Raw genomic sequence first — 48,772 nt, forward strand, 5'->3', positions numbered from 1 at the left:
GCATGAGCGGGGTGCGGTGCGCGCCGTCTCTCAGGAGGATGTGCGTCGTTGCCCGGCTTGCAGCGACATTGTCGGTGCCGGAGACCGGCGACGGCAACCCACCGCCACCGCAACCGCAGCCGCGCGCCTGCCACCACGTCCTCACATCCAACCCGCCGAACGCCCACCTCCTCCACGGTCTCCCCGGAGCATGTGCGTCGCTGCCCGGCTTGGAGCGACAATCAGTCGAACCATTGCAGCGGATCTTCGCGTCCACTCGCAGCCCTCGACTTCGCACGCAATGCCAGAACTCGCTGGTGCATTCGGTGTTCAGTGCCGCGGGGAAACTCCAACGCTGCATACTTGCCACGCCTGATGCGGTCAACCCGGCCCCTTCCCATCTCCCAACGCAGCGCATCAGAAATGGCCTTCGAGGCCCGACCGTTGACGGTGAAGCCATGCCACTTGAGGGCGGCGATGAGTTCCGGAATAGTCGCGGGCCCGTGCAACACCAACTGGTAGGTAAGCACATAGCGAAGCTCGGTTCCTCGTAGCAGCACGCTCATGCGTTGAACGTCGCATTCGCGTCCACATCCCGCCAGTCACCACAATTCGGCTGTGGATCGTGCACACCGACAATGTCGCTACAAGCCGGGCAACGACGCACATCCTCCTGAGAGACCTTGGCGAAGACCGGCGGCCACACGGGTGTGACACGCTGAGCGCCCACAACCGCATCCACCGACAATGTCGCTACAAGCCGGGCAACGACGCACATCCTCCTGAAGGCGGAGAAAGGCTAGCCTGCGATCGACAGCACAATCCCGTCCAAGATGTCGTGTTCGCTGACGGTCAATTCCGCGATCCCCGCCCGCGTATACAGCTCATTCGCCAACTCTTGCACCACGATCGCGCCTCCGCCGATCACGTCGACACGCCCTTCGTGCATCGGCCCCAGCGCCGCCCGTTCCGATCGCGGCATACCGATCAACCGCTCACACACCGCCAGCAATGACTCGCGCCCCACGCGTGAAAGATGTATCGCCGCAGAGTCATACACCGCCATGCCGTGGGCCAAGGCCGACAACGTAGTCATCGTCCCGGCGACACCGACCCAGCACCGGGCCCCCTCCACCGGCACCGCACGCAACGCCACGGCGAGCCGCTCACGGACCACCGCCCGGGCCGCCGCCACCTCCTCCGGCTTGGGCGGGTCGGAGTGCAAGCAACGCTCGGTCAGGCGGACGCAACCAATATCGGCCGAATAACTCGCCACCACTTCATCCGCCGCCTTGCCGACCACGATCTCCGTCGACCCGCCCCCCAGGTCAACAACCACGAAAGGCGCGTCCGCGCTGTCCAATTCGCCAACCGCGCCGGCGAACGACAGCTCAGCCTCCTCCGCACCCGTGATCACCTCGGCGACCGCGCCGGGAATCACCGCCCCCAACACTTCGGCCGTCATCGCAAAAAACACATCCCGGTTCCCGGCGTCCCGAGTGGCCGACGTCGCGACCATCCGCACCCGCGAAACCCCATGCACCCGCAGCAGCTCCGCGTAATCGACCAGCGCCGCCCGCGTGCGCGCAATCGCCTCAGGCGCAAACGAGCCGGTCGCATCCACCCCCTGCCCCAGCCGCACGATCCGCATCTCGCGATGGACGTCCCGCAACCGTCCGTCAACACAGTCCGCGATCAACAACCGAATCGAGTTGGTACCGCAGTCGATTCCGGCCAGCCGCGTCATTTCCACTGTCCCGCAATCAAAGCCGCCGCTCCCGGCTCGGCGGCCAACAACGCAACCGCCTCGTCACCCAACGGATTGACCCCGGGCCCCTTGGCCAGCGAATGCGCAATCAACACATGCAGACACTTGACCCGGTCCGGCATGCCGCCACCGGAAAACGTCGTCCCCAACGGGTCAATCGCGTCCCGCTCGGCCAGATAAGACTCGTGGGCACGCCGATACGCCGCCGCCAACGACGGATCGGCCCCCAAGCGCGCGGTCATCTCGCGCATCAGACCGGTGGTTTCCAATCGACTCGCGGCGGCCGTCAACACCGGATGCGTCAGGTAGTACAACGTCGGAAACGGTGTTCCGTCAGGCAGTTTCGGCGCGGTCTTCACCACACCCGGCGAACCGTCTGGACATCGGTAGGCGATTTCCAGCACCCCGCGCGGCTCACGGCCGAGCTGACGCGCCACCACCTCCAAGTCTGCACGATCAACCACCGGGAGCCGTAGGGTTCGGGGGTTCCTGCCCGGGTTCGGGCGGCGCAACGACCGGCGGCGACGGCGGCAGGTGCGGCGTGTCGGCAATGGTGTGCCACAACGAGGTGTACCACGGTTCGTTCTTGGGGTGCCCGCCAACCTCCTCCCCCGGCTGCACGGGCACCGCCGCGCCCGGCGGAAGCTGCACTTGGAACGGAATGTCACCAGGCTTGACGAAACCGAGCCGCTCTCGCGCCTGCGCGGCAATGTACGCCGGGTCGGCCAGCTGACCTTTGCGTTGCTCCAATTCCTTGATCTGGCCGCGCAGCGCGGCCTCGGTCGCCGACAGTTGTGCCATCTCGGTGCGCTGGGCGAAATACGTGCGCACCGGACCGGCGATGGTCAGCGTCAGCACACACACCACCGTGGCCAGGATCGCCGCCCGCCGCGCAGTGAAGCCCAACCGCTGATCTGACCGCTGCTCAACGGATTCGGTGAATGATCGCCTGATCGGTTCGACGACATGTTCCTGCGTGCGGCCCGCGTGGCGACTCTCGTCGGGCGCGGTCTGCGCGGGCTTGGACTGCGGCCGCGACAGCGGCTTGGCAACCGGCTTCGCCGAGCCCGAAGAACGACGCCCCCGACCCGAATCACCGGGCTTCCCCGGCCGGGAAGCCGGGGATCGGCGTTTCGGATCGGACTTGGCGGCCAAACTACCTACTTCGGATCCAACGCGAACCGCGGAAACGCAAGATCGCCCGCGTACCGGGCCGCATCGCCCAGTGCCTCTTCGATGCGCAGCAGCTGGTTGTACTTGGCCACGCGTTCGCTGCGCGCCGGGGCACCGGTCTTGATCTGCCCGCTGCCAACGGCCACCGCCAAATCGGCGATCGTGGTGTCCTCGGTCTCACCACTGCGGTGGCTCATCATGGTGCGGTATCCACTGTGGTGGGCAAGCGCCACCGCGTCGAGAGTCTCGGTCAGCGTCCCGATCTGATTCACCTTGACCAGCAACGCATTTGCCACCCCGCGCTCGATACCTTCCTCAAGGCGTTCGGGATTGGTGACAAACAGATCATCGCCGACGATCTGCACCCGCTCGCCGATACCCGCCGTCAACACGGCCCAGCCGTCCCAATCGTCCTCGGACAGTGGGTCTTCGATGGACACCAGCGGGTAGGACGCGAGCAGGCGGGCGTAGAAGTCGGCCATCTCCTCTGCGGTGCGGGTCGAACCCTCGAAGCGGTATCCGGTGCCGTCCTCGTAGAACTCGGTCGCGGCGACGTCGAGGGCCAGCGCGATGTCGGCGCCGGGCCGCAACCCCGCCGCCTCGATCGCGCTGGTGATCAGGTCCAGCGCGGCGGTGGTGCCGGCCACGTCCGGGGCGAAACCTCCCTCATCGCCCAGTCCGGTGGACAGGCCCTCCTTTTTGAGCACCTTCTTCAGCGCGTGATAAACCTCGGCACCCCACCGCAACGACTCGGCGAAACTCGGCGCGCCGATCGGCGCCACCATGAACTCCTGGACGTCGACGCCGGTATCGGCGTGCGCGCCGCCGTTGAGGATGTTGAGCATCGGCACCGGCAGGATGTGCGCGTTCGGTCCACCCAGGTACCGAAACAGGGGCAGAGCGGCACTGTCCGCGGCCGCTTTGGCGACGGCCAGTGAGACGCCGAGGATGGCGTTGGCGCCCAGCCGCGACTTGTCCGGCGTGCCGTCCAGGTCGACCAGCGCCTGGTCAACCAGCCGCTGGTCGTCAGCGTTGAGGCCGATGACCGCCGGGCCGATCTCGTCGAGCACCGCCTGAACGGCCTTCTTCACCCCTTTGCCGCCGTACCGGTCGCCGCCGTCGCGCAACTCGACCGCTTCGTGCTCGCCGGTCGACGCGCCGGACGGCACCGCGGCGCGGGCAAACGTCCCATCGATCAGGGCGACCTCGACCTCGACGGTCGGGTTACCGCGGGAATCAAGGATCTCGCGGGCTCCGACCTGCTCGATAATCGGCACTGGGTTCTCCTTTGTCTCCTGGCTGAAAGACCCCCGGCAGCCTCAGCCTAAAGCCTCGGTTACCCCGACCATCCTTCTACAGCGGGTGACCCGCCGCGTAGGCGGTCGCCCAGTCCCGGACCGCCCGCGCATAGACCCCGGAGTTGTTATAGGCCCGCAGCGCGGTAATCCAGCCCCGGGGCGTCGCGAGATCCTTTCCACGCCAGCATAAATAGCCCGCGGCCGACAGGGCGGCATCGTCGATGTTGTCTGGGCTTGCGACGCCGTCGTTGTTGGCGTCGACCCCATACAACCGCCAAGTCTCGGAGATGAACTGCATCGGCCCCATCGCGCGCTCCACCCCATCGTCTCCGTCGAGGACCCCGGCGTCGGTGTCCACAATCCGCAGGGTGTCGCCGCTGCCGTCAAGCCGAACGCCCCGGATGGGGGGCCGTACGTCCCCGTTGGGGGCGATGGTCGCGCCCCGGTAGGTGCCGTTATGACTTTCCACCTGGCCGATGCCCGCAAGCGTCGTCCACGCGATATGACACTTCGGGTTCTCGACCTCGGCGACGCGAGCGGCGTACGCGTACGCCTCCAACGCGATGACCGGCATTTCCAGTGCCGGAGCGCGCTGCTCAGCCCATTCCCGCAGCTGGTCCGCAGGCCGCCCGCTGGCGTTCGTGTCGATCGGAGGCACCGGATCCCCCGCCGGGGGCGGCACGCCCTCGGGGATAAAAAGGCTGAGCTGCCAGGTGCAACTTGACGCCAACAGCATCGCGGTCGCCCCTATCACGGCGACCGCGCGCAACCAGCGTCTCGGCGACACAAACTCTCCCTGTTGGTCTCCCCATGCGGCCGCTTGTCCTTTTCAGCCTCAGCCATCGTCCCATGGGTTTGTCGGCTGCCCCCGCGAGTTCGCCGTCCAGCACACAGATTTGTGCTGGATTGCAGCCATTCGGTGATTCCTCAGCAGCGTGTTTGTGAAAACCGTCTGAGTCACCGCAAACATCGACAAGCGGCCCTCAGCGGCGCCCTTTGCGCTTTTTGGGCCGGGACTCCTTGACGGACGTGGACGCCGCGAGGGGTTCCTCCTCGGCGGGCTTGAGGGTGGGCTCGACCCCGGGCTCGACCCCGGGCTCGACGACGACCTCGACGGCGGGCGTCGAAGGCTCCTCGGCCACTTCACCGAGCGGCCAATGCGCGCGCCACTCGTCCTCGGTGACGAAGCCGAGCGGGCTCATGTCGAGTTCCTCGGCGACACTGTCGCCGCGCCGGGCCGCCGCAATCGCCTTCTCCACATCGCGAACCGTGTCGACAAAGTCCAAAACCGCTGCCCGTAAGGTGTTTTCCGCATCAACCTCGGCCGACAAGGTGATCGTGGTGAGCTCCTCGGGGATCAGCTCGGCGGGCAGACCGGCCTGAACGACGCGATGAATCACCTTCTGCGCCAACGCCAATGCCGGCTGACCGGTGTGCACGCCGTCCAGCACCGAACCCCGGGGTTTCTCGGCGGCTTTGCGCTCCTCCCACTGCGCCAGCTGGTCCTGCAGTGAAATAGATTCCCCCGCAAGCACTCCCGGCACCCGATTGCCGAGCTTGCGCATCAGCGTGTCGGCGACGTCGTCGATGGTGAACGGCAGCAGCGCCGCATCCTCGGCGATGCGCGCGTGAAACAGCACCTGCAACAGCAGATCACCGAGTTCTTCGCGCAGCTGCTCCACATTGCCGCTGTGCACGGCGTCCAGCAGCTCGTAGGTCTCCTCCAGCAGATACCGGCGCAGCGAGTCGTGGGTCTGTTCGCTCTCCCACGGTCCCGCGGTACGCAGCTTGTCCATCATCGCGACCGCGTCGACCAGACGTTCACCGCGCTGGCCGGCGGGCGCCGAGATCAGCCGCGCACCGGCGGCGAGCCGGGCGGTGACGGCGGGGTGGTTGGGGTCCGAGGACAACAGCACCGGCGCGTCCGCGCCGGTGTGCGCCGGGTGCGCGTCGGGCAGCGACCACGGCACCGCGATCGGCATCTCCTCGGTGTACTGCACTTCGCCACTCAACAGCTCGATGGCTTCGACCGGCACCAGCGAGGGGCGGCGGGGGTCGACCAGGACGACAGTCGTCATCGCGCTTGCCGCTCCTTACTCGCCTTACTCGACGTGACGGGCTCGGGGTTCGTTATACCAATATCTTGCTGCGGGATGCCCGCGAGCGCAGTCACCAAATCCGCCACCATCTGCAGCAACTCCACGTCACGCAGCCGAGCGGCGCCCACGCCGCCGGTTCGCGGGATGGGAACCTGCACGGTCGACGTCGTCGCGCGGTAGCGCCCGCCCGGATACATCCGGGCCAGCCGCACCTGCGCGGAATCCGGCAGGTTCAACGGCGAAAGCCGCACCGTGGCCGCCGACGGGGCGCTGACCTCGGTGATCCCCGACGCCCGGCACAGCAACCGCAGCCGCGCCACCGCCACCAGGCGCTGGGCCGGCTCGGGCGGCGGGCCGTACCGGTCGGTCAACTCCTCGATGACGGCGTTGACACCGGCGTCGTCGGTCGCCGACGCCAGACGCCGGTAGGCCTCCAGCCGGAGCCGGTCGCTGGCGATGTAATCGGGCGGCAGATGGGCATCGACGGGCAGGTCGATGCGCACGTCCTTGGGCTCTTCGGCGGTGGTCACCGTCTTGCCGTCGGCGGCGGCCCGGTATGCCTCGACGGCCTCGCCGACCAGCCGCACGTACAGGTCGAACCCAACGCCGGCGACGTGCCCGGACTGCTCGACGCCCAGCACGTTCCCGGCGCCGCGGATCTCCAGGTCCTTCAGCGCGACGGCCATGCCCGCGCCCAGCTCGTTGTTCTGCGCGATGGTCGCCAGCCGGTCATACGCCGTCTCGGTCAGCGGCGCGTCCGGCGGGTACAGGAAGTAGGCGTATCCACGCTCGCGGCTGCGACCCACCCGACCGCGCAGCTGGTGCAGCTGGGACAGGCCGAAGGTGTCGGCACGCTCGACGATCAGCGTGTTGGCATTGGAGATGTCCAGGCCGGTCTCGACGATCGTCGTGCAGACCAGGATGTCGAATTCGCGGTTCCAGAAGCCCTGCACGGTGCGCTCCAGCCGCTCCTCGGGCATCTGCCCGTGCGCCACCACCACCCGCGCCTCGGGCACCAACTCCCGCACCCGAGCGGCGGCCCGGTCGATCGAGCTCACCCGGTTGTGCACGTAGAAGGCCTGCCCGTCGCGCAGCAATTCCCGTCGCAACGCAGCCGCGATCTGCTTGTCCTCGTGCGGGCCGACGTAGGTCAACACCGGGTAGCGCTCTTCCGGTGGCGTCAGGATCGTCGACATCTCCCGGATCCCCGCCAGGCTCATCTCCAGCGTCCGCGGAATCGGGGTGGCGCTCATGGTCAGCACGTCGACGTGCGTGCGCAGCGACTTGATGTGCTCCTTGTGCTCGACACCGAACCGCTGCTCCTCGTCGACCACCACCAAACCGAGGTCTTTCCAGCGCACCCCGGTCTGTAGCAGCCGGTGGGTGCCGATCACGACGTCCACCGATCCGTCGGCCATGCCGTCGATCACCTTGCGGGATTCGGCGGGATCGGTGAAGCGGGACAGGCCCTTGACGGTGACCGGGAATCCGGCCATCCGGTCGGTGAAGGTCTGCAGATGCTGGTCGGCCAGCAGCGTGGTGGGCACCAGCACCGCGACCTGTTTGCCGTCCTGGACCGCCTTGAACGCCGCGCGCACCGCGATCTCGGTCTTGCCGTAGCCGACGTCACCGCAGATCACGCGGTCCATCGGGATCGGCTTTTCCATGTCGGACTTGACCTCGGTGATCGCGGTCAACTGGTCGACGGTCTCGGTGAAGCCGAACGCGTCCTCCATCTCGGCCTGCCATGGCGTGTCCGGCGCGAAGGCGTGACCGGGACTCGCCTGGCGCTTGGCATACAGCGCGACCAGTTCGCCGGCGATCTCCCGGACGGCGCGGCGCGCCTTGGTCTTGGTGTTCGCCCAGTCGCTGCCGCCCAGCTTGCTCAGCGCCGGTGCCTGCCCACCGACATACCGCGAGAGTTGGTCCAGCGAATCCATCGGGACATACAGCCGGTCGGCCTGCTGACCGCGCTTGCTGGACGCGTACTCGAGCACCAGATACTCGCGGCGGGCGCCACCGACGGTCCGTTCTACCATCTCCACGAACCGGCCGATGCCGTGCTGGTCGTGTACCACCAAATCACCGGCGGTCAGTGCCAGCGGGTCAACGGTGTTGCGGCGCTTGGCCGCCAGGCGCTTGCCCTCGACTGCGGTGGCCCGGCTGCCGGTCAGGTCGGCTTCGGTGATGACGACGAGGTTGGCGCCGGGGATGACCACCCCGTCGTGCAGCGGGCCCTTGAACACCCCGACGACGCCGGCTTTGGGTGCGGCACCGGAGTCCAGCATCGCGGCCGGGATGTCCGACTCGGCCAGCCGTTCGACCATCCGATGGGCGGTCCCGGTGCCGGGCGCGACCATGGCGGCATGCCCGCCGGTGGCCACGTGCGCGCGCAGCATCGCGAAGACGCCGTCGATGTCGTGTTGGTGTCCCCGCGCGGACGGCGCCGGGCGGATGTCCAGTTCGATGGCGGACTCGTCGGAAAGCTGACTCAAGGTCCACCACGGGTGGCCCGAAGCGCTCGCCGCGGCCTGCACGTCCTCGAGTTCGGTGAAGCCCGAACCGCCCAATTGCTCCACGTCGATCGGCGCGTCGGTGCCCAGCGCCGCCACCGACCAGGACGCCTCCAGAAATTCCCGGCCGGTCTTGATCAGGTCGGCGGCGCGGGTACGGACCTTTTCCGGGTCACACACAAGGACCGGGGTGCCGTCGGCCAGCTGGTCGGTCAGCAGGGCGTGGTCGTCCGGGCGTAGCACCGGGAGCAGCGCTTCCATCCCGTCGACCGGGATGCCCTCGGCCAGCTTGGCCAGCATGTCGATGATGCTGCCGGTGACCGTGTTCTCCGAACCGGGGTGTTGGCCACCCAACTCGGCCGCCCGCGCCCGGACGTCGTCGGTGAGCAGCAGTTCCCGGCACGCCACCGCGATCAGGTGGTCGACGTCGATCTCGGGGATCGAGCGCTGATCGGCCACCGAGAACATCCGCATCTCGGTGATCTCGTCGCCCCAGAATTCGATCCGGACCGGATGCTCGGCCGTCGGGGCGAAGACGTCCAGAATGCCGCCGCGCACGGCGAACTCACCGCGCCGCCCCACCATGTCCACCCGGGTGTAGGCCAGCTCGACGAGCCGGGTCGCGACATCCTCGAACGGCGTCTCATCGCCAACGGTCAGCGTCAGCGGTTCCTGCAGGCCGAGATCGGGCGCCATGGGTTGCAGCAGGGAACGCACCGCCGTCACCACGACCCGCAACGGGGGACCTAGGCGCGCATCGTCGGGATGCGCCAGCCGGCGCAGCACCATCATCCGGGTCCCGACGGTGTCGATGCCCGGCGAGAGCCGTTCGTGCGGCAGGGTCTCCCAGGACGGGAAGACGGCCACCGCATCGCCGTACACGCCGCGCAGCTCGGCGGTCAGGTCATCGGCCTCCCGACCGGTGGCGGTGACCACCAGCAGCGGACCCTGTTGTGTCAGTGCGCCGGCCACGAAAAGGCGCGCGCAGGCAGGTCCTACCAGCGCGAGTTTGTCGGGTCGATCGGAGGCACGCTCGATGAGCTGTTGGAAAGTTGGTGCGGTCAGCGCCAATTCGACGAGCCCCGCGATCGGGGTATCTGGGCACGCAGTCCCCGGTGCGGTCATGATGCCGCCATTCTAGGCGTCCGGCTCTGGCCTCCGATCGGGCAAGCACTGCGTCAAGATCGCGCTCACGGCCGTCAAGAGTTCGTCAGGATAGGGGTCAGCTGCGTCCTCGCGCCGCAGGTTGAAAGCATGACATTGCTTGACATGCTGCCCTCCATCGGCAAAGCCGCACCGCGACGCGTCGACCCGGCCATATGGCCTTTGACGATCGGTTGTGACGAAGCGGGCCGACTGTGCCTCGGTGAGGTACCGCTCACAGACGTCGCCGACGAGTTCGGCACCCCGACCTACGTCGTCGACGAATCCGACTTCCGACATCGCGCCCGCCGCTACCGCAAAGCGTTGCGCGGTGTCGAGGTCGTCTACGCCGCGAAGTCGCTGCTCACCACGGCTGTGGCCCGGTGGGTGCGGGAAGAGGGCCTGGGCATCGACGTCTGCTCTCCCGGCGAACTCGCCGTCGCCCTGGCCGGGGGTCTGGACCCGGCTCGCGTCATCATGCACGGCAACGCGAAGTCGCCCGACGAGCTGCGTGAGGCGGTCGCCGTCGGGGTCGGACGCATCGTGGTGGATTCGGACATCGAGATCGCCTACCTGGCCGGTCTGGCCCGTCGGCGCCAGCGTGTGCTCATCCGGGTGACTCCCGAGATCGACATCCACGGGCATCGTGCGGTCCCCACCGGCGTCAGCGATCAGAAATTCGGGTTCACCCTCGACCGCGGCCAGGCGGCCCGGGCGATCCAGCGGGTGCTGGCCCACCCGATCCTCGACCTGATCGGGTTGCACTGCCATATCGGCTCGCAGGTCACCGACGCGGCGCTGTACTGCGAAGCGATCCGCCGGATGATTGCCACGATGGCCGACGTGCGGGCCCGCCACGGCGTGATCCTCACCGAGCTCAACATCGGCGGCGGCCACGGCGTCCCCTACACCCGCGGTGACGGCGAGCTGAATCTCAACGAGTTGGCCGGGGTGATCGAGGACGCCCTGGACGAGGCCTGTGCCGCCGAGCGATTCCCCCGGCCCGTCGTGGTGGTCGAACCCGGCCGCGCGATCAGCGCCCGCGCCGGTGTCACGCTGTACCGGGTGTGTTCGGTGAAGACCCGCCCGGGCGGTCGCACTTTCGTCGCGGTCGACGGTGGCATGAGCGACAACCCGCGGGTGGCGCTGTATGGCGCGCAGTACACGGTCGCGCTGGCCAACCGGCACCCAGTGGTCAGCCGACAGCTCGTGACCGTCGCCGGCCGGCATTGCGAGGCCGGCGACGAGATCGCCCGCGACGTGGAGTTACCGACCGACGTGCGGCCCGGCGACCTGCTCGCCGTGGCGTGTACGGGTGCCTACCACCACAGCATGGCGTCGTCGTACAACCTGGTGGGCCGTCCGCCGGTGGTGGGTGTGGACCGCGGCCGGGTGCGCGAGCTGGTGCGGCGGGAGACGATCGCCGATCTGCTCGCCCGCGACCTGGGCTAGTGGCGATTACCGCTCACCAGGGCATGGTCGCCCACGAGTAGAACGCGCCGTTGCCGACGTCATGCACGCCGTAGGAGTCCCAGTAGTAGTCGTGGCAGACGCTGCCGTCCCACGGCACGGGACGCCCCGCCGGGTTGGGGTCGCCGGGACACCAGGTGGTGCAGGCTTGCAGCCGCGGGCAGTTGCCGGACTCGGCGTTGGCGGGGGCCGCCAGCAGCGACAGCGCGGCGCTGGCCGCCGCCACACCGAGGACGATGCGCGAGGGTCGGTTCATGTTCAGTCCTTTGCTGGTTGTTGCCGACGATCACACCTCGCTGCGGCGGCTACCGATCCCAATTACTCGCCCTGCAACTGCGGATCGGCCTCCAGGTGAGTCAAGCCGTTCCACATGAGGTTGACCAAATGCGCGGCCACCACTTCCTTCTTGGGCTCCCGCGCGTCGAGCCACCACTGCGCGGTCATCGACACTGAACCCACCAGCGCCTGGGCATACAGCGGGGCCAACTCCGGATCCAGACCGCGGCGGGCGAAGTCGCCGGCCAGGATGGACGCGACCTGGTTGACCGCGTCGTTGAGCAGGCTGGAGTAGGTGCCCGAGCTGATCGAGGCCGGGGAGTCGCGGATCATGATGCGGAACCCGTCGGTGCGTTCCTCGACGTAGGTGAGCAACGCCAGCGCGACCCGCTCGACCCGCACCCGGGACCGGTTGTTGGTCAGCGACGAGGTGATGCCGTCCAGCAACGCCGACATCTCCCGGTCGACCACCACGGCATAGAGGCCTTCTTTTCCGCCGAAGTGCTCGTAGACGACGGGTTTGGAGACGTTGGCGCGTTGCGCGATCTCCTCGATCGAGGTGCCGTCGTAGCCCCGTTCGGCGAACAGTGAGCGGGCGATCCCGATCAGCTGGTGCCGGCGCTCGCTGCCGGTCATCCGGGCGCGGGGCGTTCGTGCTTCCTTGTCCGGGCTTCTCTCCGGTGCGGCCACCTGATCAGGGTATCCAGGTGACCCACGCTCGGCTCCGGAATACCGGCCGGGTTCGATAAGGTTTCATCGGCGGCCCACGGGCCGCTGATCGACGATCCGTCGTGGTGTAATCGGCAGCACCTCTGATTTTGGTTCAGATAGTTCAGGTTCGAGTCCTGGCGACGGAGCTCCGCATTTTTGCGCTTTTTGCCGCGAGCGTGCACAAGATGCCACTCTTGACGGCGTGTCGGCGTGCAGGTACGCACGCTCGCAGGGCGAAACTTGAGGAGAGTTGATGACGTTTCGTGGTGACACCGCGGTCCTGGTCCTGGCGGCCGGGCCCGGCACCCGGATGCGGTCCGACACCCCGAAAGTGCTGCACACCCTGGGCGGTCGCAGCATGCTGTCGCACTCCCTGCACGCGATGACCAAACTCGCCCCGCAGCACCTGGTGGTGGTCCTCGGCCACGACCACGAGCGCATTTCACCGCTGGTCGCGGAGCTGGCCGACGACCTGGGGCGCACCATCGACGTCGCGCTGCAGGACCGGCCGCTGGGTACTGGCCATGCGGTGCTGTGCGGATTGTCGGCGCTGCCCGACGACTACGCCGGCATCGTCGTGGTCGCCGCGGGCGACACGCCCCTACTGGACGCCGACACGCTGGCCGACCTGATCGCCACCCACAGCTCGGCTCACCCAGCTGGCCGAGCGGCGGTGACCGTGTTGACCACCACGCTGGACGATCCGCACGGCTACGGCCGCATCCTGCGCACCCAGGACAACGAAGTGATGGCAATCGTGGAGCAGGCCGACGCGACGGCCTCCCAACGCGGGATCCGCGAGGTCAACACGGGCGTCTACGCCTTCGACATCGCCGCGCTGCGATCCGCGTTGGGCCGGCTCAGCGCCAACAACGCCCAACAGGAGCTGTACCTGACCGACGTCATCGCGATCGCGCGCCGGGACGGCCACACCGTCAGCGCCCTGCACGTCGACGACAGCGCACTGGTGGCGGGCGTCAACAACCGCGTGCAGCTCGCCGAATTGGGCGCCGAGCTCAACCGCCGGATCGTGGCCGCTCATCAACTGGCCGGCGTGACCGTAGTCGATCCGGCGACGACCTGGATCGACGTCGACGTGACGATCGGTCGCGACACCGTCATCCAGCCCGGCACTCAGCTGCTCGGCCGCACCCGGATCGGCGGACGCTGCGTCATCGGACCGGACACCACCCTGACCGACGTGAACGTGGGCGAGAACGCCACGGTGTGCCGGACCCACGGCACGTCGTCGACGATCGGCGACGGGGCCACCGTCGGCCCGTTCACCTTCCTGCGGCCCGGGACGGTGCTGGGCGGCGACGGCAAGCTGGGCGCGTTCGTCGAGACCAAGAACTCCACCATCGGCACCGGGACCAAGGTGCCGCACCTGACCTACGTCGGTGACGCCGACATCGGCGACCACACCAACATCGGCGCGTCCAGCGTGTTCGTCAACTACGACGGCGTCACCAAACGCCGCACCAGGATCGGCTCGCACGTGCGCACCGGATCGGACACCATGTTCGTGGCGCCGGTGAACATCGGCGACGGCGCGTACACGGGTGCCGGCACCGTGGTGCGCGAGGACGTCCCGCCCGGCGCGCTGGCGGTGTCGGCCGGTCCGCAACGCAACATCGAAGGTTGGGTGCAGCGCAAGCGAGCTGGCACGGCGGCCGCCGAAGCCGCGCAGCAGGCCCTCGAGTCGGAGTCAGATCAGACATCGTGAAGCAACTTCCCGGTAACCCGGGCGCAGCACCAGGCACTTCGCTACGTACGATGGTGCCTTCATTTCAGATCCCGAGAGGGCAGCCCGGTGAGTCACGACTGGACCGATAACCGCAAAAATCTGATGCTCTTCAGCGGCCGCGCCCACCCGGAGCTGGCCGAGCAGGTCGCCAAGGAACTCGATGTCCATGTGACCGCGCAGACGGCGCGTGAGTTCGCCAACGGCGAGATCTTCGTGCGCTTCCAGGAATCGGTGCGCGGATGCGACGCGTTCGTCCTGCAATCGGCCCCGGCGCCGGTGAACCGGTGGCTGATGGAACAGCTGATCATGATCGATGCGCTCAAGCGCGGCAGCGCCAAGCGGATCACCGCGGTCATGCCGTTCTACCCGTATGCGCGGCAGGACAAGAAGCACCGCGGCCGCGAGCCGATCTCGGCTCGCCTGGTGGCCGATCTGCTGAAGACCGCCGGCGCCGACCGGATCGTCACCGTGGACCTGCACACCGACCAGATCCAGGGCTTCTTCGACGGCCCCGTGGACCACATGCGCGGCCAGAACCTGCTGACCGGCTACATCAAGGACAACTATCCCGACAGCAACATGGTCGTGGTCTCCCCCGACTCCGGCCGGGTGCGTATCGCCGAGAAGTGGGCGGACTCCCTGGGCGGCGTCCCGCTGGCCTTCATCCACAAGACTCGGGATCCGCGGGTGCCCAACCAGGTGGTGTCCAACCGTGTGGTCGGTGAGGTGCAGGGCCGCACCTGCGTGCTGATCGACGACATGATCGACACCGGTGGCACTATCGCCGGCGCGGTGAAGCTGCTGCACGACGACGGCGCCAAGGACGTGATCATCGCGGCCACGCACGGCGTGCTCTCCGACCCAGCGGCCGAGCGGCTGGCCGGCTGCGGTGCCCGTGAGGTGATCGTGACCAACACCCTGCCGATCGGCGAGGAGAAGCGGTTCCCTCAGCTGACCGTCCTGTCCATTGCGCCGTTACTGGCCAGCACAATCCGTGCGGTCTTCGAAAACGGCTCAGTCACAGGACTGTTCGACGGAGACGCATAGATGGGTGACCAGACCGTCATCTATCACAATCCCAAGTGCAGCACTTCTCGCAAGACGCTGGACTTGTTGCGGGACAGCGGTTTAGAGCCCACGGTGGTGCAGTACCTGAAGACACCGCCGTCCCGGGACGAGCTGGTGCGGATGATCGCCGACGCGGGCATCGAGGTGCGCGCCGCGGTCCGCAAGCGCGAATCGCTGTACGCGGAACTGAATCTGGCCGAGGCGAGCGACGACGAGCTGCTGGACGCGATGGCCGAGAATCCGATCCTGATCGAGCGGCCGTTCGTCGTCACCCCGAAGGGCACGCGGCTGGCCCGCCCGATCGACGCAGTCCGCGAGATTCTGTGACGCGGCGCGCCATTGCGGCCGCTGCCGGGGCTGTTGTGCTCGCTCTCGCGACGGTCGCCTGCGGCGGGCCGAAAGTTCCTGACTATCAGGCGATCTGGACAACCAGTGGCACAGCAACCAGCAGCACCCCGGCAACGTCGGAGCCGCCTGTCCCACTGTCGAAGTATCTGGAAGACCAGGGTGTCGCCGGTGACCCGGTAGACCCCGCCAGCCTGCCGGATTTGACGGTGTCGATGCCGACCCCACCGGGCTGGAAACGCCGCGGCGACCCGAACCCCGCATCCAAGGCGGTGATGATCTCCAAGGGAGACAACTATCCGGCGGCCATGCTGGTGGTATTCAAGCTGCGCGGAGAACTCAATACGGCCGAGGCGATCAAACACGCGAATACCGATCTGCCGGACAGCTTTCACCAGTTGGACGCTTCGACGGCGGACTTCAACGGGTTTCCGTCCTCGGTGGTGCAGGGGACCTATGAGCTGAAGGGTGCGCGGATGCGCAGCTGGAGCCGGGTGGTGCTGCCGACCGGTCGGCCGCCGGACAATCAGCGCTACCTGGTTCAGCTGATCATCACCAGCCTTGCCGACCAGGCCGTCTCGGAAAGCAACGATGTCGAGGCGATCATCCGGGGATTCGTCGTCGCCCAAAAGTAGCGTTCTTTGGGCGAGCAGACGCCAAAGCACCCAAAAACTGCGTTTTTGAGGTGCTTTCGCGTCTGCTCGCGGGGGGCTCAGGGCCTGGGCGTCAGCACGACCACTGGGATCGGCCGCGACGTCTTCTTTTGGTATTCCACATAGCGGTTGCTGTTGTTCGCGTTGACGACCTTCCACAGTCGCGCGTAGTCGAGGCTATCGGGTAGCACCGGGCGGGCGGTGACGGCCAAACGATTTGCACCAACACTGATTTCAATTTCGGGGTTGGCTTTCAGATTGTGATACCAGCCGGGCGCTTTGGGATGGCCGGCTTTCGATGCCACGACCAGATAGTCGTCACCGTCCTCGGCGTAGGTCAGCGTCGTTGTACGCGCCTGGCCTGTCTTGGCGCCAACCGTGTGCAGTAGCAGGTTGGGCGGCATGCCCGGTACCCGATGGCCGATCCGGCCATTGGTCGCCTGGTAGATCTTGTCGTGCAAGCTGAGGAATCTGAAGATGACGCGCTCGGTCAGGGATGTCATCGTCTCAGTGTTACTGACGAGCGGCTTCTTGGACCAGTTGGACCCGGGAAGTGATGCCCAGCTTGGCGTAGACGTGGGTCAGGTGCGTCTGAACGGTGCGCGGCGAGATGAACAGTCGCGCACCGATGTCTTTGTTGCTCAGCCCTTCTGCGGTCAGACGAACCACGTCCTGCTCCATCGGCGTCAAGGAACCCCAGCCGGTAGTCGGTCGTTTGCGCTCGCCGCGGCCGCGCTGGGCATACGCGATCGCTTCCTCAATGGAGAGCTCCGCCCCTGCTTGCCAAGCCTCATCAAAAGCATCTTCCTCCAACGCTTCTCGTGTCTCTGTAAGGACAGCTTGGTAGTCGGCCTCGTACATGGGATAGCGGACGTGGCCCAAACGTTGCCGAATGCCGGCGGCAGCACCCAACAATCGCGCCGCGTAGGGATGGTTGCTGTCGCCGGCCGCCAAACGAGCCAAGAGTTCCAGGGTGTCGGCGACCCGCATGAACGCACCGGTTCGGGAGGCGACGGCCAGCGCGTCGTGCGCGTCGCGCTCCGCCTGCTCCGGCTCACCCTGCGCGAGGGCGACGAACCCGCGGATCGTCAGTGTCACAAACCGATACCAGCCCGGCACCACCGCAACGACGCCGTCTGCACAAGAACGCGCGCCGGTCAGATCACCGCACGCCAACAATGCCTCGGCCATCGGCACGACGCTGCGGGTGAATACTTCGCGGGCGGGAACGGTATGCGGTAACGCTTCCTCGGCAGCTCGTCTGGCCGCCGCGCCGTCGCCGCCGGCTAGGGCGGCGTAGGCAAACGCCGCGTGCACGGTGTCACCCGCGATCCCACCCATCCGCTCGGCGGCCGCGAGCGCCGCTTGCGCGACGGCATGCGAGGCGTCCGCTTGGCCCCGAAACGCCAATGCCAGGCTGTGGCCGAGATGGCCGAAAAGAACCATGGTGACGTCGTCAGCCGCTTCGGCCTCTTCTGCCAATTCGCTGGCAACGCGAGTGCCAGCCGCGAGTTCACCCTGGAGCACCAATGCGATGGCCAGCCACGCCCGGTTACTGCGCGAAAAGAATCGATCGCCGAATTCGTCCGCCACATCACGCCCTTTCTCGGCGGCAGAGCGGGCTGCCATGGGTTCGCCGAAAAGCGCGTTGAAGGTCGCCCGGTGGCCGAAAACCTGGCACAAACGCCACCGGTCATTCGTCGAGGTGAACTCCTCCATCATCTCGTCCGCGTATTGCTGGGCCAAATCCGGGTTGTACAGGGCCAGGGTTGCGCAGGCTACGAGAGCGTGCACGATGAGCTCTCGCTCACCGAGCTGTCGCGCGATGGCTAACGCTTCTTGCGCTCGGCCCAGGTCCGTCGGCATCGCTACCCACGAGGCGAGGATGCTTTCCTGGGCCACGGCGCCGGCCCACACTGCAGGAGTGAGGTGCGATTCTTCGGTCAGAATGGCCGCCAACCCGGCCAGAGCCTCGAGAACCCGTCCGCCCCAGAGCCATAACGGCAGCAAGGAGACGATCATCCGCAGGGCAACCTCGAAGTCGGAGTTCTCCTGGCTCCAGGCGAACGCCGCGCGAAGGTTCTCGATCTCGGTTTGCGCCCAGCGCAGCAACTCCTCGTCCGCCGCCGGGCCACGCGAGTGCAACTCGGTGGCCCTATCCGCGTAGTAGTCCCGATGGCGGGTGCGTACCTCGCCCGCTTCCCCGGACTCCCCCAGCTTTTCCTGCGCGTATTGGCGCACCGTCTCCAATAACCGGTAGCGCATGCCGTCATCAGTGCCCGTTTCCGACGCGACCACCAATGACTTGTCCACCAAGAGGCTGAGTTGATCCATCAATTGGTAGCCCTCTACCTCGGTGCTGGTACCGACGGCTTGGGCAGCCTCGAAGTCGAACCCGCCGGCGAACACGGCGAGCCGGCGGAAAAGGACCCGCTCTGGCGCGGTGAGCAAAGCGTGTGACCAGTCCACCGAAGCCCGCAGCGTCTGCTGGCGACGCACCGCCGTCCGCGCACCACCGGTCAACAGCCGGAACCGGTCGTGCAGACTGTCCACGATCTGCTTGAGCGACAGCGCCCGAATGCGGGCTGCGGCAAGCTCAATCGCCAACGGCATACCGTCGAGCCGTTCGCAGATCTCGGCAAGCAGCGCCGTATTGCTTTCATCGACAACAAAATTCGGCCTGACTCGGCGGACACGATCCGCGAACAACTCGATTGCCTCGTCGGCAAGAGATAGCGATGGCACCCGCCAACTCAACTCGCCGGGCAACGCGAGCGACTCACGGCTGGTCGTCACAATCGTCAGGCGCGGGCACGCCCCGAGGAGCTCGACAACCATGGATCCGCATGCATCGAGCAGATGCTCACAGTTGTCCAGCACCAACAACATTCCCTTTGCGCCGATGAACCTCACCAGCGTCTCCAGGGTGGACAGCCCCGGTTGATCCGGCAGCCCCAACGTGCGTGCCGTCGTGACCGGCACAACCGCCGGATTGGTGATCGGCGCCAGGTCGACGTACCACACGCCATCGCTGAAGACATCTACCAGTCCCGCGGCCACCTCCACGGCAAGTCGCGTCTTGCCGGCACCGCCGGCACCGTTCAACGTGACCAGCCGGTTGTCTTCGATCAACCGTCGTAGCTCTGCCATCTCCTGCTGTCGCCCAACAAAACTCGTCAGTTGAACCGGCAGGTTGTGTGACGCCGCCGCGGTGCTTACCCGCAGCGGCGGGAATTCATTGCGCAGCTCCGGATGACACAGCTGCAGCACCCGCTCCGGACGCGGCACGCCTTTCAGCGGATAACTACCCAAGTCCGTCAACCACACGTCCGTGGGCAACCGATCGGCCACCAAGGCTTCCGTAACTGCCGACAACACCGTCTGCCCACCATGCGCAAGATCCCGGATGCGCGCCGCCCGATTGATCGTCGGACCCGCGTAGTTGCCCTCGTCACGCAACTGAATCTCACCGGTATGCAACCCAATCCGGATCCGGATCGGCCCCAACGATGCCCGCTGCAACGCCACCGCACATCCGAGCGCGTCAGAGGCTCGCGCGAACGCAGCGACAAAGCTGTCGCCCTCCCCCTGCTCCACCGGACGTACCCCACCATGCACGGCGACGGCTTCGTCGACCGTCCGGTTCAGCAACGCCAGCGCCGCGGCCATCTGCTCGGGCTGCGTCTCCCACAACCGCGTCGAACCCTCGACGTCGGCCAACAACAGCGTGACCGTTCCGGTGGGTAGCAACTCAGTCAGGCTCCAGGTCAGCGGTGGCATCTCCACGTGTTGGCTCATGGTAACCAGCATCGAGCGCCGGAACAGCGAAAACATCCGCCAGAGCGCGCACATCAGCGACGGCGGACGGCGTGACGATTGCGCTATGCGCCGCACAGATCTACGCGCTGCGGCGGATGGTTTCGGCCCCAGATCGCCGGATAGTCGCTGGCATGACAAGCCAATCTGTTCTCGACGACGCACCGGTCCAGCTGCCCGAGATCGCCTACTACCACCTCACCGATCCCGAGGAGGCGCACCGCACCATTGCCGACGCCCGGGCGCAGTCTCCGATCGCGATGGGCCCCTATGGACTGGAGGTGCTGAGCTACGACCTGGTCCGCCAAGTGTTGCGGGACAACAGGTTTGTCACCGCGCACGGCCTTGGACTGGCACCGCGCGGGGTCACTTCAGGCCCACTGTGGAACAGGGCCGTCAGCAATATTCTGGCGATGGACGGGGGCGAGCATCATCGACTGCGTCGGCTGGTGTCGCGGGCGTTCTCGCCCCGCGCAGCGCAACGGCTGCGTGCCCTGACCGTCGAGGTCATCACCGGACTGGTCGAACCGTTCACCACTGCCGGGCGCTGCGATGTCGTAGCCGATATCGCCAAGGGATATCCCACGGCGATCATCTGCGCACTGCTAGGTGCGCCCGCCAAGGACTGGCGCCTGTTCTCCGACTGGACCGAGGACATCAAGAAGCTCTTCGAGCCCACGGTGGCCGACGACGCGCCGACCATCCTGGCCGCCTGGACCGAACTGGACGCTTACCTCGAGGACCTCATCGCCACGCGCCGGACGTCGCTGGGCGACGACCTGATCTCCGACCTCATCCGCGCCGAGGACGACGGCGACCGGCTCACCCACGCCGAACTGCTCATGCTGTGCGCAACCCTGCTCGGCGCGGGTACCGACACCACGCGCAACCAGCTCGCCGCGGCGGTGCAGGCGCTGGCCGCCCACCCCGAGCAGTGGGCGCTGCTGGCCCGACGTCCCGAGCTGACTCCCGATGCGGTCCACGAGCTGATGCGCTACCGCCCAATCATTTTCGGGGCGCTACGACAAGCCGCTGAGGACGTCGAACTCGGCGGGGTGCGCATCCCGGGAGGCACCTTCGTGGTGGCGAACACCGCGGCCGCCAATCGCGACCCCGACGCCTATGCGCACCCAGAACGGCTGGACATCACCCGGGCAGACCCGGCGGCGATCCTCAATTTCGGCGGCGGCGTGCACTACTGTCTCGGCGCACACCTGGCCCGGCTGGAACTCACGGAAGCCCTCCGCGTCATCACCGCTCGCATGCCGAATCCCAGGCTGACCGGCCCAGTCCCGTGGAAGGACATGAGCGGCATCACCGGACCTCTTGCCCTGCCGCTGTCGTTCGACCGCTCGTGATGCTGCCTACAGTGGGCAACCATGACCGACTGGACCGCAGCTGATCTACCGTCTTTCGCCGGGCGCACCGTCATCATCACCGGCGCAAACAGCGGGCTGGGCGCGATCACCGCCCGGGAGCTGGCCAGCCGCGGCGCCCAGATCATCATGGCCGTCCGCAATACCGAGAAGGGCAAGGCCGCGGCCGAGCAGATGAGCGGCTCCGTCGACATCCGGGAACTGGACCTGCAAAATCTCGCATCGGTGCGCCGATTCGCCGAAGGCGTGACCGCTGCCGACATTCTGATCAACAATGCCGGCATCATGGCCGCCCCGTACGCCCTGACCGTCGACGGATTCGAAAGCCAGATCGGCACCAACCACCTGGGCCACTTCGCGCTGACCAACCTGCTGCTACCCAAGCTCAGCGACCGCGTGGTGACCGTGTCATCCATGGCGCATTGGCCCGGCCGGATCGATCTGAACGACCTGAATTACCAGACGCGTCGGTATTCGCCGTGGCTGGCCTACTGCCAGTCCAAGCTGGCGAACCTGCTGTTCACCAGTGAGCTGCACCGCCGCCTGAGCGGAGCCGGTTCGCCGCTGCGTGCCCTGGCGGTCCACCCTGGCTTCTCGCACACCAACCTGCAGGGGGCCTCCGGACGCAAGCTCAGCGACGCGGTGGTGTCGTGGGGCACCGGCGTGATGGCCACCGACGCGGATTTCGGAGCCCGGCAGACGCTGTACGCCGCGTCGCAGGACCTGCCCGGCGACACCTTCGTCGGACCCAGGTTCGGGTACCTGGGACGCACGCAACCCGTCGGTCGTAGCCGTCGGGCGCGCGACCCGCACATGGCGAAATCGCTGTGGGAGCTGTCCGAGCGGCTGACCGACACCCATTTCCCGCTCTAGTACCCCCGCCGAGCAGAGGCGAAAGCCCCCGACACGCCGTGTCGGGAGGGGCTTTCGCGTCTGCTCGCGGGAGGCCGTCCCCACCTCCCGCAGGCGGCCGGCGATTTCCGCTGCGCCCCGCGGATGCGATACCCTGACCAGGCGTCACGGCGAGGGTGGCCGGCAAAATGCCAGCACACCGTTATCGACGGAGACCGACATCACTTTCCTAGACTGTCGCGCTCCCTGGCCGTGCCCTAGACATAGGCCCTAAACACAGGAGCGAGACATGGCTAAATCCGCAGGCAACCAGCTCAGCGTCACGGTGCGTACCGAGACGGGCAAGGGCGCATCCCGCCGGGCCCGCCGCGAGGGCAAAATCCCCGCCGTCCTCTATGGCCACGGCGCCGACCCGCAGCACCTGGAACTGCCCGGACACGACTTCGCGGCCGTGCTGCGCCACGCGGGCACCAACGCCGTGCTGACGCTGGACATTGCCGGCAAGGAGCAGCTCGCGCTGACCAAGTCGATCGACATCCACCCGATCCGGCGCACCATTCAGCACGCCGACCTGCTGGTGGTCCGTCGCGGTGAGAAGGTCACCGTAGAGGTTACGGTCCTCGTCGAGGGCGAGGCCGGACCGGACACCCTGGTCACCCAGGAGACCAACGCGATCGAGATCGAGGCCGAGGCGCTCTCCATCCCCGAGCAGCTGACCCTCTCGGTCGAGGGTGCCGAGGCGGGGACCCAGTTCACCGCCGGCCAGATCGAGCTGCCCAGCGGCGTCAACCTGATCTCCGACCCCGACCTGTTGGTGGTCAACGTCGTGCAGGCGCCGACCGCCGAGGACCTTGCCGAAGAGGGTGGTGCCGAAGCGGGCGAGGCGGCCGAGGCTGCCGGCGAGGAAGAAGCCGGCGAGTCCGAGGCCACCGACGAGTCCGAGTAGCGCGACGTGGCCGAACCGCTACTTGTGGTCGGCCTGGGCAATCCGGGTGAGACCTACGCCCGGACCCGGCACAACCTCGGGTTCATGGTTGCCGACGTGCTCGCCGCCCGGCTGGGCGCAAAGTTCAAGGCGCACAAGCGTTCCGGTGCCGAAATCGTGACCGGGCGGCTGGGCGGCCGCTCGGTGGTGCTGGCCAAACCGCGCTGCTATATGAACGAGTCCGGTCGGCAGGTCGGGCCGTTGGCCAAGTTCTACTCGGTGCCGCCGGCCGACATCATCGTCGTCCACGACGAACTCGACCTGGAGTTCGCGCGTATCCGGCTCAAGCTGGGCGGCGGCGAGGGCGGTCACAACGGGGTGCGGTCGGTGGCTTCGGCGTTGGGCACCAAGGACTTTCAGCGCGTGCGCATCGGGATCGGCCGTCCGCCCGGGCGCAAGGATCCGGCGGCATACGTGCTCGAGGCGTTCACCGCGGCCGAGCGTACTGAGGTCCCGACGATCTGCGAGCAGGCCGCCGACGCCACCGAGCTGCTGCTCGAATTGGGATTGGAGCCCGCGCAGAACCGCGTCCACGCCTGGTAGTGAGCTGCGCGAGCAGACGCTAAAGCCCCCGACACGCCGAGCGTGCGGGGGCTTTCGCGTCTGTTCGCCAGGACTAGGTGACCAGCGTGACCGAGTTGGTCCGGCGCAGCTTGCCCGACGGCGTCTTCGGGATCGTCCCGGGCCCGAGCACCACCACATTGCGGGGCCGCACGTCGACCTCCTTGACGACCTCGTGCGCCACCTGGTGCTCGATGCGGCGCACCTCGGCCAGGTCCTGGTAGGCATTCGACTCGACCGCGACGGCGAACGACTCCCGCGAATGTCCGGCATCCAGGCGCACCGCCACCGCACAGCCCGGACGGACGCCGTCGACGCGGCCGGCGGCCCGCTCGATGTCGGTCGGGTAGATGTTGCGGCCCGCCATGATGATGACGTCCTTCACGCGGCCGCAGACCACCATGTGGCCCTCGTCGGTGATGTAGCCGAGGTCGCCGGTGTCGTACCAGCCGTGCTCGTCCTGGGCCGGGATGAAGCCACCCATGGTGATGTAGCCGGGCGTCAGCGATTCGCCGCGCAACTCGATCACACCCACACCGCGCGGCGGCATCACATTGCCCTGCTCGTCGACGATGCGGGCCTCGAGGTCTTTCAGCAGCGGGCCCAGCGTGGCCAGCCGGCGGGTGTTGCCCTTGGTAGCGGGCACCGCCCGGCGCAGCGCCGCCAGCAGGTCGGCGTCCACCTCGTCGACGACCAGACCCGAGTTGCACTTGGAGAACGACACCGCCAGCGTGGTCTCGGCCATCCCGTAGGCGGGCAGGATCGCCGACGAACGCAGCCCGAACGGCTTGCCCGCATCGAGCAGGTCCTCGACGTCGGCGGGTTCGACGGGCTCGGCGCCCGACAGCGCGAAGCGCAGCGTCGACAGGTCGAAGTCGCCGGGCTTGGCGTTGCGGCGCAGCCGCTTGGCCAGCAGCGCGTAGGCGAAGTTGGGCGCCGCGGTCATGGTGCCCTTGTACTTGTCGATCAGCTTGGCCCACAGCAGCGTGTCACGCAGGAAGTCCATCGGCGTGACCTTGACCAGCTCCGCCCCGAAGTACATCGGGATGGTGAGGAAGCCGACCATGCCCATGTCGTGGAAGCACGGCAGCCAGCTGACCATGACGTCCCTGTCGACGTCGTACTCGGCGCCGATGAACATCGCCTCGGCGTTGGAGTAGATGTTGCGGTGGGTGATCTGGACGGCTTTGGGAGATCCAGTGGAGCCGGACGTGAGCTGCATGAGCGCCAGGTCGTCCTCGCCGACCTCGATCGGGTCGGTCGGCTCCGACGCCAGCAGGTCGGCGACCACAAGGACCTTCACACCTTTTTCCCTGAGCACCGGGATGGCGACCAGGAACGGTTCGGAGACGATGACGGCCTTGGCCTCGATCATGCCGATGACGGTCATCGTGTCTTCGGCCCACACGGCCAGGTCGGTGCGCGGCGTGGGCTGGTGCAGCATGGTAAGGCTGGCGCCCCGCATCCACAGGCCCTGAGCGGTCGGGGCGATCTCCACCGGGAAGCCGGCCAGGACGCCGACGGCGTCGCCGAGTCCAATCCCAGCGGCGGCGAGGCCACCGGCGATACAGCGAGCGCGCTCGTGGACCTCGCCCCAGGTGTGCCGGACGGGTTCGTGAGGTTCACCGGTGACCATGCCCGTAGTAACGGTGCGGGCATTGCGGAACATCTTCTCGGTAAACCTGCTCACGCAAACCTCCTCGGTTCCGGCACTTTCCCCACGGCCCGACTTTTCATATTCCACCTGCTAGATCTCGCTTTGAAGCAGGCGCGCGCACACAGTTGGGGAGCGGTTAGGTCTCGATTCGGTGATGAAACAGCGGTCCCGCGAGGGGCTGCGTGCCTACCGCTACTCGTCACCGCCGATTATCTTAAGCATCTCTTAAAGAAGTGCCAAACTGAGCCGCGCAGTGAGTCGCATGTCACAACCGCGTTAACGGCGTCAGGCATCCGTTGCCGGTGCGGGTACCACTCGGGCGCCGGGCACGGGCCCGGAAGCGACCCGCACGGTGCGGCAGACGCCCGCTCCGGACAGCTGGGTGCCGACGTCGACCGCCGACGCGGCGGTTGGGCACAGGAACGCGCATGTCGGGCCCGAACCGGACACAATCCCGGCCAGCGCCCCGGCCTCCACACCCGCCCGCAGGGCCCGCCGCAGCGCCGGATCCAGGCTGACCGCGGCCGCCTGCATCTCGTTGCCCAGTAGCGGCGCGAGTTGGTGCGGGTCGCCGGCGGCCAGCGCCGCCAGCACCGGACCGGGCTCGTCCAGCCGGGGCGGATCCCCGGTCTCCCTGAGCCGGTCCAGTTCGCCGTACACCTCGGGGGTCAGCAATCCGCTGTCGGAGAACGCCAGGACCCAGTGAAAAGTGTTGCGGGACAGCACCGTAGCCAGTTCCTCCCCGCGGCCGGTGCCCAGCGCGGTGCCGCCGTGCAACGCGAACGGCACGTCGCTGCCCAGCCGTGCGGCCATCATGCGCAGGTCGCGCCGGGGCAGGTTGAGCTCCCACAGCGAGTTCATCGCCACCAGCACCGCGGCCGCGTCCGCACTGCCGCCGGCCATTCCCCCGGCCAGCGGGATGGATTTGTCGATCAGGATCGACACGTCGGGCGCCCGACCGACATGGTCGGCCAGCAGTTCGGCCGCCCGCCAGGCCAGGTTTCGCTCGTCGGTCGGCAGTCGGTCGGCGCCCTCGCCGACGTGCTCGAGAGACAGCACGTCGGCGTTGCGAACGGTCACCTCGTCGAAGAGCGAGACGGCGTGAAAGACGGTGGTCAATTCGTGATAGCCGTCGTCGCGGCGATCACCGACGGCCAGATAGAGATTGACCTTCCCAGGAACGCGAACGGTGACCGACCCGGTGGGCACCCACAACTCGGCGGTGTTGCCGTCAGACACCGCAGCAGACTATCGCTGCGAGCACCGAACCACACGTAGCGGCACCACCGGTGCCGCTCATCAGAGCGGGCTCAGCCGGCCGGAAGCGGCGCCGGGCTGGGGCCGTTGCCGCCGGTGCCGTCGGGCGTTTCGGAACGCTGCAGCAGTCGCACGAAGTCCTCGATCGACAAGGTCTCCCCGCGCCGGGCGGGGTCGATGCTGGCCGCCAGCAACCGATTCGCGGATTCGTTCCCCGATCCCGCCCACCCGACGAACGCGTTGCGAGTCGTCTTGCGCCGCTGCGCGAAGGCGATGTCCACCAGCTCGAAGACCCGTTTGCGGAACGCTTCGTCGGTGGGCCAGGGCGCGGCCTCGTACCGGTCGATGCGTACCAGCCCCGAATAGACGCGCGGGATGGGCCAGAAGACAGTGGGCGGCACCGTGCCGCAGCGCCGCACCCGACCGAAGAAATTCACCTTGACGCTGGGCACGCCGTACTCCTTACCTCCGGGCTCGGCGGCCAGGCGTTCGGCGACCTCGGCTTGCACCATCACGGTCACCACGCGAATGGAGGGGAATTCGGCGAGCAGATGCAGCAGCGCCGGAACGGCGACGTTGTAGGGCAGGTTCGCCACCACCGCGGTGGGCTCGACCGTCAGATCCTGCCTGCGCAGCGTCAAGACGTCGCGGTTGACGACGATGAGTCGCTGCACTTCGCTGCTGGAGTGCTCGGCGACCGTCTGCGGCAGGCGGGCCGCCAGCACGGGATCGATCTCGACGGCGACGACCGCCGCCCCGCGCTCCAGCAGCGCCAATGTCAGCGAGCCCAAGCCGGGTCCGACTTCCAGCACGGTGTCGGACTTGCCGACACCGGAGGCGGCGACCACCCGACGCACCGTGTTGGCGTCATGAACGAAGTTCTGACCGAGCGACTTCCGCGGTCGTAGATCGAGCTCTTTGGCCAACCGCCTGATCTCGGTGCGCCCGAGCAGCCGGATGGTCAGCGCGTACCTGCCCGTCCACTGCACACCGGCCAGGCGCCCCAGCCCTGACGCGACCGCGTCACCTCGGCGACGGCAATCTGCTCTTCGCGGGTGGCCAGGTCGGCCCGCGGGGCGTAACGCAGCCCGCCGTTGGCTTCCCAGGTCCCCTGGTCGAACTGCACGCCGCCGTAATACCCGTTGCCGGTGTTGATGCCCCAGTTTCCACCGGCCTCACAGCCGGCGATGGCGTCCCAAACGCCGCCGTCGCTGACGGGTGGCACCTCGGTGCCCGGCTTGGCACCCACTCGCACCACCGCTTCGCGGGCCGGTTCGACCACGGTGTTGGAGACCGGCAGCCGACCCGTCTCGACGCCGTTGACCTCAGCCACCGCGAATGTGACGTCCTGGACACCTGGGGCGCCCGGGTCCTCGACGATCTCCCGGCTCATGTTCATCTCCGGGTCCTCGATGCGGCGCGCCGGGGGCGGCAGCGGCATCCGCTCGGTGACCCGCTCGATGCGGTTACGGGTCACGCGGATTTCCATCCCGTCGACGATCGGGCTGTTGGCGGCCGGCTCCACCTCGTCGCTGTCGACCAGCGGCGCTCCTGCGGCGGCCAGCAACTCGCCGACGTTGGCCGCCGGCAAATGCACCGTCCGGACCGCGCCGGCGTCGTTGAGCTGAACGGTCTTGGCGCTGACGACCGGCAGGGCCATACCCGCCAACGGCACGCGGCTGGCGCGAGAAGCCGCTGCCGGCGCCGTGTCGGTCAACGCGAGTTGAGCCAGCGCCTCGTCGACGGTGGACGCGGTGGTCCACACCTGGTGGGTGTTCTGGCCATCGAGCGAGATCTGCAGCGGCCGACTACGCCGCAGCACGATGTTGGCGGCGTCGGAGACCGAGGCGTCTGCGGCCGGGAACAGGTCGTCACGCTGGTCGACGGAGAACCCGTTCTCCTCAACGATGTCGATGACCCGCGACTTCATCGTCGCTACTTGCATGGAGGTTCCGTCGACGGTCAGCGTCACGGTCTTGGATGCGGATACCGCATACCCTCCAGCGAATGCCAGTGCCAATAGGAAGGCGCCCAGTACCAGGCGCAACAACGGCGATTCAGTTTGATGAAGTTTAGTAAGCAGTCTCAATGTCTATTCCAAGTCCAAGTCTGTCCCGACCCACTACAACCCTCAGCAGCAACACCTCAGAACGAGCTTCCGACCATATTCAGCTGAAATGACGAAATGGGCCCAGAGGCCCACCCGTTCGATCACAAGACGGTAACGAACCCTCCAATGCTGAGCAACTCGAAGATGTCCGTGTCGGGGTCGACCAGGGATTACGCCGCCGGCCCGATTTCCAGCCCGTAATTGCGGCAGGCGTTGCTCGTCGTTATTTCCGCCAATTCCTCAGGGCTGCGATTTAGCAGCTCAGCGAGGGCGCGGACGGTATAAGGCAGGCAGTACGATTCGTTCGCTGCACCACGGTATGGGTGCGGAGTCAGGAATGGCGCGTCGGTTTCCACCAAAAGTTGTGTGATCGGTATCAACGGAACGGCTTCGCGCAGGTCACGCGCGTTTCGGAAGCTCACCGTGCCGGACAGGCTGAGCAGCCACCCGGCGTCGACGCAAGTGCGAGCCATCTCACTTCCGGACGAGAAACAGTGAAAGATCACTGTGTCCGGCGCGCCCTCGGCCCGCAACACATCCAGCACTTCCCGGTCGGCCTCTCGGTTGTGGATCATCAACGGCTTGCCGGTGCGCTTGGCCAGGTCGATGTGCCAGGCAAAGGCCTCGCGTTGTACGTCGGGCTGGGCACACCCCTCCAACCGGCCGGGCCAGTACATGTCCATGCCGGTCTCCCCGACCGCAACCACGCGCGGATGGGCCACCAATCGTTCGATCTCGCTGCGGGCGGCGTCGGTGAGGGCATCGGTTCGGGTCGGGTGCAGGGCCACCGCGCCGTAGACCCGCGGGTCCCACTGGACCGCCTGTTCTACCCAGCGCGCCGAATCCAGGTCATCCGCGATGGTGACGACGGCGGCCACGCCGACCGCGGCCGCCCGATCAGCGATGGCGCGGACGCCCTCGGCGTCGGACGCTCCGCACGCGTCGAGGTGGGTATGGGCGTCGATCAACGGCGACAGCGGCTCCGGGGCGGGCGGCGCTTCTCGTCGGCCAGACCGGTTGGAGCTCACGCGCACACGATATGTCCACACGCGCGGGCCGGCGCCACCCCACTAGGGTTGGTTCCCGATGAATCCACCGGCGCCCTATTACGTCACCACCGCGATCGCCTATCCCAACGGCGCACCGCACATGGGTCACGCGTACGAATACATCGCCACCGATGCGATCGCGCGATTCAAGCGGCTCGACGGGTTCGACGTCCGGTTCCTGACAGGAACCGACGAGCACGGGCTCAAGGTCGCGCAGGCCGCGGCCGCCGCGGGCATCCCGACCGCCCAGCTGGCGCGCAGCAACTCCGATGTGTTCCAACGCATGCAGGAGAAACTCAACATCTCCTTCGATCGGTTCATCCGCACCACCGACACCGATCACCACGCGGCGTCGCAGGAGATCTGGCGTCGCATGGAGGCCGCCGGCGACATCTATCTGGACAACTACGCCGGGTGGTACTCCGTCCGGGACGAGCGGTTCTTCGTCGAGTCGGAGACCCAGCTGCTCGAGGATGGTTCCCGCATCGCGGTCGAGACCGGCACTCCGGTGACCTGGACCGAGGAGCAGACCTACTTCTTCCGGCTGTCGGAGTACGCGGACAAACTGCTCGCACACTATCGGGACAACCCCGAGTTCATCGCACCGGAGACCCGCCGCAACGAGGTCATCAGCTTCGTCTCGGGTGGGCTGGACAACCTTTCCATCTCGCGTACGTCGTTCGACTGGGGCGTGCAGGTGCCCGGGCATCCCGACCACATCATGTACGTCTGGGTCGACGCGCTGACGAATTATCTGACCGGTGCGGGTTTTCCCGACACGGGCTCGCAGTTGTACACGAGGTACTGGCCGGCCGATCTGCACATGATCGGCAAGGACATCATCCGTTTCCACGCCGTGTATTGGCCTGCATTTCTGATGTCGGCCGGAATCGATTTGCCCCGAAGGGTTTTCGCGCACGGGTTCCTGTATAGCCGTGGTGAGAAGATGAGTAAGTCGGTGGGCAACATCGTCGACCCGGTGGCGCTGGTCGACACGTTCGGCGCGGATCAGGTGCGCTACTTCCTGCTGCGGGAGATCCCGTTCGGGCAGGACGGCTCCTACAGCGACGAGTCGATCATCACCCGGGTCAACACCGACCTGGCCAACGAACTTGGAAACCTGGCGCAGCGGTCGTTGTCGATGGTGGCCAAGAACCTCGGCGGAGTGGTGCCCGAGCCTGGGGAGTTCATCGACGCCGACAGGGAGTTGCTGGCGACGGCCGATGGGCTGCTGGAACGGGTACGCGGGCACTTCGATGTCCAGGCGATGCATCTGGCGCTCGAGGCGATCTGGCTGATGCTCGGCGACGCGAACAAATACTTCTCGGCGCAGCAGCCCTGGGTGCTGCGCAAGAGCGAGTCGGACGACGATCAGGACAGGTTCCGGACCACCCTCTACGTGACGTGCGAGGTCGTCCGCATCGCGGCGTTGCTGGTGCAACCGGTAATGCCGGAATCCGCGGGCAAGTTGCTGGATCTGCTCGGGCAGGGTGCGGATCAGCGAACGTTCGCCGCGACCGCGGTCCGACTGGCGCCCGGGATCGCGCTGCCGACTCCGGTGGGAGTGTTCCCGCGCTATCAGGTCCCCGAAGCTGAGTGAGCGGAACGCAGTGACGCGAACGAGGCGAGCATCCGACCCCGAAGCCGAGTGAGCGGAACGCAGTGACGGGCGGATGACCGGAACGCGTTGCAAGCAAGCGTGTTCGCGGAATTTCGGCGATAGGCCATAATCGGGCTGTGGAACGAAGACGGAATCGGCAACCAGCCCAGTCGCCGATGACCACCTTGAAGCAACTGCCTGCGCTGGTGGTCCTCGAGCGAATACCGGTTCCGGTCCTTGCGATCGCTGACGACGGCAGCATCCTGTTCACCAATTCGGCGTTCGCCCAAATGGTCGGCTGCGACCCCGAAGAGGTCCTTGCGCTGCGGTTTCACGAAATCTTCCACCAGGCACCAGAAGAAGAGTCCTCGCTGCTGTCCTTCGTGCACGCCCTGGCAAACATGGTCGTCGAGTTGGCCCATAAGGACGGATCGGTGGTCCGAGCCTTGATGAGCAGGTCCGCCGTGATGCGCGCTGACGACAAATTTGCCCTGGCCGCATTCCAGGATCTGACCGAACAACTCTGGGAAGAAGAGCGCTGAGGCCGATTCTAGGCCGCCGCGGCGCGGTGATCATTCTCACCGGCGGGGAACGTTTAATTTGACCGTCTGACGGGTACTAAGTCGCATCTCGGGGCTGCGAAGAGACCCATCGACTCATCTGATCGGCCTTTGTTCGACTTCGCTTCCGAGGATTTCCCACGAACCATAAGTATTGGTATAGGCTGCTTTTGATACCTGTTGTATGGTTTTACGGGTGATCAGGACTCGCAACGACTTGGAGTCGTACCTCGCTGCTGACTTGCATGCTCAGGGTTTAGACCGATGGCGGCATCGCTACCGGATCATGCATCGCGCGCCCTACTTCCAGCGCATGCTGCGCAAGACGGAGTACTGGACCAACACCGCGCGAACGCCGGCCGGTCGTTTGGTGGCCGCGTACCTGCGACTGCGGCTCAAGTTCCTGGGCGAGCGACTCGGATTTGGCATACCGCTCAACGCATTCGGGCCCGGCCTGTCCGTCGCCCACGTCGGCTGGGTCCACATCCATCACCGCGCCCGGATCGGCGCGAACTGCCGGATACACCAAGGGGTGACGATCGGTGAGGGACGCCCGGGCGAGTACCCCACCATCGGTGATGACGTCTTCATTTTCCCCGGCGCCATGGTTCTCGGCGTCGACGTGGGCAGCCGCGTCGGCATCTATGCGGGAGCTGTCGTCACCAAACCGGTGCCCGACGACGTCGACGTCGGCGGCGTTCCGGCCCGGATCGTCAAGGACCGCCGTCGCCGCGCCGTGAGCGCGTAATACCTAGCTTTCCGCGGCGGGCCCGGCAGCGGCAGCCGCCGGCGCGGCGGATTGGCTGTGGCGGAGAGCCTCGCGAGCCAGGAACTGCCGGAAGTAGGGCAGCGACGTCTCGGCCGCGATGCCTGGCAGCAGCAGCATCCACAGCTGACTGAGCCGCTCGTTGAGCTCCTCGATGATGCCTTCGCCGCTGCGGATGCGCGACATCGAGATCGACAGCAATCGCGACCCGAACATCGCCCCCACGATCGACTCGCTGAGTCGTTCCGGGTCGATGTCCTCGCGCAGATCGCCCTCCGCGATGGCGCGGGCGGCCTGGACGGCCATCTCCGAGATCCACGCCGCGCAGCAGCGGGAGGCCGCGTCGTTGAATCCGGCCAGTGCGGCGATCAACTGCTCGGCCGCGCGGGCGGTCTTGTCCGACGTCAGAACCTGCGCGAGGGCGAAGGTCCCGTGAATCATGTTTTCCAGTGCGGGCGACGCTGAGCCACACACACTGCGGAAGGCACCGACGAGCACCTCGGCGCCCTCGTCGATGATGTCGGAAGCGAGCGCCTCTTTGGAATCGAAGTGGTGGTAGAGCGCGCCTTTGGTCATGCCGGTCCGCTCGATGATCGTGCCCCAGCCGGCAGCGGCGTATCCCACCTCACCGAAGACGTCAATCGCGGCGTCAAGGATCTTGCGTCGGGTTACCTCGGACCGCACCTGGCGCGCCATCGCTCTCCCGCACCTCCACAATGATGTCGATCCGGTTAAGTCCGGAGCGCCTCGAGTCGTTCTTCCTGGTCAGCCGGTCAAGATTAGCAGTCGCTCCTATCGGGTTTTCGATCGTGCGTGCCAAACGCCCCGAGCCGATTCAGCCGGCGGTCGCCGTGGCCGCCAGCGAATTGACCGCCAAGGTGGTGCGCCGTCTGATGAACTGTTTGAAGTAGTCGAGTCGGTCCGGCTGCAGGATGCCCGCTAACACCAGCATGCAGTTCTTCTCGAGATCGAGCAGGTACCGCTGCGGGTCATCCAAATCGCTGGTCTGCCGCAGCCCCATGTACATCGAGACGATGAGCCGTGCGATGTCTCGCGGGTCCCATCCTTCGATGACGTCGCCTTCTGCGATCGCGCGCTTCACCACGTCGGCCAGCAGGTCCGTCCAGCCGCCCAACAGCTGAGCCTGCAACCCTTCGGTTCGGCCGACCGATTCGATGAGGTGCGAAGCAGCTCGGGCCACATCCTGACTGATCTCTCGCACCGCAGCCAGATAACAGAAGTCGATCAGGGTCTCCAGCCCCGAGAGCTGACGCGCCAGGAGATCCTCAACCGCGGCGCGTCCTTCGTCCTTGTGCTGCTCGATGATCGCAACCGCCAGCGCGTGCTTGGAGCGGAAGTGGAAGTACATCGCGCCTTTGGTCAACGCGGCTTCGGCGAGAATGTCGTCCAGCCCGACGTCGTGATAAGCGCGGCGCGCGAATTGGTGTGCTGCGGCCCGCAGAATCTGTTGCCGGGTGGTGTCCGCTCGTCCGTCCGCCGTTTCAGTCGACATATGACCCGCGGAGATCGTCGGACCGCGCCCCGAGGCAACGACCGGTTCTTCGAGCGATCACCTTCACCATCGCGATGCCTTCCTCACAGGTGGCCGGTTCGTCAGTGGTAAAGCAGTCACCGTTGTGTCCGACGCCCCTTTTGTGCGCCATCTGTGAGGTTATCAAGCCAGAACCCAACCTGTGGCTCTCCACGCCAATGTGACCGCATACGCGTACTCAAAAATACTCTAGGTTGTCCTCAGCACTTGGCATCGTTCTAAAAGTATGTATAGTTGCCTTTAAGGGGAGTTGCGGTTTGGGCGTGGGTGGCGTGGGGGCTACGGGCGATTTCACAGGGTCTGAAGCATCCACCCCTCCGGCTCAAATGGGGACCGCGGCACCCGACAGGCAGTCGTTCGGGTAGGGGGAGGCTCCATGTCGTTTGTCATCACTCAGCCAGAAGCATTAGCTACATCGGCCAACACTTTGCAGGGCATCGGGATATCGATCGGCGCCGGCAGCGCCGCAGCGGCGGTTCCGACCACCGCTGTTGCGCCGGCTGCCGCGGACGAGGTGTCCGCGCTCACCGCCTTGCAATTCGCCGCTCATGGCCAGCTCTATCAGGCCGTCAGCGCTCAGGCCGCGGCAATCCACGAGATGTTCGTCGAGGTCATGCGCGTCAGCGCGGCGTCCTATGCCGCCACCGAGGCTGCCAACGCAGCTACGGCCGGATGACGGGTGGGGTCTGCGATGGATTTCGGCGCGCTACCACCGGAGATCAACTCTGCGCGGATGTACAGCGGCGCGGGCGCCGGCCCGTTGCTCGATGCCTCCTTCGCGTGGGACGGGTTGGCTACCGAACTGCGAGCGGCGGCGTCTGCCTATGACGCCGTGATTGCGGGCCTGACCAGCGGGCCATGGCTGGGACCGGCGGCGATTTCCGCGGTATCGGCGGCCACGCCGTACGCGGTCTGGATGAGCGCCACGGCCACCCAGGCGGAGGAGGCCGCGGCCCAGGCCAGGGCCGCCGTCGCCGCCTATGAGGCGGCATACGCGATGACGGTGCCGCCCGGGGTGGTCGCCGCCAACAGGGTGTTGCTGGCGACGATGGTGGCAACGAACTTCTTCGGCCAGAATTCGCCGGCTATCGCGTCGATCGAGGCCCACTACAGCGAGATGTGGGCCCAGGACGCCGCGGCGATGTACGGCTATGCCGCGGGTTCGGCGTCGGCCTCGGCGCTGACGCCGTTCCAGGCGCCACCCCAAGTCACCAACCCCGCGGGCACGGCCGCGCAGGCCGCAGCGGTGTCGCAAGCCACCGGCGAGGCCGCGGCAACGCAGTCGAAGCTGGCTTCGCTGGTCAACTCGCTGCCCACGACGCTGCGGGGCATGTCGACACCGGCCTCGCTGACCGGCGCACCGACGGCGGCCACGACCGCGATCCCGTTTGGTTCATCCACCGGGGACGTGGCCAACTACATGAACATCGCTACCATGCCGCTGTTTGCCCTGAGCAGCCTGTTGAGCATCGCTCAGACCATGCAAGGCATGGCCGCAACCGCGGCCCAGCAGGCCGCCGAGGCCGCCATCGGCGCCGCCGAAGCGGCCGCCGGTGCAGCGGCCAGCGGCGCTGAGGCGGCCGGCGCAGGTGTGCTCGGCGCCATGGGCCAAGCGGCCAGTTTGGGTTCGCTGTCGGTCCCGGCGACATGGACCAGCGTGATCCCGACGGCTCACCTCACCGGCGCCAGTTCCGCGCTGCCGAGCGCAGGCGGCAATGGCGCGGCCGGTTTGCCACCCGGCTTGGTTGGCGGAATGCCGCGCGCGGCTAGCCAGGGCCCCGGCCCGGGCCCTCGCTACGGCATGGTTCCCACGGTGATGGCCCAGCCGCCGTCAGCCGGATACGGCACCGTCTGAGCTGGGCCGATGGCGCCCTTCGGGTACCCAGAGTCCAGCGCAACGCGGGTGGGCAGCAGTTGGTGTGCATCGGACCAACGCATCCAACGGCCGCGGCGCTTCGCTGTAGACCCCAAAATGCTCGCGCGACCGACTTTCGGCAGCCGTACGTACTATAAGTCATCTTATTGGCTTGTTTCCATACGTCTAGTATGTATAATAGCTGGCGGGCATAGAACGAGTTTTCAGTTCGACCGGCGGCCTGGGACACCGCCGATCGGCGGTTCGCCCGGGGGAAGCGACAAGTTGTGTTCGGCCTAAAGGGGGGCTTGCAATGAAGGTCGTACTTTTTTGCGGCGGATACGGCATGCGGATGCGCAGTGCCGACGGCGATCTGGTACCCAAACCGCTGCAGATGGTCGGCCCACGGCCGCTGTTGTGGCATGTGATGCGCTACTACGCGCACTACGGGCACAAGGAGTTCATCCTCTGCCTCGGCTACGGCCAGGCGCTGGTCAAGGAATTCTTCGTCAACTATCGCGAAACCGAGTCCAACGACTTCGTCATGAGGGGTGGCGAAGTCGAGTTGCTGGACTCCGACATGTCCGACTGGACCGTCACGTTCGTTGACACCGGCCTGGAATCGCCCATCGGCGAGCGGCTGCGCCGGGTGCGCAAGTACCTCGGTGACGACGAATACTTCCTGGCCAACTACGCCGACGTGCTGACTGACGCGCCGCTGGACACCATGATCGAGCGGTTTCACGCCAGCGGCGCCGCCGCGTCGATGCTCGTGGTGCCGCCGCAGTCCTCGTTCCACTGCGTTGACGTCGGTTCCGACGGCGACATCAAGGAGATCGCCCCAATCGCCAAGTTCCCCATCTGGGTCAACGGCGGTTACTTCGTGTTGCGCCAGGACGTGATCGACCTGATTCCAGAAAACGGTGACCTGGTCGGCGATGCCTGCATGGCGCTGGCCGGTACCGGACGGCTGCTGGGCTATGAGCATCACGGCTTCTGGAAGCCGGCCGACACCTTCAAGGAGCGCGCCGAGCTCGACGCCGACTACAACCGGGGCATCCGCCCGTGGGCGGCCTGGGAAGCAGCACAGCAAACCGCGCAGCCGGCATGAACCCGCTGACCTCCGACGACGACATCCAGTCGGTCGCCGTCATTGGTGCTCACTGTGACGACATCCTCATCGGCGCCGCCGCGACGCTGGCGCAGATCGCGGGCGAACGTCCCGAAGTCGTCATCTACGCGCTGGTGCTGACAGGCGCCGGGACCGAACGCGAGATTGAGGAGAAGGGCGCCTTCGCGGCGTTCTTCCCCCAAGCAGACGTGCGGTTGACCGTGGCCGATCTACCGGACGGGCGCCTGCCCGAGCATTGGGGAGCGGTCAAGCGACAACTCGCCGAATTTCGCCGCGGTTGTGAACCAGACCTGGTGATCGGCCCGCAGCGCGACGACTACCACCAGGACCATCGCCTGCTCGGCAAGCTCATCCCGACCGAGTTCCGCGCGCATCTGGTGCTGGGCTACGAGATTCTCAAGTGGGAGTCGGATTTGCCGAATCCCACACTGTACGTACCGATCCCAGATGAGGTGGCGCACCGCAAGGCACGGCTCCTTGAGCAGTGCTACCCCTCCCAGACCGGACGGGACTGGTTCGACGAGGAGACGTTTTTGGGCCTGATGCGGGTCCGGGGCGTGCAGAGCAGGTCGCGGTACGCCGAGGCCTTCGTGGTGGAAAAACTGGTGTGGCGGAAAGGCCGGTAATGGGTCAGATCGCCGGCGACTCAAGCCCGTAGCGCAATGTCCAGTCGCAGTCGAATGCGAATCGCAAGAGGGGATAACAGGGGGATCCGCATGAAATACACACCCACGCAAGTCGCGGGCGTGACGATCATCGACATCGAGCCGCACCGGGACCACCGCGGGTTTTTCAGCCGGATTTTCTGCGCCGCCGAATTCGCCCAACACGGGCTGATTCCCGAGGTCGCACAGACCAGCATCTGCTTCAACCAAACCCGCGGCACGGTGCGCGGCCTGCACCGCCAGGTGCCACCGCACGCCGAGGCCAAGCTGGTGCGCTGCATCCGCGGCGCCATTGCCGACGTCGCCGTGGACGTCCGGCCGGAATCACCGACATACGGCAAGCACGTGATGGTCGAGCTCAGTGCCGACAACCGCCGCGCCCTGTTCTTGCCGCCCTACGTGGCGCACGGTTTTCAGACACTGACGGACGACACCGAGATCCTTTACCAGATCAGCGGCCCCTATCAGCCGAACAGTGAAGAGAACTTCCGCTGGAATGAGCCGATGTTCGGAATCGAGTGGCCGCTGCCCGTCACTGTCATATCCGAAAAGGACGCCAGCTGGCCACTTTTGACGGGTGAGGCATCATGATCAGCAGTAGCGAAGAACGTCTCGGGTGAGTCGACATGGCCCACGACACGCTGCCCGCAGCCGCCGTACGCATGGTCGTCAGCGGCAGCATCGTTGAGCGTTGTGACACCGACCAGGTGTTGGCGCTGATCGATTCCCACCTCAGTTCCGGTTCGGAACGCGGTCTGGCGGTGGGATCGGTCAACCTCGATCACCTGCACCACTTCCGAACGGTGGGCGCCGCTCCCAGCGGGATGCTGGAATGGCTGCTGCTGGCCGACGGGATGCCGATCGCATGGCGGGGGCAGTTGCTGACCTCCAAGCCGTGGCCTCGGGTCACCGGAGCCGACCTGCTTCCCGCGGTACTGACACTGGCCGAGGCGAACAACCAGCGGGTCGGATTCTTCGGCGGCAGCAGCCGAACCCATCAGCTGCTGTCCCGGTACCTCGAGGAAAGATATCCAGCACTGACGGTCTCGGGGATGTGGGCGCCCGGACCGGACGATGTCGAATTTCGTTCTGAAGCACTGTGTTCGGCGATCCGCACGGCGCGCACCGACATCCTGGTGGTGAGCCTGGGAAAGCCGCGCCAGGAGTTGTGGGTCGACCGGTACGGGCACGCGACGGGTGCACGGGTCTTTCTGCCGTCGGGTGGCGCCATCGACTTTCTGGCCGGCATGACCCGCCGGGCACCCAGCTGGATGCAGCGGAGCGGACTGGAGTGGTTTTACCGGCTGACGCGCGAACCGCGCCGACTAGCCCGGCGCTATCTGTTGCAGGGCCCCCTGGCGCTGCTGCGCGCCGCACGCGCACAGCTGATCTGTTACCCCGGCGCCTACTACACCGGTGCGGGCATCCGGGGTCATGTCGAAACCTCCGGCACCGCAGGCGAAGCGGCGTCAGCATGAGTGAGGGAGCGGCCAGCATGACGGCAACACTGCACGCCCATACCGGCTTGTCACCCGCCGTCCGCAGTCCGGGCAGCGGCACCATTCAACGCTGGCAGCAGCAGTATTCCGCACGGCTACGGATTACCGACTCGATAATCGTCTGTACGGCAATCATGCTCGCGCAATTGGTCCGGTTCGGCGACTCCCCCAATATGTCCGGCTACCCGGGCCCGGTGATGACGCTGTTCTCCTGCCTGTTCGCAATGCTGTGGCTGTCGTCGATATCGGTGTTCCACACTCGGTCGCCCCGCATCATCGGCGCCGGTATCGACGAGTACCGACGCATCGCCAGCGCATCGTTCTCCGTGTTCGGCATCATCGCGATGGTCACCCTGCTCGCCAAGATCGAACTGGCCCGCGGCTACCTCGCCGTCGCGCTTCCGGTGGGCACCCTGGGCCTGCTGGCCAGTCGCAATCTGTGGCGAAAGTACGTGTGGCACAGGCGTGCACAGGGCCACTACCAGACGATGGTTCTGGCCATCGGCGACCGATCCGGAGTCACTCACCTGGCCTACGAGTTGATCCGCAGCCCGAAAGACGGATATGTCGTCGTCGGCGTGTGCATCCCCGGGTACGGGCCGCGGCGCGGTGAGACCCTCACCGTTCAGGACCGCGAGATCCCGATCCTGGGTGACGAGACCAGCGCGGTAGCGGCGCTAGAGGAGTGCGGCGCCGACACCGTCGCGGTGACGCGTACCGAACATTTCGGTGTGCATGGCATCCGAGAGCTGATGTGGCAACTCGAGACCCTCGACGTCGACCTGGTGGTGTCACCGGGCGTCATGGACGTCGCCGGCGCCCGGTTGACCATGCGGCCCATCGCGGGGTTTCCGCTGCTGCACGTCGACAAGCCGCAATACGAAGGTACGCAACGCATTCAGAAGCGGGCGTTCGACTTCTGCTTCGCCCTCTTCGCCCTTGTCGCGACGGCGCCGCTCCTCTTCGCCGCCGCCGCAGCGATCAGGATGACCAGCAAGGGACCGATCTTCTATCGCGCCGAGCGGATCGGTTTGGACGGTCGACCTTTCACCATGCTGAAGTTCCGCACCATGGTCGAAGATGCCGACCAGCAAATCGAAAGCCTACTGCCGCTGAACCAGGGCGCCGGCATGCTGTTCAAAATTCACCGGGACCCGCGGGTCACACCGGTCGGCCAGATCCTGCGCCGCTACAGCATCGACGAACTGCCGCAGTTCATCAACGTACTCAAGCGGGACATGAGTGTGGTGGGCCCGCGACCGCCCCTGCGGCGGGAAGTGGAGAACTACGACGGAGAGGTCAAGCGGCGACTGCTGGTCAAGCCGGGGGTTACCGGCCTGTGGCAGGTGAGCGGGAGATCCGACCTGTCCTGGGAGGACTCGGTCCGGCTCGACCTGTCATACGTCGACAACTGGTCCATGGCAGGCGATCTCGTGATCATCGCCCGCACCCTCAAAGCGGTGTTGGCCAGCGATGGGGCGTACTAGATGAACGGCGGCGCCGTGACCGAGGCTGCGGGGGATGCCGGCGTGGCGGGGACCTCCGAGCCCTCGCAGCACGCGGCGGGGCATCCGCCCGGCGCCGACGTGCCACAGGCGCGGATCGCGCACGCGTTCTCTATCCAGTTGATCTGCCGTGCACTGGGCATGCTGGCCTCGGTGGTGTCGGTGGCGATGACTGCCCGCTACCTGGGGCCGGGCCGCTACGGCCAGCTCATGGTGGCGGTGGCCTTCATCGGCATGTGGACCAGCATGACCGATCTCGGTATCAGCACCGTGATCGTGCGGCGTGTGACCTCAGGACGCGGGGAGCTGGAGCGGCTGGTCCGGGTCAATAGTGGCTTGTCCCTGGTGTATTGCGTCCCCTTGGCGGTTATCGCGGCCGCTACTGGGTGGCTCATCTATCGCGACGCCGACGTTCGCGTGATGTTGGTGGTGTTGTCCGGGCAGCTGCTGATGCTGACGATGCGGACCCGGTTCGAGCCGGTCTTCTTGTCCACGGTCCGGTTCGCCGCGGTGGCCATCTCCGACGTCGCGGGCCGGCTGGGTACCCTGGCCATGGTCAGTTGGCTGGTGGCAACGCGCGAAGACGTGATCTGGTTCGCGGTCGCACAACTCATCCCACCCGTCGTACAGTTGCTGATCCAGGGCGCGGCCGCGGCACGCCACATCAAGCTGCGTCCCGTCTTCTCGGCGGGCGAGTCCTTCAACTTGCTGCGGGAAAGCCTGCCGCTCATGGGCGTCGCGGTGCTGGGAATCCTTTATTGGCGCGCTGATGGCGTGATCCTGTCGCTGCTGAGCGCCCACGCCGAGGTGGGCGTCTACGGGCTCGCCTACACCATCGCGTTCAATACCGAGGCGCTGTCGGTGTTCTTCCAGAAGTCGACGTTGTCCACCGCCACCGCGCTCTACTCCCGCGATATCGATGCCTACGTCGGATTCTTGCGCCGCAGTGTGGAATTGATGTTCTTTGTCGCCCTCCCGGTCGCCGTGGTCGGTTCGATGCTGGCCGCACCGCTTATCCATCTGTTCGGCGACCGCGACTTCGTGAGTCGCGGCGCACCGACACTGGCGCTGCTGCTCGTCGCCGCGTCGTTACGGTTCGTCACCGGAACCCTGGGGCAAGGCCTGTTCGCCAGCCACGAGCAGCGGTTCTTCTTCCGATTGTTCGTGGCCACGCTGATCGTCAACGTGGTGCTGAACCTGGCTCTGGACAGTCGGTTCGGTGCCGTCGGCGCCGGCATCGCCCTGGTGTGCACCGAGCTGTTCGGCATGACGCTGGCCAGCTGGCGACTGCGCAGCCGCTGCGGCTACCGCACCCCGGTGCAGTTCCTGCTGCGGTTGCTGGTCCCAATGGCAGTCAGCGCCGGGGTGGTGTTGCTGTTGACGGGTGCTCACGTGGTGCTCGTGCTGGCCGCCGCCGCGACGACATATCTGGCCGCCAACATGATGATCGGCCCGGTCAAATGGTCGATGTTGACTTCGCTGTTCGGAAGACAGGTGATGCCATGACAACCGAGTTGGATCGGGCGTATCTGAAACCCCCAACGGCAGAGCCGGTTCCGCTGGGCCTCGAGCGTCCGCTCTCGGCGCTGATCGTGACTTACAAAAGCCATGACCTGGTGGAGCAGTGCCTGGCCAGTCTCGCCGAACACGCGCCCGAACTGCCGGTCTACGTCTACGAGAACAGCGGCGATACGTACCCCGGACGGGAGGAGCTGGCCGCGCGTCACCCGGATGTTCACTGGGTGCTGGGACCGGTGAACCTGGGCTTTGGCGGAGCCTTCAACGCGTTGGTGGCACACACCCCCGCCGATACCGATCTGCTGCTGCTCAACGCCGATACGCGGCTGAAGGGACCGCTGACGCGGACCCGGCAGCTGTTGCACCGGCCCGGTGTGGCCGCCGTGTCACCGCTGATCCAGGACATCGGGGCGCCCGGCCCGCAGCGGTGGGACATCGCCACGCGCCGCCGCACCCTGACCCGCGCATTGGTGGCCGCCGCCGGCTACTCCGACCGCCTGCGGGGAACACCGATCTCACACCTGTATCGAAGGCAGCCGGCCGAATCCGAAAGCATCGACGGGTACGTGGCCGGGATCTGTCTGGCCATCAACCGCGAGGCGTGGAACCAGATCGGCGGATTCGACGAGGAGTTCTTCCTCTACGGGGAGGAAACCGATTGGCAGGAGCGGGCAGCCGCGGCCGGCTGGCGCATTCTGCTCGCCGACGAACTCGACGTCGACCACGGCAACCCCGCGCCTGCTCAGAGCGCCGGCGATCCGGTCTCGGCGCACGGCGCAGAGGTCTCCACCGTCGAACGGTTCCGCAACCGGGATCTGTTGCGCGCCAACATCGCCCTGCTGCTGGAACGGCGCGAGAGCGTGCATCACGCCGATGCCTACCTGGCCGGCACTGCCCTGCTGGACCGCGTGCAGCGATCCAAACGTGCGGTGCGCAACCGCGCCATCGAAGCTCGTCGCACCGACAAGCCACCGATCGTGATTACCACCAACCGTCTGGTCTACGGCGGCGCAGAACGGCAGAAGGCGCTGTTGGCGGCCGAACTGGATCGCCGCGGTTACCCCGTCACCATCGTGTGCATGCAGCGGTTCGGGCCACTGATCAAGGAGATTCCGCACAGCGTGCGGGTGGTGCGCCAGCCGTGGTGGGCGCCCATGGTGGACCTACCCGCCGGGCCGGCCGTATTGATCAGTGGCGACACCAACACCGAAACGGGGTTCGCGACGCTGTGGCGAGCGGCATCCCGGGACCGACGCTGGCTGGTCGCGCCGCATGTGCCGCCCGCCGAGGACGGGCCGATCTATTCACGGCCGCTGACCGCCGCCATGCACCGGGCGGACGGCTTCATCGTCCTGGCACAACGACATTGGGAGATGCTGACTTCGCATCACCGGCTGAGCGGGCAACCCTTCGTGGCGCCCAATGGCGTCGCCTGCACTGGTGAACTGCCGCAGCGCGTGCGGGTGGCCGGAGCGCCGCCGCACCTGGTGATGCTGTCCCGCATCGTCGAGCACAAGAACCCCGATCTGCTGATCGAGGCACTGGCGGGTCTGACCGACCTGCCTTGGCGGCTCTCGATTTTCGGTGACGGACCGGACCGCGCGAAGCTCGAAGCCCGCACCCCGCGGTCGCTGCGCGATCGAGTCCGGTGGCACGGGTGGTCGCCCGGTCCCGCTCCGGCGCTGGCCGAGGCCGATCTGCTCTGCGTGCCAAGCCGTTCGGAGGCTTTCCCGCTGGTGATCCTGGAAGCCATGGCGCGAGGCGTGCCGGTTGCCGCATCGGGCATCTGCGCCGTCCCGGAGATGCTGGACTTCGGCAGCGCCGGGTTCGTCGTCGAACCGGTCTCCGTGGCGGCGTGGCGGAGTCGGCTGGCCGAGATCCTCGCCGACCCCGGCGGGCTGCCCGAGGTTGGGCGTCGCGGGTTCGAGCGGATGCAAAAGCACTACACGGTCACCGCCATGACCGATGCCTATCTCGACGCGATCGGCGCGGTGATGTGAAACCACCGCCCAGCCACGCCAACCGACCCCACGACGACGAATCGAGAGACAATGATCTGCCGCTTATGCGACTCCGACCGTATGCTCAGCGTCTTGGACCTGGGCGCCACGCCGCCCTGCGAGAAAATCCTTGCCGCCGCAGAACTCGACGTGCCCGAGGCCACTTACCCGCTGCACCTGCGGCTGTGCGAGGACTGCCTGCTGCTGCAGATACCCGCGCTGATCACACCCGAGGAAACATTCACCGAATACGCCTACTATTCCTCGTATTCCGACAGTTGGGTCCAGCATGCGGAGACCTTCGTCGAGCAGGCGGCGAAGCGGCTCGGGCTGGGAGCCGACTCGTTCGTGGTGGAAGTCGCCAGCAACGACGGCTACCTCCTGCAACACGCGGTGGCCAGGGGGATTCCCTGCCTGGGAATCGAACCGTCACTGAATGTCGGTGCGGCAGCGGCCGATCGGGGAGTGCCGACCGTCTCGGAGTTCCTCGACCAGCAGGTGGCACAGCGGGTGCGCACCGAGCACGGTCCGGCGAACCTGGTGGTGGCCAACAACGTATACGCACACATACCCGACCTGCGCGGCTTCACCCAGTCGCTGCGCGGTCTGCTCGCTGACGACGGCTGGTTGAGCATCGAAGTGCACCACGCCCTGAACCTGGTCATCCTCGGGCAATTCGACACGATCTACCACGAGCACTTCCAGTACTACACCGTCTACTCGGCGATCAACGCCCTCGCCAGCGCGGGCCTGGCCGTCGTCGACGTGGAGTTGCTGTCCACCCACGGCGGATCGATCCGCGTCTGGGCCCGCCCGATCGAGGTGGCCGGCGCACCGTCGGCGCGAGTGACCAACATCCTTCGCATCGAAGAGGCGGCCGGCCTACACCGTCCGGAGGGCTACCTGAAGCTGCGCCAGCGAACCGAGCAGGCGCGCCATGATCTGCTGCGCTTCCTGCTCAAATGCAAGGCCGAGGGAAAGCGCGTCGTCGGTTACGGCGCCCCTGGCAAGGGCAATACCTTGCTCAACTACTGCGGGATCCGCAGCGACCTCCTCGAGTACACGGTAGACCGGAATCCCTACAAGCATGGGCATTTCACACCCGGCACCCGCATCCCGATTCACGACCCGGAGGTCATCACCCGCGACCGACCGGACGTGGTGCTGGTGCTGCCCTGGAACCTGGAATCCGAGCTCACCGAGCAACTCAGCTACGTCACCGAGTGGGGCGGCCAGATCGTCTATCCCCTGCCGACCCTGCATATGGCACGCAAGGCCAAGACGACGGCGGCGGTCCGCTGATGACCGCCCGCGGCTGCCGGGCCTGCGGCGGCACCGAGTTGCACCGGGTGCTCGATCTGGGGAAAGCGCCCGCGGCCGACCACTTTCCGTTGGCGAGCGATCCGATCAGCCCCGAGGAATCGGCGCATCCGTTGGCAATGGATCTCTGCGTTGGTTGCGGCCTGGCACAACTAGCCGACGACGACACGGTTACCGAGGAGCCGCGCGGCATCGAACCGCAAGCGCTGAGGGATCAGGCCGCCGACGCCGTACGGCAAGTCGCCGAGGCAGGTTGGCTGCGTGGGAACACGGTTCGCGAGTTCGGTAGCCCGCACGGCGGGACGTGGTTACCCTTACTCGCCGAACGCGGGTTTTCCGAAGCCATCGGAGCGGGAGAAGTCGCCGACGTGGTGCTCGACTGTTTCGGCATCACGCACGACCCGCATCAGCGGTCTGGTTTCGCGCAGCGCGCGAAGGTCACCGCGCCCGACGGCGTGTTGCTGATTCAATTCCCGTCCTTGATGACGATGGTGAGCGAAGGACAGTGGACTGCCTTGCGCCACGGCCACTTCGCCTACTACTCGTTGACGGCGCTGGTCAATCTACTTGCCGCCGTGGGGATGAGTGTGGCCACCGCATGGGAGTTCGATCTGTACGCCGGAACCATTCTGGTAGCTGCCGTACACGGCCACGTGGAGCCCGACGAGCGCGTGCGGGAGATCTTGTCCCGGGAGAGCCATTTCGGCGTGACCGATGCGCTCGTGCTGCAGCGCCTGCAGCGTGCCGTCGACAGCCACGCCGCGCAGCTGCGCGATTGGCTTGTGCTGCAGGCGGATACCAACCGCACGGTTTACGGCTACGGCGCCGGCTCGCGGGTGCCCGCTTTGCTGAACATCGCAAAGGTGGACCGGCAGCTGTTGGCGGGGATCGCCGACGCCTCACCGGGCAAACAGGGCCGCAGGATTCCTGGCACCGATGTCCCGATCATTTCCCCTGAGCAGTTGACCACCGCCGACCCCGACCGCGTGCTGCTGACCCTGCCGGACCTGTTCGGTGAGGTACGCCGCGCCTACCCCCAATTCGAGGGCCGCTGGTGGGTAGATTACGGCCCCAGCGGAAACGGATAACCATGGTGCGGGTGCTCTGGCTTTCGCCATGGCTGCGGCCGCTCGCGCGCGTGCAGGCCGAAGCGATGGGCCGCCTCGGGGCCGAGGTGCTGCTGGTGACCTCCGACCAGCACCCGGAGTCCGACACCGCCCGTGACTATGAACTCGTGCTCGACCCACGGTTCCGGACGGCGGCCACCTGGCCGGACAGCTTGGCCGCATGGCGCCGCGTCCGCGCCTACCGACCCGACGTCGTGGTCACCGAGTTGGTGCGCGACCCGCGCTGGATCGCGTTGGCCGGCAGCGCACCCCGGATTCAGCTGATACACGACGACCGTCCCCATGACGCCGCCGAACAGCGACCGACCTACGAACTCGCGGTATTCGACCGCTGGGGTGCCCGCTCGGCGGCCACCGTCACCTACAGCGACTACGTTGCCGCACGCGTCGCCGATCGCCGGGACGTGGCCGGCACACCCGTGCATGTCGCGCCGCTGACCAGTGACCTGGACCCGACGCTGGTTCCGCCGCCGACCGCGGCCGAGGCCCGGCGTGATTTTGTCATGGTGGGCCGGCTGAACCCGTACAAGAACCTGGACGTGGTGCTGCGGGCCTGGCAACGCCATGTCGACGGAACAGGTTGGCGCGGCGACGATTTGGTGCTCATCGGCGATGGGTTGGTGGATGCCGGGAGTCTGCCGCCCCACACCCGCTGGCGCTCGGGACGGTATCGGTACACCGAAGTCATCAGCACCCTGGCCCGGGCCAAGGGTTCAGTCGCGCACTACCGGCGCGCCTCCCAAAGCGGGGTGCAGGTGCTGTCGATGCAGCTGGGCGTCGCACCGATCGTGTCCAACGTCGGCGGACTGTCCGAATATCAACCGCCGGGGTGTCCCCCGATCGCCGTCGACGACATCGCCGGTCTGGCGGCCACTTTCGACGAACTGGCCGACCCGGCCCGCGCGGCCCGTCATGGCGCCGATGCAGCGCGACATTACGCGCAGCGATTCTCCGTCGACCGTGCGGCAGACCGGCTGCTGGAAGTGATCGACGGTGTGCTGGCGGTCGACGCCGCACTCGTCGCGACGTCGTCGGCTCGGTAACCGCCGGTCGCTACGGTGCATCGTCATCGTCGTTGTCCGCGAAGAGTTTTTCCGGGTGGTGGAAGGTGTTGATGCGTGGTTGGCCGTGGTCGAGGTGGGCCGGTGGGAGCCATTCGGTGTGGCCGCGGGTGTTTTTGCGGGTGGTCCAGCCTTTTTCGGCCAGTCGGTTGTCCGGTCCACATGCGAGGGTGAGGTCGGTGATGTCGGTGCGCCCGGTGGTGGTCCAGCCGGTGACGTGGTGGACCTCGCTGTGGTAGGCGGGTTGGTCGCAGCCCGGGCGGGTGCAGCCGCGGTCCAGGGCGTGCAGCATGAGCCGTTGGGCGGGGTTGGCGAAACGTTTGGCGTGATACAACGCCAGGGGTTTGGCCTGGTCGAAGACCGCCAAATAGTGGTGAGCGCCCTGGGCGGCCATGCGGATCAGATCGGCCATCGGCACCAGGGACCCGCCGCTGGTGCGGGCCTTGCCGGTGCCGGCTTCGAGGTCTTTGAGGGTGGTGGTGACGATCACGGTCACGGGTAGGCCGCGGTGCTGGCCGAGTTGTTCGGAGGCGAACAACGTGCGGATGGCGGCGGCCAGGGCGTCGTGGTTGCGCTGGCCGGTGCTGCGGGTGTCACCGCGGGCGGTGTCCTCGTCGGGTTCCCCATCGACCCGGGGGGTGTCGTCGTCGGGGTGGGCCATGCCGGGGGCGGCCAGTTTGGCCCAGGCGGCTTCGATCAGCGCCCG

The 48,772-nt window shown here is 66.7% G+C and carries 44 protein-coding genes and 1 tRNA gene; 25 read left to right on the forward strand and 20 right to left on the reverse strand.

What is annotated here, in order from left to right; translation table 11 throughout:
• Window positions 1-221: 221 nt before the first annotated feature.
• From A9X01_RS18310 to mfd, 8 genes are all read right to left on the reverse strand, one after another.
• Window positions 222-545: a hypothetical protein gene (locus A9X01_RS18310; protein ID WP_065120539.1), complete on the reverse strand. Its 324-nt coding sequence runs from the start codon at window positions 543-545 to the stop codon at window positions 222-224.
• A 233-nt stretch (window positions 546-778) separates the two neighbouring features.
• Complete coding sequence (locus A9X01_RS18315) at window positions 779-1,732, reverse strand: Ppx/GppA phosphatase family protein (RefSeq protein ID WP_172832555.1); 954 nt, start codon at window positions 1,730-1,732, stop codon at window positions 779-781.
• Window positions 1,723-2,211, reverse strand: a complete 489-nt coding sequence (locus A9X01_RS18320) for a DUF501 domain-containing protein (protein ID WP_065122116.1) — start codon at window positions 2,209-2,211, stop codon at window positions 1,723-1,725. Before A9X01_RS18320 ends, A9X01_RS18315 begins: the two co-directional genes overlap by 10 nt.
• Window positions 2,204-2,902 (reverse strand): FtsB family cell division protein, encoded by a 699-nt coding sequence (locus A9X01_RS18325; protein WP_065122117.1) that lies wholly within the window; start codon window positions 2,900-2,902, stop codon window positions 2,204-2,206. Before A9X01_RS18325 ends, A9X01_RS18320 begins: the two co-directional genes overlap by 8 nt.
• A gap of 5 nt (window positions 2,903-2,907) precedes the next feature.
• Complete coding sequence (gene eno / locus A9X01_RS18330) at window positions 2,908-4,197, reverse strand: phosphopyruvate hydratase (RefSeq protein WP_065122118.1); 1,290 nt, start codon at window positions 4,195-4,197, stop codon at window positions 2,908-2,910.
• Window positions 4,198-4,273: 76 nt separating this feature from the next.
• Window positions 4,274-5,005, reverse strand: coding sequence for a lytic transglycosylase domain-containing protein (locus tag A9X01_RS18335; protein ID WP_065122119.1), 732 nt, complete (start codon window positions 5,003-5,005; stop codon window positions 4,274-4,276).
• A gap of 196 nt (window positions 5,006-5,201) precedes the next feature.
• The gene (locus A9X01_RS18340; RefSeq protein WP_065122120.1) at window positions 5,202-6,296 is read right to left on the reverse strand and encodes a nucleoside triphosphate pyrophosphohydrolase; all 1,095 of its coding nucleotides are present in this window, start codon (window positions 6,294-6,296) and stop codon (window positions 5,202-5,204) included.
• Window positions 6,293-9,955, reverse strand: a complete 3,663-nt coding sequence (mfd, locus tag A9X01_RS18345) for a transcription-repair coupling factor (RefSeq protein WP_065122121.1) — start codon at window positions 9,953-9,955, stop codon at window positions 6,293-6,295. The genes A9X01_RS18340 and mfd overlap by 4 nt, the downstream gene beginning before the upstream one ends.
• A 129-nt stretch (window positions 9,956-10,084) precedes the next feature.
• Here mfd and lysA point away from each other — a divergent pair, with 129 nt between their 5' ends.
• Window positions 10,085-11,425 carry a diaminopimelate decarboxylase gene (gene lysA, locus A9X01_RS18350; RefSeq protein ID WP_065122122.1) on the forward strand — a complete coding sequence of 447 codons (1,341 nt, stop codon included), beginning with the start codon at window positions 10,085-10,087 and terminating at the stop codon, window positions 11,423-11,425.
• A 13-nt stretch (window positions 11,426-11,438) separates the two neighbouring features.
• Here lysA and A9X01_RS18355 read toward each other — a convergent pair whose 3' ends face one another.
• Together A9X01_RS18355 and A9X01_RS18360 are read right to left on the reverse strand one after the other, a co-directional pair.
• Window positions 11,439-11,699, reverse strand: a complete 261-nt coding sequence (locus A9X01_RS18355; RefSeq protein ID WP_065122123.1) for a hypothetical protein — start codon at window positions 11,697-11,699, stop codon at window positions 11,439-11,441.
• A gap of 62 nt (window positions 11,700-11,761) precedes the next feature.
• Complete coding sequence (locus tag A9X01_RS18360) at window positions 11,762-12,355, reverse strand: TetR/AcrR family transcriptional regulator (protein ID WP_065034813.1); 594 nt, start codon at window positions 12,353-12,355, stop codon at window positions 11,762-11,764.
• A 149-nt stretch (window positions 12,356-12,504) separates the two neighbouring features.
• Between A9X01_RS18360 and A9X01_RS18365 the strand changes: the two genes are divergently transcribed.
• The 5 genes from A9X01_RS18365 to A9X01_RS18385 all read left to right on the forward strand — a co-directional run bounded on the left by A9X01_RS18365 (window position 12,505) and on the right by A9X01_RS18385 (window position 16,225).
• Window positions 12,505-12,576, forward strand: a tRNA-Gln gene (locus tag A9X01_RS18365).
• Between the two features lie 107 nt (window positions 12,577-12,683).
• Entirely contained in the window at window positions 12,684-14,156 is a 1,473-nt protein-coding gene (gene glmU, locus A9X01_RS18370; protein ID WP_065122124.1) for a bifunctional UDP-N-acetylglucosamine diphosphorylase/glucosamine-1-phosphate N-acetyltransferase GlmU, read from the forward strand.
• Window positions 14,157-14,243: 87 nt separating this feature from the next.
• On the forward strand, window positions 14,244-15,224 hold the full coding sequence (locus A9X01_RS18375) for a ribose-phosphate diphosphokinase (protein ID WP_036364126.1): 981 nt from the start codon (window positions 14,244-14,246) through the stop codon (window positions 15,222-15,224).
• Window positions 15,225-15,572 carry an arsenate reductase (glutaredoxin) gene (arsC, locus tag A9X01_RS18380; protein WP_065122125.1) on the forward strand — a complete coding sequence of 116 codons (348 nt, stop codon included), beginning with the start codon at window positions 15,225-15,227 and terminating at the stop codon, window positions 15,570-15,572.
• A complete protein-coding gene (locus A9X01_RS18385; protein ID WP_065122126.1) occupies window positions 15,569-16,225 on the forward strand; it encodes an LpqN/LpqT family lipoprotein in 657 nt (218 codons plus the stop codon). Before arsC ends, A9X01_RS18385 begins: the two co-directional genes overlap by 4 nt.
• A 77-nt stretch (window positions 16,226-16,302) precedes the next feature.
• On the opposite strand, the gene A9X01_RS18390 is transcribed toward A9X01_RS18385, so the two are convergent.
• Complete coding sequence (locus A9X01_RS18390; protein WP_065122127.1) at window positions 16,303-16,746, reverse strand: nitroreductase family deazaflavin-dependent oxidoreductase; 444 nt, start codon at window positions 16,744-16,746, stop codon at window positions 16,303-16,305.
• Window positions 16,747-16,756: 10 nt separating this feature from the next.
• Window positions 16,757-20,041, reverse strand: a complete 3,285-nt coding sequence (locus A9X01_RS18395) for a LuxR family transcriptional regulator (RefSeq protein WP_065122150.1) — start codon at window positions 20,039-20,041, stop codon at window positions 16,757-16,759.
• A gap of 152 nt (window positions 20,042-20,193) precedes the next feature.
• On the opposite strand from A9X01_RS18395, the gene A9X01_RS18400 reads away from it, so the two are divergent.
• The 4 genes from A9X01_RS18400 to pth all read left to right on the forward strand — a co-directional run bounded on the left by A9X01_RS18400 (window position 20,194) and on the right by pth (window position 23,815).
• A complete protein-coding gene (locus tag A9X01_RS18400) occupies window positions 20,194-21,417 on the forward strand; it encodes a cytochrome P450 (protein ID WP_065122128.1) in 1,224 nt (407 codons plus the stop codon).
• 21 nt (window positions 21,418-21,438) lie between these two features.
• Window positions 21,439-22,308, forward strand: coding sequence for an oxidoreductase (locus tag A9X01_RS18405; RefSeq protein WP_065122129.1), 870 nt, complete (start codon window positions 21,439-21,441; stop codon window positions 22,306-22,308).
• Between the two features lie 268 nt (window positions 22,309-22,576).
• Window positions 22,577-23,233 carry a 50S ribosomal protein L25/general stress protein Ctc gene (locus A9X01_RS18410; protein ID WP_065122130.1) on the forward strand — a complete coding sequence of 219 codons (657 nt, stop codon included), beginning with the start codon at window positions 22,577-22,579 and terminating at the stop codon, window positions 23,231-23,233.
• Between the two features lie 6 nt (window positions 23,234-23,239).
• The gene (gene pth / locus A9X01_RS18415) at window positions 23,240-23,815 is read left to right on the forward strand and encodes an aminoacyl-tRNA hydrolase (protein ID WP_065122131.1); all 576 of its coding nucleotides are present in this window, start codon (window positions 23,240-23,242) and stop codon (window positions 23,813-23,815) included.
• 73 nt (window positions 23,816-23,888) lie between these two features.
• Here pth and A9X01_RS18420 read toward each other — a convergent pair whose 3' ends face one another.
• From A9X01_RS18420 to A9X01_RS18440, 5 genes are all read right to left on the reverse strand, one after another.
• Window positions 23,889-25,523: a fatty acyl-AMP ligase gene (locus tag A9X01_RS18420; protein ID WP_065122151.1), complete on the reverse strand. Its 1,635-nt coding sequence runs from the start codon at window positions 25,521-25,523 to the stop codon at window positions 23,889-23,891.
• A gap of 252 nt (window positions 25,524-25,775) precedes the next feature.
• Window positions 25,776-26,729, reverse strand: coding sequence for a 4-(cytidine 5'-diphospho)-2-C-methyl-D-erythritol kinase (locus A9X01_RS18425; protein ID WP_216638928.1), 954 nt, complete (start codon window positions 26,727-26,729; stop codon window positions 25,776-25,778).
• 71 nt (window positions 26,730-26,800) lie between these two features.
• A complete protein-coding gene (gene rsmA / locus A9X01_RS18430) occupies window positions 26,801-27,736 on the reverse strand; it encodes a 16S rRNA (adenine(1518)-N(6)/adenine(1519)-N(6))-dimethyltransferase RsmA (protein WP_155772152.1) in 936 nt (311 codons plus the stop codon).
• Window positions 27,709-28,836: a resuscitation-promoting factor gene (locus A9X01_RS18435; RefSeq protein ID WP_065122133.1), complete on the reverse strand. Its 1,128-nt coding sequence runs from the start codon at window positions 28,834-28,836 to the stop codon at window positions 27,709-27,711. Before A9X01_RS18435 ends, rsmA begins: the two co-directional genes overlap by 28 nt.
• Window positions 28,837-29,027: 191 nt before the next feature.
• Entirely contained in the window at window positions 29,028-29,891 is an 864-nt protein-coding gene (locus tag A9X01_RS18440) for a TatD family hydrolase (protein WP_065122134.1), read from the reverse strand.
• Between the two features lie 52 nt (window positions 29,892-29,943).
• Here A9X01_RS18440 and metG point away from each other — a divergent pair, with 52 nt between their 5' ends.
• The 3 genes from metG to A9X01_RS18455 all read left to right on the forward strand — a co-directional run bounded on the left by metG (window position 29,944) and on the right by A9X01_RS18455 (window position 32,814).
• Window positions 29,944-31,506, forward strand: a complete 1,563-nt coding sequence (gene metG, locus A9X01_RS18445) for a methionine--tRNA ligase (protein WP_065122135.1) — start codon at window positions 29,944-29,946, stop codon at window positions 31,504-31,506.
• A 176-nt stretch (window positions 31,507-31,682) separates the two neighbouring features.
• Window positions 31,683-32,048, forward strand: coding sequence for a PAS domain S-box protein (locus A9X01_RS18450; RefSeq protein ID WP_051545788.1), 366 nt, complete (start codon window positions 31,683-31,685; stop codon window positions 32,046-32,048).
• A 214-nt stretch (window positions 32,049-32,262) separates the two neighbouring features.
• A complete protein-coding gene (locus A9X01_RS18455) occupies window positions 32,263-32,814 on the forward strand; it encodes a serine acetyltransferase (RefSeq protein WP_065122136.1) in 552 nt (183 codons plus the stop codon).
• Window positions 32,815-32,817: 3 nt separating this feature from the next.
• Here A9X01_RS18455 and A9X01_RS18460 read toward each other — a convergent pair whose 3' ends face one another.
• Window positions 32,818-33,528 (reverse strand): TetR family transcriptional regulator, encoded by a 711-nt coding sequence (locus A9X01_RS18460; RefSeq protein WP_065122137.1) that lies wholly within the window; start codon window positions 33,526-33,528, stop codon window positions 32,818-32,820.
• 139 nt (window positions 33,529-33,667) lie between these two features.
• Window positions 33,668-34,345, reverse strand: coding sequence for a TetR family transcriptional regulator (locus tag A9X01_RS18465; RefSeq protein ID WP_065122138.1), 678 nt, complete (start codon window positions 34,343-34,345; stop codon window positions 33,668-33,670).
• Window positions 34,346-34,760: 415 nt separating this feature from the next.
• On the opposite strand from A9X01_RS18465, the gene A9X01_RS18470 reads away from it, so the two are divergent.
• The 12 genes from A9X01_RS18470 (at window position 34,761) to A9X01_RS18525 (ending at window position 48,048) form a co-directional block, all read left to right on the forward strand.
• A complete protein-coding gene (locus A9X01_RS18470) occupies window positions 34,761-35,060 on the forward strand; it encodes a PE family protein (RefSeq protein ID WP_065122139.1) in 300 nt (99 codons plus the stop codon).
• 15 nt (window positions 35,061-35,075) lie between these two features.
• On the forward strand, window positions 35,076-36,239 hold the full coding sequence (locus A9X01_RS18475) for a PPE family protein (RefSeq protein WP_065122140.1): 1,164 nt from the start codon (window positions 35,076-35,078) through the stop codon (window positions 36,237-36,239).
• A gap of 313 nt (window positions 36,240-36,552) precedes the next feature.
• Window positions 36,553-37,350: a glycosyltransferase family protein gene (locus tag A9X01_RS18480; protein ID WP_065122141.1), complete on the forward strand. Its 798-nt coding sequence runs from the start codon at window positions 36,553-36,555 to the stop codon at window positions 37,348-37,350.
• Window positions 37,347-37,997: a PIG-L deacetylase family protein gene (locus A9X01_RS18485; protein ID WP_065122142.1), complete on the forward strand. Its 651-nt coding sequence runs from the start codon at window positions 37,347-37,349 to the stop codon at window positions 37,995-37,997. Before A9X01_RS18480 ends, A9X01_RS18485 begins: the two co-directional genes overlap by 4 nt.
• A 90-nt stretch (window positions 37,998-38,087) precedes the next feature.
• A complete protein-coding gene (gene rfbC / locus A9X01_RS18490; protein WP_065122143.1) occupies window positions 38,088-38,627 on the forward strand; it encodes a dTDP-4-dehydrorhamnose 3,5-epimerase in 540 nt (179 codons plus the stop codon).
• Window positions 38,628-38,662: 35 nt separating this feature from the next.
• Window positions 38,663-39,514, forward strand: a complete 852-nt coding sequence (locus tag A9X01_RS18495; protein ID WP_253849178.1) for a WecB/TagA/CpsF family glycosyltransferase — start codon at window positions 38,663-38,665, stop codon at window positions 39,512-39,514.
• A 17-nt stretch (window positions 39,515-39,531) separates the two neighbouring features.
• Window positions 39,532-41,022 (forward strand): sugar transferase, encoded by a 1,491-nt coding sequence (locus A9X01_RS18500; RefSeq protein WP_065122153.1) that lies wholly within the window; start codon window positions 39,532-39,534, stop codon window positions 41,020-41,022.
• Entirely contained in the window at window positions 41,023-42,546 is a 1,524-nt protein-coding gene (locus A9X01_RS18505) for a flippase (RefSeq protein WP_065122144.1), read from the forward strand.
• Complete coding sequence (locus A9X01_RS18510; RefSeq protein ID WP_065122145.1) at window positions 42,543-44,558, forward strand: glycosyltransferase; 2,016 nt, start codon at window positions 42,543-42,545, stop codon at window positions 44,556-44,558. The genes A9X01_RS18505 and A9X01_RS18510 overlap by 4 nt, the downstream gene beginning before the upstream one ends.
• Window positions 44,559-44,609: 51 nt before the next feature.
• On the forward strand, window positions 44,610-45,860 hold the full coding sequence (locus tag A9X01_RS18515) for a class I SAM-dependent methyltransferase (protein WP_065122146.1): 1,251 nt from the start codon (window positions 44,610-44,612) through the stop codon (window positions 45,858-45,860).
• A complete protein-coding gene (locus tag A9X01_RS18520) occupies window positions 45,860-46,966 on the forward strand; it encodes a class I SAM-dependent methyltransferase (RefSeq protein WP_065122147.1) in 1,107 nt (368 codons plus the stop codon). The genes A9X01_RS18515 and A9X01_RS18520 overlap by 1 nt, the downstream gene beginning before the upstream one ends.
• An 11-nt stretch (window positions 46,967-46,977) precedes the next feature.
• Window positions 46,978-48,048, forward strand: a complete 1,071-nt coding sequence (locus A9X01_RS18525; protein ID WP_172832559.1) for a glycosyltransferase family 4 protein — start codon at window positions 46,978-46,980, stop codon at window positions 48,046-48,048.
• Window positions 48,049-48,058: 10 nt separating this feature from the next.
• On the opposite strand, the gene A9X01_RS18530 is transcribed toward A9X01_RS18525, so the two are convergent.
• The coding region (locus A9X01_RS18530) for an HNH endonuclease signature motif containing protein (protein ID WP_065122149.1) at window positions 48,059-48,772 on the reverse strand (714 nt) is incomplete at its 5' end.

The sequence above is a fragment of the Mycobacterium asiaticum genome, assembly GCF_001668675.1.
GTDB classification, from domain to species: Bacteria; Actinomycetota; Actinomycetes; order Mycobacteriales; family Mycobacteriaceae; genus Mycobacterium; species Mycobacterium asiaticum_D.

Bases quoted from the DNA above. Each gene is read 5' to 3' on its own strand.
- A9X01_RS18310 (WP_065120539.1), bottom strand. From the start codon at position 545: ATGAGCGTGCTGCTACGAGGAACCGAGCTTCGCTATGTGCTTACCTAC.
- A9X01_RS18340 (WP_065122120.1), bottom strand. From the start codon at position 6,296: ATGACGACTGTCGTCCTGGTCGACCCCCGCCGCCCCTCGCTGGTGCCG.
- mfd (WP_065122121.1), bottom strand. From the start codon at position 9,955: ATGACCGCACCGGGGACTGCGTGCCCAGATACCCCGATCGCGGGGCTC.
- lysA (WP_065122122.1), top strand. From the start codon at position 10,085: ATGACATTGCTTGACATGCTGCCCTCCATCGGCAAAGCCGCACCGCGA.
- A9X01_RS18355 (WP_065122123.1), bottom strand. From the start codon at position 11,699: ATGAACCGACCCTCGCGCATCGTCCTCGGTGTGGCGGCGGCCAGCGCC.
- A9X01_RS18360 (WP_065034813.1), bottom strand. From the start codon at position 12,355: ATGACCGGCAGCGAGCGCCGGCACCAGCTGATCGGGATCGCCCGCTCA.
- glmU (WP_065122124.1), top strand. From the start codon at position 12,684: ATGACGTTTCGTGGTGACACCGCGGTCCTGGTCCTGGCGGCCGGGCCC.
- arsC (WP_065122125.1), top strand. From the start codon at position 15,225: ATGGGTGACCAGACCGTCATCTATCACAATCCCAAGTGCAGCACTTCT.
- A9X01_RS18390 (WP_065122127.1), bottom strand. From the start codon at position 16,746: ATGACATCCCTGACCGAGCGCGTCATCTTCAGATTCCTCAGCTTGCAC.
- A9X01_RS18395 (WP_065122150.1), bottom strand. From the start codon at position 20,041: ATGAGCCAACACGTGGAGATGCCACCGCTGACCTGGAGCCTGACTGAG.
- A9X01_RS18400 (WP_065122128.1), top strand. From the start codon at position 20,194: ATGACAAGCCAATCTGTTCTCGACGACGCACCGGTCCAGCTGCCCGAG.
- A9X01_RS18405 (WP_065122129.1), top strand. From the start codon at position 21,439: ATGACCGACTGGACCGCAGCTGATCTACCGTCTTTCGCCGGGCGCACC.
- A9X01_RS18410 (WP_065122130.1), top strand. From the start codon at position 22,577: ATGGCTAAATCCGCAGGCAACCAGCTCAGCGTCACGGTGCGTACCGAG.
- metG (WP_065122135.1), top strand. From the start codon at position 29,944: ATGAATCCACCGGCGCCCTATTACGTCACCACCGCGATCGCCTATCCC.
- A9X01_RS18450 (WP_051545788.1), top strand. From the start codon at position 31,683: ATGACCACCTTGAAGCAACTGCCTGCGCTGGTGGTCCTCGAGCGAATA.
- A9X01_RS18460 (WP_065122137.1), bottom strand. From the start codon at position 33,528: ATGGCGCGCCAGGTGCGGTCCGAGGTAACCCGACGCAAGATCCTTGAC.
- A9X01_RS18465 (WP_065122138.1), bottom strand. From the start codon at position 34,345: ATGTCGACTGAAACGGCGGACGGACGAGCGGACACCACCCGGCAACAG.
- A9X01_RS18470 (WP_065122139.1), top strand. From the start codon at position 34,761: ATGTCGTTTGTCATCACTCAGCCAGAAGCATTAGCTACATCGGCCAAC.
- A9X01_RS18475 (WP_065122140.1), top strand. From the start codon at position 35,076: ATGGATTTCGGCGCGCTACCACCGGAGATCAACTCTGCGCGGATGTAC.
- A9X01_RS18480 (WP_065122141.1), top strand. From the start codon at position 36,553: ATGAAGGTCGTACTTTTTTGCGGCGGATACGGCATGCGGATGCGCAGT.
- A9X01_RS18485 (WP_065122142.1), top strand. From the start codon at position 37,347: ATGAACCCGCTGACCTCCGACGACGACATCCAGTCGGTCGCCGTCATT.
- rfbC (WP_065122143.1), top strand. From the start codon at position 38,088: ATGAAATACACACCCACGCAAGTCGCGGGCGTGACGATCATCGACATC.
- A9X01_RS18495 (WP_253849178.1), top strand. From the start codon at position 38,663: ATGGCCCACGACACGCTGCCCGCAGCCGCCGTACGCATGGTCGTCAGC.
- A9X01_RS18500 (WP_065122153.1), top strand. From the start codon at position 39,532: ATGACGGCAACACTGCACGCCCATACCGGCTTGTCACCCGCCGTCCGC.
- A9X01_RS18505 (WP_065122144.1), top strand. From the start codon at position 41,023: ATGAACGGCGGCGCCGTGACCGAGGCTGCGGGGGATGCCGGCGTGGCG.
- A9X01_RS18510 (WP_065122145.1), top strand. From the start codon at position 42,543: ATGACAACCGAGTTGGATCGGGCGTATCTGAAACCCCCAACGGCAGAG.
- A9X01_RS18515 (WP_065122146.1), top strand. From the start codon at position 44,610: ATGATCTGCCGCTTATGCGACTCCGACCGTATGCTCAGCGTCTTGGAC.
- A9X01_RS18520 (WP_065122147.1), top strand. From the start codon at position 45,860: ATGACCGCCCGCGGCTGCCGGGCCTGCGGCGGCACCGAGTTGCACCGG.